General features: G+C 65.7%; 58 protein-coding genes (1 of these 58 running past the window's edge). 23 read left to right on the plus strand and 35 right to left on the minus strand.

Features of this window, described 5'->3' with window-relative positions:
• Window positions 1-405 (minus strand): sugar phosphate nucleotidyltransferase (locus tag ISF28_RS07770; RefSeq protein ID WP_198116599.1); only part of this gene is annotated, 405 nt, incomplete at its 3' end.
• A 24-nt stretch (window positions 406-429) separates the two neighbouring features.
• On the opposite strand from ISF28_RS07770, the gene ISF28_RS07775 reads away from it, so the two are divergent.
• Entirely contained in the window at window positions 430-699 is a 270-nt protein-coding gene (locus ISF28_RS07775) for a hypothetical protein (protein WP_198116600.1), read from the plus strand.
• Between the two features lie 266 nt (window positions 700-965).
• On the plus strand, window positions 966-2,120 hold the full coding sequence (locus tag ISF28_RS07780; RefSeq protein ID WP_198116601.1) for an MraY family glycosyltransferase: 1,155 nt from the start codon (window positions 966-968) through the stop codon (window positions 2,118-2,120).
• A 39-nt stretch (window positions 2,121-2,159) separates the two neighbouring features.
• Here ISF28_RS07780 and ISF28_RS07785 read toward each other — a convergent pair whose 3' ends face one another.
• Window positions 2,160-2,396 carry a hypothetical protein gene (locus tag ISF28_RS07785; protein WP_198116602.1) on the minus strand — a complete coding sequence of 79 codons (237 nt, stop codon included), beginning with the start codon at window positions 2,394-2,396 and terminating at the stop codon, window positions 2,160-2,162.
• A 424-nt stretch (window positions 2,397-2,820) separates the two neighbouring features.
• On the opposite strand from ISF28_RS07785, the gene flhF reads away from it, so the two are divergent.
• The 5 genes from flhF to motD are packed head-to-tail and all read left to right on the plus strand — an operon-like array spanning window position 2,821 to window position 7,290.
• The gene (flhF, locus tag ISF28_RS07790; protein ID WP_198116603.1) at window positions 2,821-4,254 is read left to right on the plus strand and encodes a flagellar biosynthesis GTPase FlhF; all 1,434 of its coding nucleotides are present in this window, start codon (window positions 2,821-2,823) and stop codon (window positions 4,252-4,254) included.
• Complete coding sequence (locus ISF28_RS07795) at window positions 4,247-5,065, plus strand: MinD/ParA family ATP-binding protein (RefSeq protein WP_198116973.1); 819 nt, start codon at window positions 4,247-4,249, stop codon at window positions 5,063-5,065. Before flhF ends, ISF28_RS07795 begins: the two co-directional genes overlap by 8 nt.
• A gap of 30 nt (window positions 5,066-5,095) precedes the next feature.
• Window positions 5,096-5,815, plus strand: coding sequence for an RNA polymerase sigma factor FliA (locus ISF28_RS07800; protein WP_198116604.1), 720 nt, complete (start codon window positions 5,096-5,098; stop codon window positions 5,813-5,815).
• Window positions 5,806-6,549 (plus strand): flagellar motor protein, encoded by a 744-nt coding sequence (locus ISF28_RS07805; protein ID WP_198116605.1) that lies wholly within the window; start codon window positions 5,806-5,808, stop codon window positions 6,547-6,549. The genes ISF28_RS07800 and ISF28_RS07805 overlap by 10 nt, the downstream gene beginning before the upstream one ends.
• Window positions 6,550-6,561: 12 nt before the next feature.
• Window positions 6,562-7,290, plus strand: coding sequence for a flagellar motor protein MotD (gene motD / locus ISF28_RS07810; protein ID WP_198116606.1), 729 nt, complete (start codon window positions 6,562-6,564; stop codon window positions 7,288-7,290).
• Between the two features lie 152 nt (window positions 7,291-7,442).
• On the opposite strand, the gene ISF28_RS07815 is transcribed toward motD, so the two are convergent.
• Window positions 7,443-8,528, minus strand: coding sequence for a M35 family metallo-endopeptidase (locus ISF28_RS07815; protein WP_229518947.1), 1,086 nt, complete (start codon window positions 8,526-8,528; stop codon window positions 7,443-7,445).
• Between the two features lie 351 nt (window positions 8,529-8,879).
• On the opposite strand from ISF28_RS07815, the gene ISF28_RS07820 reads away from it, so the two are divergent.
• Complete coding sequence (locus ISF28_RS07820; RefSeq protein WP_198116607.1) at window positions 8,880-11,330, plus strand: putative bifunctional diguanylate cyclase/phosphodiesterase; 2,451 nt, start codon at window positions 8,880-8,882, stop codon at window positions 11,328-11,330.
• Between the two features lie 23 nt (window positions 11,331-11,353).
• Here the strand turns inward: ISF28_RS07820 and ISF28_RS07825 are convergent, their stop codons facing one another.
• The 3 genes from ISF28_RS07825 to flgA form a co-directional block, all read right to left on the minus strand.
• Window positions 11,354-11,824, minus strand: a complete 471-nt coding sequence (locus ISF28_RS07825) for a flagella synthesis protein FlgN (RefSeq protein WP_198116608.1) — start codon at window positions 11,822-11,824, stop codon at window positions 11,354-11,356.
• 7 nt (window positions 11,825-11,831) lie between these two features.
• Window positions 11,832-12,137, minus strand: coding sequence for a flagellar biosynthesis anti-sigma factor FlgM (gene flgM, locus ISF28_RS07830; RefSeq protein ID WP_198116609.1), 306 nt, complete (start codon window positions 12,135-12,137; stop codon window positions 11,832-11,834).
• Window positions 12,138-12,271: 134 nt separating this feature from the next.
• The gene (gene flgA / locus ISF28_RS07835; protein ID WP_198116610.1) at window positions 12,272-12,970 is read right to left on the minus strand and encodes a flagellar basal body P-ring formation chaperone FlgA; all 699 of its coding nucleotides are present in this window, start codon (window positions 12,968-12,970) and stop codon (window positions 12,272-12,274) included.
• 168 nt (window positions 12,971-13,138) lie between these two features.
• Between flgA and flgB the strand changes: the two genes are divergently transcribed.
• From flgB to flgL, 11 genes are all read left to right on the plus strand, one after another.
• Window positions 13,139-13,567 (plus strand): flagellar basal body rod protein FlgB, encoded by a 429-nt coding sequence (flgB, locus tag ISF28_RS07840; RefSeq protein ID WP_198116611.1) that lies wholly within the window; start codon window positions 13,139-13,141, stop codon window positions 13,565-13,567.
• Window positions 13,568-13,569: 2 nt separating this feature from the next.
• Window positions 13,570-13,968 (plus strand): flagellar basal body rod protein FlgC, encoded by a 399-nt coding sequence (gene flgC / locus ISF28_RS07845; protein WP_198116612.1) that lies wholly within the window; start codon window positions 13,570-13,572, stop codon window positions 13,966-13,968.
• Between the two features lie 31 nt (window positions 13,969-13,999).
• A complete protein-coding gene (locus tag ISF28_RS07850) occupies window positions 14,000-14,707 on the plus strand; it encodes a flagellar hook assembly protein FlgD (RefSeq protein WP_198116613.1) in 708 nt (235 codons plus the stop codon).
• 39 nt (window positions 14,708-14,746) lie between these two features.
• On the plus strand, window positions 14,747-16,273 hold the full coding sequence (locus ISF28_RS07855; RefSeq protein ID WP_198116614.1) for a flagellar hook protein FlgE: 1,527 nt from the start codon (window positions 14,747-14,749) through the stop codon (window positions 16,271-16,273).
• Window positions 16,274-16,477: 204 nt separating this feature from the next.
• Window positions 16,478-17,218: a flagellar basal-body rod protein FlgF gene (flgF, locus tag ISF28_RS07860; protein ID WP_198116615.1), complete on the plus strand. Its 741-nt coding sequence runs from the start codon at window positions 16,478-16,480 to the stop codon at window positions 17,216-17,218.
• 61 nt (window positions 17,219-17,279) lie between these two features.
• Window positions 17,280-18,062, plus strand: a complete 783-nt coding sequence (gene flgG / locus ISF28_RS07865; RefSeq protein WP_198116616.1) for a flagellar basal-body rod protein FlgG — start codon at window positions 17,280-17,282, stop codon at window positions 18,060-18,062.
• Entirely contained in the window at window positions 18,059-18,706 is a 648-nt protein-coding gene (locus ISF28_RS07870) for a flagellar basal body L-ring protein FlgH (protein ID WP_198116617.1), read from the plus strand. Before flgG ends, ISF28_RS07870 begins: the two co-directional genes overlap by 4 nt.
• A 57-nt stretch (window positions 18,707-18,763) precedes the next feature.
• On the plus strand, window positions 18,764-19,870 hold the full coding sequence (locus tag ISF28_RS07875; RefSeq protein ID WP_198116618.1) for a flagellar basal body P-ring protein FlgI: 1,107 nt from the start codon (window positions 18,764-18,766) through the stop codon (window positions 19,868-19,870).
• Window positions 19,871-19,891: 21 nt separating this feature from the next.
• Window positions 19,892-20,845, plus strand: a complete 954-nt coding sequence (gene flgJ / locus ISF28_RS07880) for a flagellar assembly peptidoglycan hydrolase FlgJ (RefSeq protein ID WP_198116619.1) — start codon at window positions 19,892-19,894, stop codon at window positions 20,843-20,845.
• Between the two features lie 163 nt (window positions 20,846-21,008).
• Window positions 21,009-22,940, plus strand: a complete 1,932-nt coding sequence (gene flgK, locus ISF28_RS07885; RefSeq protein ID WP_198116620.1) for a flagellar hook-associated protein FlgK — start codon at window positions 21,009-21,011, stop codon at window positions 22,938-22,940.
• A gap of 21 nt (window positions 22,941-22,961) precedes the next feature.
• Window positions 22,962-24,185, plus strand: a complete 1,224-nt coding sequence (gene flgL, locus ISF28_RS07890; protein ID WP_198116621.1) for a flagellar hook-associated protein FlgL — start codon at window positions 22,962-22,964, stop codon at window positions 24,183-24,185.
• 240 nt (window positions 24,186-24,425) lie between these two features.
• On the opposite strand, the gene fliR is transcribed toward flgL, so the two are convergent.
• From fliR to fliF, 13 genes are all read right to left on the minus strand, one after another.
• Window positions 24,426-25,235 (minus strand): flagellar biosynthetic protein FliR, encoded by an 810-nt coding sequence (gene fliR / locus ISF28_RS07895; protein ID WP_198116622.1) that lies wholly within the window; start codon window positions 25,233-25,235, stop codon window positions 24,426-24,428.
• Between the two features lie 13 nt (window positions 25,236-25,248).
• Entirely contained in the window at window positions 25,249-25,518 is a 270-nt protein-coding gene (fliQ, locus tag ISF28_RS07900) for a flagellar biosynthesis protein FliQ (protein WP_198116623.1), read from the minus strand.
• 11 nt (window positions 25,519-25,529) lie between these two features.
• Entirely contained in the window at window positions 25,530-26,273 is a 744-nt protein-coding gene (fliP, locus tag ISF28_RS07905; protein WP_198116624.1) for a flagellar type III secretion system pore protein FliP, read from the minus strand.
• A complete protein-coding gene (gene fliO, locus ISF28_RS07910; protein WP_198116625.1) occupies window positions 26,273-27,085 on the minus strand; it encodes a flagellar biosynthetic protein FliO in 813 nt (270 codons plus the stop codon). The genes fliP and fliO overlap by 1 nt, the downstream gene beginning before the upstream one ends.
• Window positions 27,082-27,507, minus strand: a complete 426-nt coding sequence (gene fliN / locus ISF28_RS07915; RefSeq protein ID WP_198116626.1) for a flagellar motor switch protein FliN — start codon at window positions 27,505-27,507, stop codon at window positions 27,082-27,084. The genes fliO and fliN overlap by 4 nt, the downstream gene beginning before the upstream one ends.
• Window positions 27,508-27,525: 18 nt before the next feature.
• Window positions 27,526-28,509 (minus strand): flagellar motor switch protein FliM, encoded by a 984-nt coding sequence (gene fliM, locus ISF28_RS07920; protein WP_198116627.1) that lies wholly within the window; start codon window positions 28,507-28,509, stop codon window positions 27,526-27,528.
• Window positions 28,510-28,536: 27 nt separating this feature from the next.
• A complete protein-coding gene (fliL, locus tag ISF28_RS07925) occupies window positions 28,537-29,073 on the minus strand; it encodes a flagellar basal body-associated protein FliL (RefSeq protein WP_229518948.1) in 537 nt (178 codons plus the stop codon).
• A gap of 200 nt (window positions 29,074-29,273) precedes the next feature.
• Window positions 29,274-30,581: a flagellar hook-length control protein FliK gene (locus ISF28_RS07930; RefSeq protein WP_198116628.1), complete on the minus strand. Its 1,308-nt coding sequence runs from the start codon at window positions 30,579-30,581 to the stop codon at window positions 29,274-29,276.
• A gap of 38 nt (window positions 30,582-30,619) precedes the next feature.
• Window positions 30,620-31,060, minus strand: a complete 441-nt coding sequence (fliJ, locus tag ISF28_RS07935; RefSeq protein WP_198116629.1) for a flagellar export protein FliJ — start codon at window positions 31,058-31,060, stop codon at window positions 30,620-30,622.
• Window positions 31,061-31,095: 35 nt separating this feature from the next.
• A complete protein-coding gene (gene fliI, locus ISF28_RS07940; protein ID WP_198116630.1) occupies window positions 31,096-32,490 on the minus strand; it encodes a flagellar protein export ATPase FliI in 1,395 nt (464 codons plus the stop codon).
• The gene (fliH, locus tag ISF28_RS07945; RefSeq protein ID WP_198116631.1) at window positions 32,487-33,215 is read right to left on the minus strand and encodes a flagellar assembly protein FliH; all 729 of its coding nucleotides are present in this window, start codon (window positions 33,213-33,215) and stop codon (window positions 32,487-32,489) included. Before fliH ends, fliI begins: the two co-directional genes overlap by 4 nt.
• The gene (gene fliG / locus ISF28_RS07950; RefSeq protein WP_198116632.1) at window positions 33,215-34,219 is read right to left on the minus strand and encodes a flagellar motor switch protein FliG; all 1,005 of its coding nucleotides are present in this window, start codon (window positions 34,217-34,219) and stop codon (window positions 33,215-33,217) included. Before fliG ends, fliH begins: the two co-directional genes overlap by 1 nt.
• Window positions 34,219-35,904 (minus strand): flagellar basal-body MS-ring/collar protein FliF, encoded by a 1,686-nt coding sequence (gene fliF, locus ISF28_RS07955; protein WP_198116633.1) that lies wholly within the window; start codon window positions 35,902-35,904, stop codon window positions 34,219-34,221. Before fliF ends, fliG begins: the two co-directional genes overlap by 1 nt.
• A gap of 169 nt (window positions 35,905-36,073) precedes the next feature.
• On the opposite strand from fliF, the gene fliE reads away from it, so the two are divergent.
• Entirely contained in the window at window positions 36,074-36,469 is a 396-nt protein-coding gene (gene fliE, locus ISF28_RS07960) for a flagellar hook-basal body complex protein FliE (protein ID WP_198116634.1), read from the plus strand.
• 218 nt (window positions 36,470-36,687) lie between these two features.
• On the opposite strand, the gene ISF28_RS07965 is transcribed toward fliE, so the two are convergent.
• The 15 genes from ISF28_RS07965 to ISF28_RS08035 form a co-directional block, all read right to left on the minus strand.
• A complete protein-coding gene (locus ISF28_RS07965; RefSeq protein WP_198116635.1) occupies window positions 36,688-37,017 on the minus strand; it encodes a cupredoxin domain-containing protein in 330 nt (109 codons plus the stop codon).
• Window positions 37,017-37,538: a DUF4142 domain-containing protein gene (locus ISF28_RS07970; protein WP_198116636.1), complete on the minus strand. Its 522-nt coding sequence runs from the start codon at window positions 37,536-37,538 to the stop codon at window positions 37,017-37,019. Before ISF28_RS07970 ends, ISF28_RS07965 begins: the two co-directional genes overlap by 1 nt.
• Before the next feature lie 78 nt (window positions 37,539-37,616).
• Complete coding sequence (locus tag ISF28_RS07975) at window positions 37,617-38,324, minus strand: RNA polymerase sigma factor (protein ID WP_198116637.1); 708 nt, start codon at window positions 38,322-38,324, stop codon at window positions 37,617-37,619.
• A 300-nt stretch (window positions 38,325-38,624) separates the two neighbouring features.
• On the minus strand, window positions 38,625-39,383 hold the full coding sequence (locus ISF28_RS07980; protein WP_198116638.1) for a flagellar brake protein: 759 nt from the start codon (window positions 39,381-39,383) through the stop codon (window positions 38,625-38,627).
• Complete coding sequence (locus ISF28_RS07985; protein WP_198116639.1) at window positions 39,367-39,744, minus strand: EscU/YscU/HrcU family type III secretion system export apparatus switch protein; 378 nt, start codon at window positions 39,742-39,744, stop codon at window positions 39,367-39,369. Before ISF28_RS07985 ends, ISF28_RS07980 begins: the two co-directional genes overlap by 17 nt.
• On the minus strand, window positions 39,731-40,855 hold the full coding sequence (gene fliK, locus ISF28_RS07990) for a flagellar hook-length control protein FliK (protein WP_198116640.1): 1,125 nt from the start codon (window positions 40,853-40,855) through the stop codon (window positions 39,731-39,733). Before fliK ends, ISF28_RS07985 begins: the two co-directional genes overlap by 14 nt.
• Window positions 40,856-40,865: 10 nt before the next feature.
• Entirely contained in the window at window positions 40,866-41,189 is a 324-nt protein-coding gene (locus ISF28_RS07995) for a flagellar protein FliT (RefSeq protein WP_229518949.1), read from the minus strand.
• Between the two features lie 15 nt (window positions 41,190-41,204).
• Window positions 41,205-41,660 (minus strand): flagellar export chaperone FliS, encoded by a 456-nt coding sequence (fliS, locus tag ISF28_RS08000; protein ID WP_198116641.1) that lies wholly within the window; start codon window positions 41,658-41,660, stop codon window positions 41,205-41,207.
• 22 nt (window positions 41,661-41,682) lie between these two features.
• Entirely contained in the window at window positions 41,683-44,328 is a 2,646-nt protein-coding gene (gene fliD / locus ISF28_RS08005) for a flagellar filament capping protein FliD (RefSeq protein WP_198116642.1), read from the minus strand.
• Window positions 44,329-44,516: 188 nt separating this feature from the next.
• The gene (locus tag ISF28_RS08010; protein WP_198116643.1) at window positions 44,517-44,879 is read right to left on the minus strand and encodes a flagellar protein FlaG; all 363 of its coding nucleotides are present in this window, start codon (window positions 44,877-44,879) and stop codon (window positions 44,517-44,519) included.
• 86 nt (window positions 44,880-44,965) lie between these two features.
• Window positions 44,966-46,432, minus strand: coding sequence for a flagellin N-terminal helical domain-containing protein (locus ISF28_RS31015; protein WP_198116644.1), 1,467 nt, complete (start codon window positions 46,430-46,432; stop codon window positions 44,966-44,968).
• 292 nt (window positions 46,433-46,724) lie between these two features.
• Complete coding sequence (locus ISF28_RS08020; RefSeq protein WP_198116645.1) at window positions 46,725-48,296, minus strand: sensor domain-containing diguanylate cyclase; 1,572 nt, start codon at window positions 48,294-48,296, stop codon at window positions 46,725-46,727.
• A 181-nt stretch (window positions 48,297-48,477) separates the two neighbouring features.
• The gene (locus tag ISF28_RS08025) at window positions 48,478-49,125 is read right to left on the minus strand and encodes a response regulator (protein ID WP_198116646.1); all 648 of its coding nucleotides are present in this window, start codon (window positions 49,123-49,125) and stop codon (window positions 48,478-48,480) included.
• Window positions 49,122-50,606 (minus strand): sensor histidine kinase, encoded by a 1,485-nt coding sequence (locus tag ISF28_RS08030; protein ID WP_229518950.1) that lies wholly within the window; start codon window positions 50,604-50,606, stop codon window positions 49,122-49,124. Before ISF28_RS08030 ends, ISF28_RS08025 begins: the two co-directional genes overlap by 4 nt.
• A gap of 21 nt (window positions 50,607-50,627) precedes the next feature.
• Window positions 50,628-51,218: a hypothetical protein gene (locus ISF28_RS08035; protein WP_198116647.1), complete on the minus strand. Its 591-nt coding sequence runs from the start codon at window positions 51,216-51,218 to the stop codon at window positions 50,628-50,630.
• Window positions 51,219-51,277: 59 nt separating this feature from the next.
• Here ISF28_RS08035 and greB point away from each other — a divergent pair, with 59 nt between their 5' ends.
• From greB to ISF28_RS08050, 3 genes are all read left to right on the plus strand, one after another.
• Window positions 51,278-51,844: a transcription elongation factor GreB gene (greB, locus tag ISF28_RS08040; protein ID WP_198116648.1), complete on the plus strand. Its 567-nt coding sequence runs from the start codon at window positions 51,278-51,280 to the stop codon at window positions 51,842-51,844.
• Window positions 51,845-51,914: 70 nt separating this feature from the next.
• Window positions 51,915-52,514 (plus strand): biliverdin-producing heme oxygenase, encoded by a 600-nt coding sequence (locus ISF28_RS08045; RefSeq protein ID WP_198116649.1) that lies wholly within the window; start codon window positions 51,915-51,917, stop codon window positions 52,512-52,514.
• Window positions 52,515-52,654: 140 nt separating this feature from the next.
• Window positions 52,655-53,425 (plus strand): sterol desaturase family protein, encoded by a 771-nt coding sequence (locus ISF28_RS08050; RefSeq protein ID WP_198116650.1) that lies wholly within the window; start codon window positions 52,655-52,657, stop codon window positions 53,423-53,425.
• 95 nt (window positions 53,426-53,520) lie between these two features.
• Here the strand turns inward: ISF28_RS08050 and ISF28_RS08055 are convergent, their stop codons facing one another.
• A protein-coding gene (locus tag ISF28_RS08055; protein WP_198116651.1) for a RelA/SpoT family protein crosses the window boundary here: on the minus strand, window positions 53,521-55,409 show its 3' portion. 361 nt of this gene lie beyond the right edge of the window; 1,889 of the gene's 2,250 nt are visible here — the last part of the coding sequence; the start codon falls outside the window, past its right edge; it ends in the stop codon at window positions 53,521-53,523.

Here is a 55,409-nt window from a genome sequence, read left to right on the forward strand (position 1 = left end):
GACCTGGGCCGAGGCGCGCTCGACGGCGAGGCGGAACGCGTCGTTCTTTTCGATCACGTGGTCGGCCGGCAGCACGAGCATCACGGCGTCGGGATCCTGCGCGAGCAGGTATTGCGCGGCGGCCGCCACGGCCGGGGCCGTGTTGCGGCCCGCCGGCTCGAGCAGGATGCCGTGCGGCGTGATGCCGACGCCGCGCAGCTGCTCGGCCACGAGGAAGCGGTGCTCGTTGCCGCAGACGACCAGCGGCGCCATCAACCCAGGCCAGCCGCGGACCCGCAGCGCGGTTTCCTGCAGCATCGTCTTGTCCGTCACCAGCGGCAGCAGCTGCTTGGGCATGACTGCCCGCGACAGCGGCCACAGGCGGGTACCGGCCCCGCCGGAGAGGATGACTGGATAGATTTTCATGCGTTGGCCTTCTGTGAATGTGGGATGAGTGTGTTCGGCGGGTTTGCGGTGTCGGGTGTGAGCGCCTGCTTGGGCACTGCCGCAACCGCCTTGTCGATGAAAGCTTTATACGTTGCGGGTCGTGTTGCTAAAACTTACGATTTTACCTTAAACGTAGCGTGTGAAGACTCTCGTTTTGTTGCAGAGTTGGATATGCCAACTCATAAAGTAAAGCTCAGGCAAGGTATCTTCTCGATGTTGGGATCAAATGGCGTTCGCAAGCGGGAACAGCATTGTTGCATTGATTTGTGTTGATAAAATGATAATTATAATTCCGGTGACGTATGCGCCTTGCCCCAGCGGATACGTTAGCGGTTGTTGCGCCGCAACGAAGCGACGCAGCAGATGCTAAAAGTCAATTCGTAATGTTGATTCGTGATAACATGACGCGCTGGAATACTAGGACACGGGTTCCAGTTAGACATCGCGAACCTTTTCGATTCCAGGCGGCGAATCGGTAACACATCTTCATCCATCTGCAAACATGCGCCTAGATGTGCGCGCGTGGGGAAAACAGGATAATGTCGGAAATTCAGTTCTTTCAGCTTGCGTTGATCGCTTTCGCTGCAAGTCTCGTGGTTAGTGCGCTCATCGTCTTGTCGCAAAAATGGCATGGTGGGTTGTCGCACGACCATGATCTGGATGGGGTGCAAAAAGTGCATACGACGGCGGTTCCGCGCATTGGCGGGCTGGGCGTCATTGCCGGCGTCCTGCTGGGATGCGTGGCATTCCAGGGCATGCATCCGGGAGGGCAGGCGCTGTCGATCGGCGCGGACATGTTCTTGTTGCTCATTGCGAGCCTGCCTGCCTTTTTGGCTGGCCTCATCGAAGATTTCACGAAGCGGGTGTCGGTGCGGATGCGCCTGACGGCAACCGCCTTGAGCGCGCTGGTTGCCAGCGCATTATTGAGCGCGACCGTAAGGGAGCTGGATCTCTGGGGTGTGGACGCGCTGCTCGCCTTCATGCCGTTTGCGCTCCTCGTGACTGCCATCGTCGTGGCCGGCGGTTCGAATGCGATCAATATCATCGATGGATTCAACGGCCTGTCCAGCAGCACGATCGTGATCATGGCGGCCGGTTTGGCTGCGGTCGCGCTGCGTTGCGGCGATTATCTCGTGGCGAATCTCGGTGTGGTGTGCATCGGCGCCACGCTCGGTTTCCTCGCTTTGAATTACCCGCGCGGCAAACTGTTCCTGGGCGACGGGGGTGCTTATTTCCTGGGATTCTGGGTATCGGAAATGGCAGTGCTGCTGCTGGTCCGTAATGCCAGCGTGAATGCCTGGCAAGTGCTTTCCATCTGTGCCTACCCTGTCATCGAAGTGTTGTTCAGCATTTATCGCCGCCGCTTCATTCAGAAGGTCAGCCCTGGCGCGCCGGACGCGCTGCACCTGCATACGCTCGTGTATCGCCGACTGGTGTTTAAGTACGTCGACAAGAATTCCAAGAATCCGTGGAAGCGCAACGCCGCGGTGGCATGCGTCATTCCTCCGGTGGTTGCCGTCTGCGTGGCGGTGAGCGTGATGGTGGGGAACTCGATCGCGATGAGCATCCTCGCCGTACTGGCGCAGGTGATTCTCTATGTCGCGGTCTATGGCCGCCTGGTGCGTGGACGATGGATGTCGGGTGACGCCGGCAGGATCGGCGCCGACGTCAGCATCAATGCCAAGCTGCGCTGAAACGTGCCGAGACTTGACGCCAGAAACAAAAACGGACCCTCAGAGGGTCCGTTTTTGTATCCACCAGTGCTCGAACCATATCGCGAACTGAAGCAGCAGACCGGTGGCGAACAGGAAGTCGGAAAAGATGCCCGTGCGGGCTGCCGCGGCAAGCACGCCGGAAATGATGAAAAACGTCCGCAAAGTAGGAAGACTACGATCGAGCGACTCGCAAAAATGCACGAGCACAGCTTCTGCATTGGTCGCGGAGTGACGCTTCGGTAGTCTCAGTTTCATTTGCTGGCCTTTCTATATCTGACCATCACGTAGTTCTTTAACACAGTCTAGCACGAGCTCGACCGCGAGGCGTTACATTTGAATAGATTTGCACTTACGAAATTACAGTTCGTCCAAGAAATTTTCCTTCATTCTACATTTCTTTGGCAACTCTTCACATTTTATATGTCAAAGTGATAAGTTTGCCACAAAGTTGATGGCCTTCGGTGTAACCGGATCGCATCGAAGACTGGCCGTAGGCGGACTTATTTTCCAGAAATGACGCTGAAGCGTTTTTGAGTTTGGTCGAATAAGCGGATTTTCCCCCGCCTTTTCCCCAATTCGTTTCCCATCGGCATCGTCAATAATTCTCTCCGTGAATGGGCCATTGTGCCCGCGTGACCGGACAGCGAACCACCCAAGCCAGCAAGAGCGGAGAATAACGATGAACGTGAAGAAATTTACAGCGGCGACATCCCGTGAAGCCCTGCGCAAGGTGCGCGAGGCATTGGGGCCGGACGCGGTCATCCTGTCGAACCGCCCCGTCGACGGCGTGGTCGAGATCCTGGCGCTGGACAATGACGACGTCGCGTCGCTGGCGTCGCCGGCACCGGAGTCCGAGATGGCGGCCCCGCGTCCAAACCTGCACGTGCAGGAGCCGTCGTTCGACGACCTGGAGCCGGCGCCGGCACCGCGCCCGGCTGCGCGCCCCGCGCGCGCTTTCCAGGAAGCGCCGGCCGCACGCCAGCCGCTGAATTCCCTGTACGACCTGGACGAACCGGCCGCACCGGCCGCGGCCCCGACGTACGCCAACCGCCGCGCGCCGCAACCGGAAGCTCCCGCCTTCGACATGGCGGCGATGACCGCGATGATGTCGGCCGCGATCGCCCAGGCGAAGGAATCCGCCACCGCCGAGATGCACGGCATGATGAACGAAATCCGCGCCATGCGTGGCATGATGGAAACCCAGCTGGCCGAACTGTCGTGGGGCAGCACCCAGCAGCGCGAGCCGCAGAAGGCCACCGTGCTGCGCGAGATGCTGGCCGCCGGCTTTTCGGCGAGCCTGTCGCGCTACCTGGTCGACAAGCTGCCGGCCGGCAAGGATGCGGCGGAGTCCATGCGTTGGATTAAGACGGTCCTGTCGCGCAACATCACGACGATGGCCGACGAGGATGCGATCCTCGACCGCGGCGGCGTGTTCGCCCTGGTCGGCCCGACCGGCGTCGGCAAGACGACGACCACCGCCAAGCTGGCCGCACGCTGCGTGATGCGCCACGGTCCGGAAAAGCTGGCGCTGATCACGACGGACGCCTACCGTATCGGCGGCCACGAGCAACTGCGCATCTACGGCAAGATCCTGGGCGTGATGGTGCACTCGGTGAAGGACGAGGCCGACCTGCGCATCGCCCTGAAGGAATTGCGCAACAAGCACACCGTGCTGATCGACACGATCGGCATGTCGCAGCGCGACCAGATGGTGACAGAGCAGGTCGCCATGCTGACGGAGTCCGGCGCCGACGTGAAGCGCCTGCTGTGCCTGAACGCGACGTCGACCAACGAGACGCTGAACGAAGTCGTGCGCGCCTACCAGGGCACGGGCCTGGCCGGCTGCATCATGACCAAGATGGACGAAGCCGCCTCGATCGGCAACGTGCTGGACGTGCTCGTGCGCCAGAAGCTGAACCTGCACTACATCTCGAACGGCCAGCGCGTGCCGGAAGACCTGCACCTGGCCGACCGCGCGATGCTGGTCGACCGCGCCTTCCGCAACCGGCGCGACGCCGCCGCCCAGTTGCTTGACGCCGACCTGCCGCTGATGATGTCCGGTCTCGGCAACCTGAACAACGACCGTTCGCTGCGCGAGGTGTATGTTGGCTAGTTTCGACTTCGACCAGGCGGAGGGCCTGCGCCGGATGCTGGCGGGCCCCAAGCCGCGCATCGTCACGTTCCTCTCCGCCACCCCGCAGGACGACAAGGGGGCCATGCTCGTCAACCTGGGCGCGTCGCTGGCCCAGTCAGGCAACGACGTGATGATCGTCGACGCCTGCACGCGCGACTACGGCGTCGCCCAGCGTCTCGGCGTCGACCGCGGCGCCAGCCTGTTGCAGGTGGCGCGCCAGGAGTGCGCGCTGAACCAGGTGATCCATGCCGTGCCCCAGGGCTTTGCCGTCGCCACGATGACGCGCACGGTGCGGGACACCGCGGCCGCCAGCGCGGACGAGGCGCGGCGCCTGGCCAAGACGTTCGACGTGCTCGTCAAGCAGGCCGGCAGCATCATCATGGTCGATGGCGAATTTTCCGAGGACGGCACGTTCCCGGTGCCGATCATGGCGTCGTCCGAGATCGTCGTGCAGGTGTCGACGAGCGCCGCGTCGATCACGAATGCGTATGCGCTGATCAAGCGGCTGTCGCAGCATCTCGGCCGTCGCCCGTTCGGTATTCTTGTCACGGGCGCTACCGAAGCCGAAGCGAAGGTGGTATACGATAATATGTCATCTGCGGCAACTCGTTACCTTGCGGTAACGTTGAGCTCCATGGGCTCCGTGCCGGCGGACGAGTATCTGCACCGTGCCGCGCGCCTCGGGCGCGCCGTGGTCGACGCCTTCCCGCTGGCCGGCGCGTCGGTGGCGTTCCGCCGCCTGGCCGGGCGCTTTGCGCGCCCCGGCGTGCAGCAGGGACGGGCCGCCTGAGGCGGCGAAGAATAATCAATTACTGGAACCATGTACACGGTCAAAGGGAAAGCGGACAAGAACTTTTTGCTGACGGAACACATGCCGTTGGTGAAGCGTCTCGCCCACCAGATGAAGGCCAAGCTCCCGCCGTCCGTCGAAGTCGATGACCTGGTACAGGCAGGCATGATGGGGCTGCTCGACGCGATCAACCGCTACGAGGAGAACCACGGCGCGCAGTTCGAGACCTATGCGGTGCTGCGCATCCGCGGCGCCATGCTGGACGAGCTGCGCAGCAGCGACTGGATGCCGCGCTCCACGCGGGCGAACATGCGCAAGGTGGAGCAGGCGATGGCCTCGCTGCAGCAGCAACTGGGCCGTCCGCCGAGCGAATCGGAAGTGGCGAAGTCGCTCAAGCTGTCGCTGGCCGACTACCAGGAACTGCTGGGCGATTCCGGCGGCCACCAGCTCGTCTACTACGAAGACTTTCATGCCGAGGACGGCAACGACAGCTTCCTCGACCGCTACGCCGTGGACGACGACGATCCGCTGAAAAGCCTGCTCGACACGGACTTCCGCCAGACCGTCATCGACGCCATCGACGCGCTGCCGCCGCGCGAGAAGATGTTGATGGGCCTGTACTACGAAGAAGAACTCAACCTCAAGGAAATCGGTGCCGTGATGGGTGTGTCGGAATCGCGCGTCTCGCAGCTGCACACGCAGGCCGTCGCGCGCCTGCGGACCTATCTGCGGGAGCGTTCGTGGACCTGACCAGCCTGCTCGGTCTCGCGCTGGCGCTGGCCGGGATCTTCGTCGGGCACACGCTCGACGGCGGCAAGTTCTCGTCGCTGATCCAGCCGGCCGCGTTCGCCATCGTCGTCGTGGGCACGTTCGGTGCCGTGCTGCTGCAGAGCAAGTCGCGCGCCTTCGTACGCGGCGTGCGCATGCTGCGCTGGGTGTTCGTCACGCCGCCCGACCGCCGCCAGGCGCTGGCCCGCGAAATCCACCTGTGGAGCCTGTCCGCGCGGCGCGACGGGCTGCTGTCGCTCGAACAGTACATGGCGAAGGCCGATCCGTTCGTCCAGAAGGGCCTGCGCCTCGTCGTCGACGGGATCCAGCCGGACAAGCTGCGCAGCCTGCTCGACACGGAAATCAACCGTTACGAATTCCGCGAGCGCCAGGCCGCGCGCATCTGGGAGTCGGCGGCCGGCTATGCGCCGACGGTCGGCATCCTCGGCGCCGTGCTGGGCCTCATCCACGTGATGGAAAACCTGTCCGACCCGTCGCGCCTGGGCGCAGGCATCGCCGTCGCGTTCGTCTCGACCGTGTACGGCGTCGGTCTCGCCAACCTGTTCTTTTACCCGGTCGGCAACAAGATCAAGGGCATCGTCGCCGAGCGCGTGGCCGAATACGAGATCCTGACCGACGTCTTCCACGACATCGCCACCGGCGACTACACCCGCGTGATCGAAGAGCGTGTGGCGTGCCTGCTGGCGCAGCACTGACGCCGACGACCCATGGCGCGCCGCAGACCGTACGAACAGGACACCGAAAACCACGAGCGCTGGCTGATTTCCTACGCCGACTTCATCACCTTGCTGTTCGCGTTCTTCGTCGTGATGTACGCGGTGTCCGTGGTTAATATTGGCAAGTACACGGTGCTGTCGGAAGCGTTGGGCGACGCCTTCGGCGGCCGCGGCGCCGCGCACCGAACGAATACGATGGTCGAGGTCGACGCGTTGCCGCTGTCCGCCATCCTCGCGCACAAGCGGGCCGAGGCGGCCAAGCGCGACCGCGAGCGCCTCGACCTGCTGGCGCAGAAGCTGGACAGCATCCTGAAACCCCTCGTCAACAACGGCAAGGTGCGCGTGACGCAGACGGCGCGCGGCGTCACGCTCGAGATCAATGCCAGCGTGCTGTTCGACGAAGGCGACGCCGACCTGACGCCGACGGCCCGGGAGATCCTGCGCACCGTCGCCGACCTGCTCAAGGGCGACCCGCACGGCATCGAAGTGGAAGGTTTTACGGACACGACACCGATCGCCAACCCGGCATTCGCGTCGAACTGGGAATTGTCGGCCGTGCGCGCCACCACCGTCGTGCGCCTGTTCGCGGCGAACGGCGTGGCCCCGGACCGCCTGGCGGCCGTGGGGCGCGGTGCGAACCGGCCGGTCGCGTCGAACGACGACCCGATCGGACGGGCGCGCAACCGGCGGGTGGCCGTCACCATTCTGTCCGGCGCCTGAGCGTTCGCCGGCGTCCGGGCTCACCGCTTGGAACCTATCCCGGTAGGCGAACTGGTAGGGTGAGCACCCCGTGCCCACCATGCGTTCGCGGACCAGCTTGCGTTTGGTGGGCACAGTTCGTGATTGATGCCCCCAGCATCAATCACCCCACCCTACTGGGATAGGTTCTTGGGCCGCAGGCGCCGATAGGGATTGTTCTCGCCGAAGTATTCGTGCGAATCGGCATTTTCGACGGCGCGCGCCGGCGCGCTGCCCGCAAGTCTGCCTGCCGCGGCCTGGCCATAGGCCCAGTCGTCGGTTCCGGCCACGACGGTGAAATGGCTCATCTCGTGCAGCAGCGTCCCGCCCATGGAATCCGTGCCCGTCAGCGGGGCGGTCCAGAACGCCTTGCAGACGTGGATTGTGTACGGCCGGTTCGGAAAGACGAAGGCGTACAGCGGCAGGGGGCAGGCGCAGTCGACCGTGATCGGCCGTGTGGCGAAGGCGTCGCGGACGGCGGCGAAGTGGCGCGCCACGGTCGTCGCGCGGGCATTGTCCACCGTGCCGAACCACCCCGTGTAGCGCGTCGCCAGCGGCTGGTCCTGCAGGTAGGCGTCGGCGTCCTGCGCCATCGCCAGGCCGGCCCGGACGGCGCCGGCGATGCGGACCTGCTGCGCGTTCGAGCAATGGGCGAAGGCCAGGCCGCTGCCGCCGGCGGGAACGTCGGGCGGCGGTTCCGGCATGCCGCGCGGCAGGCGCCCGTCTATCCACACCGCGGCCGCGAGCGGCACCACGTCGGCCGGGCCCTGCGGGCGCGCCGCGTCCGGCCGGCCATACACTTGCAGGCGGTCCGCGCGGTAGCGCACGCTGTAGGCGCCCGTGATGTCCATCCGGTACAGCGCCGACAGTTCCACCCGTACGCTGCGCGCCGCACCCGGCCGGAGCGCGACGAAATCGCCGCGGTCCGGTTCCCGGCGCTTGGCTTGCATGCCCAGGTAGGTGACGGGCAGGCCGTCGCGGGTGACGTCGAACAGGGGCGCCTGCACGCCGGCGAACGGCGTCTGCCAGGTCGGCAGGTAGCGCGTGGCGCGCGACGTGTTGCGGATCGTGACCGTCACGACGACGTCGTCGCTGCCCGTCAGGCTTTGCCGGACCGGCGTGACGGCGACGACGATGCCGCCCGGCCCGGCGGCCTGGACGTCTCCGATCAGCAGCAGGGCGGCCAGCATCCCGCCGGTCCAACGCGCGTTACCGTACATGGTGCCTCCGCTTGCGGTGCAAACCTTTCTTATAACGCTCGTTCCGGGTGTTGATATTGCTATATCGCAATATTTATCGTTGTGATGGGTCTTCAGTAACGCTCAATTTGCTGCATTGACGCAACATCTCGGCAAGTCCCGTAAGTATTGCTCGATTTATATTTGATAAGTTGATATCATATATTAACTTTCTTGACATGAAAATTTCATAAAAGAATCTTTTCCCGAGGCCGGCGTGGCTTGCCTACGGTATCACTGCATCAATCACATGAATATCGAGCACGACAGCCAGGCAACCTGCATGAGTGGACTTCGCGTGACCGGCGCCGGCGACGGCGCGGGCAACGCGGCATGAGTCGGCGCAGGATTCCGTCCGCCGTGCGGCTATCGGTCCTGACGGCGCTGCTGGCCGTGTTCATGGGCTGGCTCGCGCTGGGCCATGCCGCGTTGTTGCCGTGGGACCCGCGCTGGTACCTGACGGCGCACACGGCCATGGAAGTGTTCTCGGTGGTCGTCGCGATGCTCGTGTTTTCCACGGGCTGGCATGGCATCGGCCGCGACATGCCCATCCGCGTGGCGCTGCTGTCGCCGGCCTCGCTGGTAGTCGCCGTGCTCGACGTCGGCCACCTGATGTCCGTGCACGGCATGCCCGGCGTGGCGGGACCGGGCTCGGTCGGATACGGCATCAAATTCTGGCTGCTGGCGCGCGCCGTCAGTGCGTGCGCGCTGCTCATCGCCGCGTTCGCCCCGCGCGAGCGGGTCGTCGGCCGGCGCGTGCGCGGCTGGGCGCTGATGGCGGCGCTGGCGATGATCGTGCTGGGCTTCTGGGTGGCCGTCGCCAATCCGCTGGCGCTGCCGCCGACGTATGTGCCGGGGCAGGGCCTCACGCGCTTCAAGATTGCTTGCGAACTCGTGCTGATCGCATTGAATGCGCTGGCCGCGCTGTTCCTGCTGCGGCGTGCGTTCGTCACCCGTTTGCGCACCGACCGCTATCTCGCCGCGACGGCCGCCGTGATGGCGCTGGGCGGCGTCAGCTTCACCTTGTACGCGCGTCCGGACGACGTCATGAACATGGTCGGCCACGTGTACAAGGTGATCGCCTACCTGTGCCTGCACCGCGCGATCTGGGTGGCCGCCGTGCAGGCGCCGTATCTGCGCTTGCAGCGCTCCGAGCGGTCGCTGGCCGAGAGCGAAGCCAGTTTCCGCAGCCTGATGGAATGCGCGCCGGACGCCATCCTGCTGGTCGGCGCGGAAGGGCGCATCACGATGATGAATGCGCGCGCCGAAAGCCTGTTCGGCGTTGCACGCGAGACGGCCGCCGGCGTGCGGCTCGACGCGCTGGTGCCGCCGGCGACCGGCGACGCCGAGCTGGATTGCCGCCGCCTGTACGGCGCCGCCTTCCCGGCCGAAGTGCGCCGCGCGGGCATGCCGAGCGGCCAGCAGGTCGCCATCGTGCGCGACCTGTCGGAGCGGCGGCGGCTCGAGCGGGCGCTCGTCGAACAGCTCACCCACGACGCCTTGACGGGCCTGCCCAACCGCAGCCGCATCCTCGAAACGCTGGACGAGGCGATCGCCGCGGCGTGCCAGGAAGGCCGTACGCTGGCGGTGCTCGTGTTCGACCTGCACGAATTCCGCAAGATCAACAGCGGCTACGGCTATGGCGGCGGCGACGACGTGCTGCGCGAATGCGTCGTCCGTCTCTCCGTGCTGCTGCAGCCGGGCGACATGCTGGCGCGCCAGGGCGGCAATGAATTCATCGTCGTGCAAAAGCAGTCCGGCCATGCCGCGGCCGCGGCGCTGGCCGGGCGGCTGCTGGACGCCGTGCGCGAACCGTTCCTGATCGGCGGCCAGCGCGTGTTCCTGGCCGCGAGCGTCGGCATCGCGCTGCTGCCGGAAGGCACCTGCGGCGCGCACGAACTCCTGCAGATGGCCCAGGTGGCGATGGCCGCCGCGCGCGCGGAAGGCCCGGCGCGCCACTGCTTCCACACGGACGCGATGGCGCAGGCAATCCGCGAGCGGGTCGACCTGGAAGCGCTGCTGCGCCATGCCATCGAGCGCAACCAGTTCGTGCTGCAATACCAGCCGCGCATCGACCTGGCCAGCGGCGCCATGCGCGGCGTGGAGGCGCTCGTGCGCTGGCGCCATCCGGTGCTGGGCCTCGTGCCGCCGGCGCGTTTCATCCCGCTGGCCGAGGAGACGGGCCTGATCGACGACCTGGACATGTGGGTGCTGGACGAAGCCTGCGCGCGCGCGGCCGCGTGGCGCGCGCAGGGGGTGCCGCCGCTGCGCGTGTCCGTGAACCTGTCGGCGCGCCAGTTCCAGCTGGCGGGCCTGGCGCAGCGGGTGCAGGCCGCGCTGGCGCGCAGCAGCCTGCCGCCGGCCTGCCTGGAAATCGAGATCACGGAAAGCACGGTGATGCGCGACACGGACGAGGCGACGAGCGTGCTGCGTTCGCTGAAGGCGCTCGGCGTGGCGTTGTCGATCGACGATTTCGGCACCGGTTATTCGTCGCTCAGCTATCTGAAGCGTTTTCCCATCGACGTGCTGAAGATCGACCGTTCCTTCGTGAGCGACGTGACGGCCGACCCGAACGACGCCGCGATCGCGCGCGCCATCATCGCGCTGGCGCATACGTTGAATCTGGAGGCGGTGGCGGAGGGTGTGGAAACGGCCGAGCAGGCGGCCTTCCTGCGCGAGAACGGGTGCGACGAAATCCAGGGTTATTACTTCAGTCCGCCCGTGTGGCCGGAGCAGATCGAGCGCATGCTGACCGAAAGGCGAACGTCGAACGCGGTTGCATAAGGGTAGGGTGCGATTTATCCCGCTTACCCGACCGCGAACCGCCGCGACGACCCCGTCGACATGGTCTGGCCGCCCGGTCCGTAGACGCCGGCCGCATTGCCGGCGGGACCGCGCAGTTCGTTCAGCGCAGCCTGCGCCTGGCCCAGCTGGCGGTTGACGAGCATGCCGTTGACGCGGTTGAGTTCCTTCGCTTCGCGCGTGAGTTCGAGCAGACGGTTCCACTCGGCGCGTTGCTCGTCGTTGCCGCCCACGGCCAGCCATGGCTCCATCCCGGCTTCGCCCGCGGGAAAGCCGGCGGCGGCGAGCGCTTTGTGGCGTACGCGCGACAAGGTCGCGGCGCGCTGCGCCAATTGCAGCTTGTTGGGGGTGATGGTCGAGAGGCCATCCGCATCCGCACTGATCAGGAGCTGCTGCTCCGTTTTCATCAATTCCAGGATGGAAGCGATCACTTGCTGTTCGTCGCGCAAGGTTGCGCCAGGGGATGCAATAGCCATCGTTTATCTATTGTTTGCGGGAATGCAGCAGATCGCGCACCGTGTCCAACAGGCCATCCGCTACTTTCTCGGAATTCACTTGGAAATGGCCATCCGCGATGGCCGCCTTGATGCGTTCGACCTTCTTGCTGTCGAACACATGACTGGTACTACCACCCGCCGCGAGGGCCTGGCCTTGCGAGGACAGGCGCACGGTGTCGGTCGCTGCGGGCGAGACCGTCTTCGCGGCGGCCGCGTCGCTGCTTTTCGCAGTCGTGGCGGTGTTGTTGGCCTGCACGCCTGCGTTGCTTTTGAGTGTATCGTTGATTTTCACAGCATCATCCTTCTCAGGTCGGAGCAGAAAGCCCGGGATCTGCCTCAAGTATCGGCCACGTTGCCGAAAACTTTAGGGGACCTCACACAAAGTCCCATCGAAAGATCCGTGATGACAGTGTCTCTTTTCCTGCCTTAAAACGCCACCTCGACCATGCCGCCGGCCCGTGCCGTGCCGCTGACGACCGTGCCGGACGGCGTGCGCACCTGCACGATCTGGCCGTCGCTGGCCTTGCCGATGGCCTTGCCTTCGGCCGATACTGAAAATCCATTGCCCTTCGAAACCAAGCGTACGGCCTGACCCTGTTGCACGACGGGCATGCTGCGCAGCGTGTCCAGGCGCAGCGGCGTGCCGGCGGCCAGCGACACGGCCGGCGTGCGGCCGATCGCCTGCGCCATGTCCGTGATGATGCCGTTCGGCATCGCGGCGATGTCGCCTTTCATCAACACCAGCTGGCTTTGTTCGATCGGCTGGCCCTGGGCCAGCGGCAGCGCCGCGGCGACATAGTCCGCCTGCACATTCACTTGGGCCTGCACAAAAATCGTCCAGTTCGACGGCGCCGTGCAGCGCACGCCCACCGTCGTCTTGCCCCAGGCGCGCGCGCCCGGCTGCAGGAAGGCTTGCGGCGCGGGGCAGGCGGCGAGCGCGGTGCGGGCGTCGATCATGCCCACTTTTACCGTCACGGTGCCGGGCAGGCCGGCCGTCTGGGTCTGCAGGAATTGCTCGACGACGGTGCGCAGCGTGTTGACATTCTGACGGCCGGCGGGCGTCGTCTGCGCGGAGGCGAGCGCGGTGGCGCCGAGGAGCAGGGCGGTGAGAAGCTTGCGTTTCATGATTGAACGGTGCGGGTTTTTGCGACGCTGCCATCTTAGGTCTGCCGGGACCGCGTCGAAACGTCGAATAGCCGTGGTTTGGGTCTCTTTATTGCCCGATTGGAAGAGTCTGCCGGTCCGTATGATCGATGCTGTCCACTACCAGATGCCCGGCACACAGGAGCTACCATGATCGGCAAACTCGACGAGTACCTGCGTTTCAATGAAACCGCGCTCAGCCTGCGCTCGCAGCGCCAGGAATTGCTCGCGTCGAACATCGCCAACGCGGACACGCCGAACTTCAAGGCGCGCGACATCGATTTTTCCAGCGCCCTGCAAGGCGCGCTGGCCCGTGCGACGAATGCCGCGCCGCTGGCGACGACCTCCGGCGCGCATTATCCGAACGGCCAGGCGGCCGCCGACGGCAAGACCCTGGCGGACGGCACGACGCCCGTGCTGTACCGCACGGTGACGCAGGGCGCCGTCGACGGCAACACGGTCGATATGGACACGGAGCGTACCCAGTTCGCCGACAACGCGCTCCGCTACGAAGCCGGCATCACGATGCTCAACCAGCAGATCCGCAACATGCTCCAGGCCATCCAGGGAGGCCAGTAATCATGTCCTTATTTAATGTCTTCAACGTGGCCGGTTCGGCCATGAGCGCCCAGGCCCAGCGCCTGAACACGACGGCCAGCAACCTCGCCAACGCCGACAGCGCGACCAGCGCCACGGGCGAGGCCTACCGCGCCAAGCAGGTCGTGTTCGAAGCCGTGCCGATGGACAGCGGCACGGGCGTCAAGGTGCGCGAAGTGGTCGAGGACCCGTCGCCGCTGAAGCAGGTGTACGACCCCAAGAATCCGCTCGCCGACGACAAGGGCTATGTCTCGATGCCCAACGTGAACGTGGTCGACGAGATGGTCAACATGCTGTCGGCGTCGCGCTCGTACCAGACGAACGTCGAGACCATGAACGCGGCCAAGACCATGCTGCTCAAGACGCTGACCCTCGGCCAGTAATCCAGATTAACTCTCATACCGACACGCTCCCATGGCGACCGTAACCGACACCACCAGCACGCCCGTCACCGACCTGATGGCGACGATGAACGCGAAGAAGCCGACCAGCACGGACGGCGTTTCCGCGGACACCGACAAGTTCATGACCCTCCTGGTGACGCAACTGCAGAACCAGGACCCGCTGAATCCGATGGACAATGCCCAGATGACGAGCCAGCTCGCGCAGCTGCAGACCGTGACGGGCGTGAACAAATTGAACACGACCCTGGAATCGCTGCAGTCCAGCTACAAGAGTTCGGAAGCGATGCAGGCGACGAACCTGATCGGCCGCGGCGTGCTCGTCGACGGCAACAACGTCACCCTGGCGAGCGGCAAGGCTGTGCTGGGCGTGAACCTGGCCAGCGACGTTGACAACCTCAAGGTCGTCATCAGCGATGCGAAGGGCAACGAGGTCGAGACGATGGATCTGGGCGCGCAGAAGGCCGGCGTCATGCCGCTCGCCTGGGATGGCGTGCCCGATGCGACCAAGCTCGACAGCAACGGCAAGCCGATTACGCTGGCCGACGGCAACTACACGTTCAAGGTCGTGGCGACGCGCGGCGGCACCCCGCTGACCGACGCCACCGGCCTGTCGCTCGACAGCGTCGCCAGCGTCACGACCAACGGTACCGATGGCGTCAAGGTGAACCTGTCCGGCAAGGGCGCGCTCACGCTGGCCGACATCAAGCAAGTCCTGTAAGCGCCGCTTACTCAACGTATCGAATAACAGGAGCACAACATGTCCTTCCAACAAGGCCTCTCCGGCTTGAATGGCGCGGCGAAAGCGCTGGACGTCATCGGCAACAACATCGCCAACTCGAGCACGGTGGGCTTCAAGGGATCGTCCACGGAATTCGCCGACGTCTACGCGCGCTCGCTGAACGGCGCCGGCGCCACGCAGGCCGGTATCGGCGTGAGCGTCGCGGCCGTTGCCCAGCAGTTCACCCAGGGGAATATCGAGACGACGGCCAACCCGCTCGACATCGCCATCAACGGTGGCGGCTTCTTCCGCACCGAGATCGGCGGCGCCGTCCAGTACACCCGCAACGGCCAGTTTTCGCTGGACAAGAACGGCTTCGTCGTCACGCCGCAGGGCGCCAACGTGACGGGCTACGGCGTCGCCGCGAACGGCCAGATCCTGGCCAGTACGCCGACCCCGCTGCAGATCAACACGGCCGACATGAAGCCGGTCGCGACCACCAAGGTCGACACGTCGATCAACCTCGATTCGCGCGAGACGTCGCCGACCAACTTCCCGTTCAACGCCAACGACGCGACCACCTACAACAAGCAGGTTCCGGTCAGCGTGTACGACACCCTGGGCAACCAGCACACCATGTCGATGTACTACGTGAAGACCGGTTCGGGCACTTGGGACGTGTATGCCGGCGCCGACGGTACCGAGATCACCAACGTCAACGTGGCCAAGGCCTCCATGGACGACGCGTCGGCGATGGCCGCGCGCGACGCCTGGACCGCCGCCACGAAGGCGTCGCCGCAGGACCCGGCCGCCATCGCCAGCGCGCTGGCCACCTATGCCGCCGCGGCATCGGCCGCCGTCAGCGGCGCAGCGGGCACGGCGGGCGCCACTGCGGCCACCGTCACCGCCATCCAGACGGCCGCCACCGATACGGGCAGCACGGTCGGCGCCACGCCGGACCAGGTCGACCAGGCCATCGCGGCCGCCGTGTCGGTGCCGTCGATCCCGGTCGGCACCCTGAAATTCGACTCGAACGGCGCGCTGTCCGCCGCCCTGATGTCGCCGCAGACCTTGCCGCTGAACGTCGCGTTCCCGGTCTACCCGGCGACGGGCGCCAAGGAAACGCTGTCGATCAAGGTCGGCTTCAACGGCAGCACGCAGTACGGCGCCGACACCAGCGAAAAACTGACCACCCAGGACGGCTACACGGCCGGCCACCTGCAGCGCTTCTCGGCCTCGGCCGACGGCACCCTGCTGGGCCAGTACAGCAACGGCCAGACCAAGCCGCTGGGCCAGATCGTCCTCGCGAACTTCACGAACGCGGGCGGCCTGGAGCCGATCGGCAACAACTCCTGGGTCGAAACGTCGTCCTCGGGCACGCCGCTGCTGGGCGTGGCGGGCACGGGCAGCTTCGGCGTGCTGCAGGCCTCCGCGACGGAAAGCTCGAACGTCGACCTGACGGCGGAGCTGGTCGACATGATCACGGCCCAGCGCGTCTACCAGGCCAACGCCCAGACCATCAAGACGCAGGACTCGGTGCTGCAGACCTTGGTGAACCTGCGCTAATCAATTCGGGGTCAGAGCACATTTCGATGCTAATTCGGGGTCAGAGCAAATTATTCATTGACGCTTTTCCGGCCCGGCGGCCGCGCGGCATCGTTCGCCGCCGCTTGGGGCGCGCGTTAAAAAAATGCTTGCTGACCATGGCTCGAAAAAGTGCTCTGACCCCGAATTTATGCTCTGACCCCGAATTTTGAGAGGGAAGAATAGATGGACCGCCTGATCTATACGGCCGCCACCGGCGCCAAGCACATCCTGGAGCAGCAGGCCACCACGTCGAATAATCTGGCCAACTTGAGCACGACGGGTTTTCGCGCACAGTTGGATACGTTCCGCGCCGTGCCCGTCGTCAGCGAAGGCTTGCCGACGCGGGCGTTCGTCGTCGACAACACGGTCGGCGCGGACTTCACGGCCGGCCCGGTGCAGGCGACGGGGCGCGATCTCGACGTGGCCATCAAGGGCCCGGGCTGGATCGCCGTGCAGACGCAGGACGGCACCGAAGCCTATACGCGCAACGGTTCGCTGCAGATCAGCCCGAACGGCATCCTGCAGACGGCGAACGGCCAGACCGTGATGGGCGAGGGCGGTCCGATCGCGATTCCGCCGAACACGACGGTCTCGGTCGGCAAGGACGGCTCGATCGCGTCGCTGACGACGGACACCGTGCCCGCCACGTCCACCATCGTCGGCCGCATCAAGCTCGTCAATCCGGACCAGAAGCAGCTCGTGCGCGGCGACGATGGCTTTTTCCGCATGCAGGATGGTTCTAGCGCGCAGGCTGACCCGGCCGTGACCGTGACGAGCGGCGCGCTGGAAGGCAGTAACGTGTCGGCCGTCGACTCGATGGTGAACATGATCTCCTTGGCACGTTCTCTCGAGACGCAAATGAGCTTGTTGAAGAACGCGGAGAATAACGCGGCGAAAGCGACGCAGATCCTCGCTTTGAGTTGATTTCTCCTGGGACATAATTTCATGGTGGGTGACGGGTTTGCCGTCGCCAAAGGAGAACACCATGATCCGCTCGCTGTACATTGCGAAAACCGGCCTCGAAGCCCAGCAGACCAACCTCGACGTCATCACCAACAACCTCGCCAACGTCAGCACGAACGGCTTCAAGAAGTCGCGTGCCGTGTTCGAGGACTTGCTGTACCAAAACGTGCGCCAGCCCGGCGCGCAATCGTCGCAGCAGACCCAGCTGCCGTCCGGCTTGCAGATCGGTACGGGTGTGCGCACCGTCGCCACCGAGCGCATCCACACGCAGGGCAATCCCCAGCAGACCGGCAACTCGAAGGACGTGATGATCAACGGCTCGGGCTTCTTCCAGGTCCTGATGCCCGACGGCACCACCGCCTACACCCGCGACGGTTCGTTCCAGACCGATTCCAACGGCCAGCTCGTCACCTCCAGCGGCTATGTGCTGCAACCCCCGATCACCGTGCCCAGCAACGCGCTGTCGATGACCGTCGCCCGCGACGGCACCGTGTCCGTCACGACGCCGGGCACCATCGCGCCGACGCAGATCGGCTCGATCCAGGTGTCGAACTTCGTCAACCCGGCCGGCCTCGAATCGCTCGGCGAGAACCTGTATGCCGAGACGGGCTCGTCGGGCACCGCGCAAGCCAGCACACCGGGCACGAACGGCGCCGGCGTGCTGATGCAGGGCTATGTCGAGACGTCGAACGTGAACGTCGTCGAAGAGATGGTCAACATGATCCAGACGCAGCGCGCGTACGAGATCAACAGCAAGGCCATCACCACGTCCGACCAGATGCTGCAGAAGATTTCCCAGTTATGAAAACGCTCAGTTTCATCGTGTGCGCGCTGGCCCTGGCCGGCTGCGCGTCGACCCCGACGTCGATCGTCAAGGGCCCGACGTTGGTGCGCCCGATGCTGGCCGACGCCGGCGCGCCGACGGAAGGGGCGATCTACAACGCGAGCACGTTCCGCCCCATGTTCGAGGACCGGCGCGCGCGCCACATCGGCGACATCCTCACGATCAACATCGTCGAGAAGACGGCCGCCAACAAGAGCGGCGCCAGCACCGGCAACAAGTCGGGCAGCGTCAATCTCGGCGTGCCGGGTCCGCTGCAGGGCCGCCTGGGCGCCAATCTGGCCACGAGCAGCGGCACCAAGTTTGCCGACGCCGACACGCAATCCGCGTCGAACGCCTTCACGGGCACGATCGGTGTGACGGTGTCCGAAGTCCTGGCGAACGGCAACCTGATCGTCGTGGGCGAAAAGCAGATCGCCATGGACAAGGGCGTCGAGTTCATCCGCTTCTCGGGCATGGTGAATCCGGATTCCATCCAGCCGGGCAACGTCGTGCAGTCGACCCTCGTGGCCGACGCCCGCGTCGAATACCGCACCAACAGCCAGATCGACCGCGCCGAGATGACCTCGATGATGTCGCGATTCTTCCAGTCTCTGTTGCCATTTTAAATATTTGGGGTCAGAGCCCGAATTTCTCGGGTGGGCTCTGACCCCAACTGACTAAACATGAACCTGAAAACTCTCGCCCTCTGTGCCGCCCTGCTGGGCCCGCTGACCGCCACGACCGCCCATGCCGAGCGTCTGAAAGATCTCGCCAGCATCGGCGGCGTCCGCCAGAACCAGTTGTCCGGCTACGGCCTCGTCGTCGGTCTCGACGGCACGGGCGACCAGACGACGCAGACGCCGTTCACCGTGCAGTCGATCATGGCGATGCTGCAGCAGAAGGGCGTCAGCCTGCCCGCCGGCACCCAGCTGCAACTGAAGAACGTGGCGGCCGTGATGGTGACCGCGTCGCTGCCGGCGTTCGCCCAGCCGGGCCAGACGATCGACGTGACCGTCTCGTCGATGGGTAATGCGAAGAGCCTGCGCGGCGGCACCCTCCTGATGACGCCGCTGCAGGGCGCGGACGGCCAGGTGTATGCGATGGCCCAGGGTAACGTGCTCGTCGGTGGCGCGGGGGCGTCCGGTGGCGGCGCGCAGGTGCAGGTGAACCAGTTGTCCGTCGGCCGCATCTCGGCCGGTGGTACGGTCGAGCGCGCCGTCGCGTCGAATCTCGGCGCCGACAACCAGGTCAAGCTGGAACTGAACACGACGGATTTCGCCACCGCCAGCCGCGTCGTGGAAGCCATCAACGACAAGTTCGGCCCCGGCATCGCCACGGCGCTGGACGGCCGCGTGATCCGCGTGCGCGTGCCGTCGTCGAGCGACCAGCGCGTCAGCTTCCTCGGCATCCTGGAAGGCCTGGACGTCAATCCGGCCGAGGCCGCCGCGAAGATCATCCTCAACGCGCGCACGGGCTCGATCGTGATGAACCGCGCGGTCACCTTGGAACCCTGCGCGATCGCGCACGGCAACCTGTCCGTCAGCATCGGCGCCGACATGCAGGTCAGCCAGCCGCCCGCGGGTTCCCTCGGCAGCACCGTCGTCACGAAGACGCCGCAGGTGTCCGTCAAGAAGGATGCCGGCAAGGTCATCATGCTGAACAACGGCGCGTCGCTGGCCGAAGTCGTCAAGGCCATGAACGCGATCGGCGCCACGCCGCAGGACCTGCTCGCGATCCTGCAGGCGCTCAAGGCCGCAGGTTCGCTGCGCGCCGAGCTCGAAATCATCTAACCGATAACCCGCGAGGCCACCATGCTCGGTTCCCCTTCCGACCTGTCCAGCAAGTTCGCGCTCGACACCAACAGCCTCGGCGACCTCAAGCAGTCGGCGAAGTCCGGCTCGCCGGAGGCGCTGAAGGGTGCGGCGACGCAGTTCGAATCCATGTTCATCAGCATGATGATGAAGAGCATGCGCGACGCGACGCCGCAGGACGGCATGCTGGACAGCCAGGAGACCAAGACCTACACGGGCATGCTGGACCAGCAGATGAGCCAGAAACTGGCCAAGCGCGGCATCGGCCTGGCCGAGGTGCTCGTGCGCCAGTTGACTGCGCAGCAGAAGGGCCAGCAGTTGATGCAGGATATGAACAAGCAGGCGCTGGGCATCGGCGGCGAACAGCCTGCGGGCGCCGCGAACGGCGCCGCGGCCCTGCAACTGCAGAGCGATCCGGACACGATGCCGACCGATGGCGCGGCCACGGCGCGGGGCGTCACCGGCAGCGCGCGCGGCACGGACAATGCGCACAAACCGGCCCACGTGCGCGCCTTCCAGGAAAAGCTGGCCGATGCCGCCGAGGAAGCGGAACAGGTGACGGGCGTGCCCGCCAAGTTCATGATGGGCCAGGCCGCGCTGGAAACCGGCTGGGGCCGCCGCGTGATCCGCAATGCGGACGGCAGCTCCAGCAACAACCTGTTCGGCATCAAGGCCGGTCCGGGCTGGAAGGGCAAGGTGGCGACGGCCGTCACGACCGAATACATCCACGGCAAGCCGCACAGCCGGGTCGAGAAATTCCGCGCCTACGATTCCTACGCCGACGCGTTCAAGGACTACGCCAACATGCTGAGCAATAACCCGCGCTACGAAAAAGTGCTGGCGCACGGCGGCGACGCGGCCGCGTTCGCGCACGGCCTGCAGCGCGCCGGCTATGCGACCGACCCGCAGTACGCGGCCAAGCTGTCGCGCATCATCAAGTATTCGCTCGCGTGATGGGTATTAGTAGGGTGGGCACCCCGTGCCCACCATGTGTCGGCGATCCGCATGCATTGGTGGGCACAGGGGTGCCCACCCTACGGATAGCATCTTGACAGGACAGCAAGCGTAAAGTTTTGGCGGAACTTGCCGTCAATGACATAGCAGAAAGAAAACCATCATGTCCCTCCTCAGCATCGGCAAGACCGGTTTGTACGCGGCCCAGGCGGCGCTGGCCACGACCGGCAACAACATCACCAACGCCAACGTCGCGGGCTACAGCCGCGAGGTGGTGGTGCAGGCGACGGCGACCTCGATGGGGGGATCGAACGGCTTCATCGGCACGGGCACGAAGGTCGCCCAGGTCAAGCGCTATTCCGACGACTTCCTGAACGCGCAGGTGCGCACGGCCCAGGCATCGAGCAGCGGGCTGGACGCGTACCAGGCCCAGGTCCAGCAGGTCGACAACCTGCTGGCCGACACGACGTCCGGCCTGTCGCCGGCGCTGCAGGATTTCTTTTCGGCCGTGCAGAACCTCACGGGCGACGGCGCCGGCGTGTCGTCGCGCGGCTCGTTCCTGTCGTCGGCCGACACGCTGGCCGCCCGCTTCCAGAGCATGAACGGCCGCCTGGACGAAATCCGCAAGGGCGTCAACACGCAGGTCACGGCCAGCGTCACGTCGATCAACACGTACGCCAAGCAGATCGCCCAGCTGAACGACCAGATCGGCAAGCTGACGGATGCCGCCGGCCTGAACCCGCCGAACGATCTGCTGGACAAGCGCGACCAGCTGATCATGGACTTGAACAAGCAGATCAAGGCGACCGTCGTGGCGGGCGATAACAACAGCCTGACCGTGTCGATCGGCAACGGCCAGCCGCTCGTCGTCGGCACGAGCGCGTTCCAGCTGGCGGCGACGAATTCGCCGACGGACCAGACCCGCACCACGGTCGGCTACGTCACCCAGGGCAAGATCACGCCGATGGCCGAAAGCGCGCTCACGGGCGGCGAACTGGGCGCCGCGCTGCAATTTCGCACCCAGTCGCTGGACATGGCCCAGAACTCGATGGGACGCATCGCGATCGCGCTGGCCACGGCGATGAACGACCAGAACCATCTCGGCCTGGACGGCAACGGCAACCCGGGCGGCGACATCTTCAGCATCGCGCCGGCCGAGGTGACGAAGAACGTCAACAACAACCAGACGAGCACGACCACGGTCGCGGCCACCGTCGTCGACGCCACGAAGCTCACGACGAGCGACTACAAGGTCGACTTCGACGGCACGAACTACAACGTGTACCGCCTGTCGGACAACACGAAGACGGTGATCCAGAGCCAGCCGCAGGTGATCGACGGCCTGTCGTTCGACATCCAGGGCACGGCCGACACCGGGGACAACTTCCTCGTGCGCCCGACCTTGAACGGCTCTGCCAACTTCAAGCTGGCGCTGACGGACGGCGCGCAGATCGCGGCCGCCGCGCCGATCGCCACGAACGTCCCGCTGACCAACAGCGGCTCGGGCAAGATCAGCGCGGGCTCGGTCGACAAGAACTACCTGGCCGCGCCGCTGACCGCGCCGGTCACGCTCACGTTCGACAAGGCGTCCGGTACGCTGTCCGGCTTCCCGGCCGACGTCGACGTGACGGTGAACGGCACGACGACGACTTACCCCGCCGGCACCAATCCGCCGTTCCAGGACGGCGCCAGCTATACGGTGGCCGGGATGAGCTTCACCCTGAACGGCGCGCCGGCCGACACCGACACGTTCACCATCGCCCCCAACACGGGCCTGGGCGATACCCGCAACGCCAGCCTGATGGGCGACCTGCAGTCGACCAACGTGCTGGACGGCGGCAAGGCGACGTTCCAGTCGGCCTACGCGACCTTGGTCAGCACGGTCGGCAACAAGACGCGCGAAGTGCAGGCCAACGCCGAAGCTGCGGCGGCCCAGCTGACGCAGGCGCAGTCGGCCGCCAACAACGTCTCGGGCGTCAACCTGGACGAGGAGGCGGCCAACCTGCTCAAATACCAGCAGGCCTACCAGGCGTCGGGCAAGGTGATGCAGATCGCCGACACGATTTTCAACGCCCTGCTGCAAATCGGCCACTAAGCAACGTAGCGGAGCCACGCCATGACCTTACGCATCAGCACCAACGCGATCTTCCAGGCCGGGACCACGCAGATCAACACGCTGCAGAGCCAGATGGCCAAGACCCAGATGCAGCTGTCGACGAACAAGCGCATGCTGACGGCCGCCGACGATCCGATCGCCTCGGCGAAAGCGCTGGAACTCACGCAGTCGCAGTCGATGAACACGCAGTTCGGCACCAACCGCACGAACGCCATGTCGTCGCTGTCGATGGTCGACAAGACGCTGCAGGACGTCACGGGCCAGATCACGGACATCCAGTCCCTGATCGTCACCGCCGGCAACGCCGGCTACAGCGACAGCGACCGCGCGGCCCTCGCCACCGAGCTGGAAGGCCGCATGGCCGACCTGCTCGCCTCGGCCAACACGACGGACGGCACGGGCACGTATCTGTTTTCCGGCTACAGGACCACGACGCAGCCTTTCACGCAGACCCCGACCGGCGCCACCTACCAGGGCGACCAGGGCCAGCGCACCTTGCAGGTGGGCTCGGCGCGCAAGATGGCCATCAGCGAAAGCGGCAGCGCCGTCTTCGAAGCGAACGTCACCGGCAACGGCACGTTCGTCACCCAGGCCACGACCGGCAACCAGGGCTCGGGCATCATCGCGCCGGGCGCCGTGACGGACACCAGCCAGCTGACGGGCCACGACTATTCGATCGCCTTCGCGGTCACGGGCACGCCGGCCGCGACGACCTACACGGTGACGGACAACACGACGGGCGGTGCCGTGCTGAGCAACGAGCCGTACACGGCGGGCGCTGCGATCGCCTTCGACGGCATCTCGTTCGACATCAAGGGCGCGCCGGCCGACGGCGACTCGTTCGGCGTCCAGCCGAGCCAGAAGCAGTCGGTGTTCACGACGATCACGAACCTGATCCAGACCCTGCGCACGCCGGCCAGCGGCGACGCGGGCAAGGCGGCGCTGACCAACAACCTGAACGCGGCCAGCCTGAACATGAAGAATGCGCTGGACAATGTGCTGACCGTGCAGGCCTCGGTGGGCTCGCGCCTGAAGGAAGTCGACTCGCTGGAAAGCACGGGCACCGACCTCAACGTCCAGTACCAGACCACGCTGAGCGGCTTGCAGGACCTGGACATGGTCAAGGCGATTTCGCTGTACACCCAGCAGCAGCAGACGTTGCAGGCGGCGCAGGTGTCGTTCAAGACGATGTCCGGCTTGTCGCTCTTCAACTACATCTCGTAAATTCGGGGTCAGAGCACATTTTTCGAGAAATTCGGGGTCAGAGCACTTTATTGGGCAATGGCTCCGAGGCGACACGCATTGGTGGCGTCACGTTTATTCACGCATTGATCCGCGCGCTGACGCGGGATCGAGCGCCGCTGAACGGGCTCGGCATGGGCTAATGGTGACGATGAGAATTTGCTCGGAAATGTGCTCTGACCCCGAATTCCGCCGAAAACGTGCTCTGACCCCGAATTTGGATTATGGCGATCGCGGCGGCGCCGGCCGCTGCGCGCCCACGCGCGGGATCTTGCGGCCCGCTTCGATCCCCTGGTTGAACAGGTTCTGCAGCGGCGTGCCCAGATAGGGCAACGTGAGGCTGATGACGAGGAACCCGGCGCCGAGCGTGATCGGGAAACCGATGCCGAACAGGTTCAGCTGCGGGGCCGCGCGCGTCAGGATCGCGAGGGCGATGTTGGTGATGAGCATGGCGGCGATGATCGGCATCGCGATCTGCAGCCCGGCCGAAAACACGCGGCTGCCCCAGCGCACCATTTCCAGCGGCGCCGACAGCGACATCGGCGTGGCCGAGATCGGCAACGTGAAAAAGCTTTCCGCCAGCGCCTCGATCAGCACGAGGTGGGCGTTCATGGCGAGGAAAGCCATCATCGCGACCAGGGCGAGGAACTGGCTGATGGCGGACGAGCGGCCGGCCGACGACGGATCGAAAAAGGATGCAAACGAAAAGCCCATCGTCGAGCTGGCGACCTCGCCGGCGAACTCGACGGCGGCGAACACGAGGCGCATGGCGAAGCCCATCGAAATGCCGATCAGGAGTTCCTGCGCGACGATCAACAGCCCCGCCCACGACGTCGGATCGACGGCGGGCATGGCCGGCAAGGTGGGGGCGACGATCGCGGCCAGCAGCACGCCGAGCGTCGTCTTGATGAGGATGGGCACGGCCGTGTTGCCGAACACGGGCGCCACCGCGACGAGCCCGAGGATGCGCGTCAGCGGCCACAGCAGGCCGCCGATCCACGCATACAGCTGCGTCGTGGTGAACGAGATCATCGCGGGCGGAACGTCAACCGATCATCTGCGGAATCCCGCTGAACAGGTTGCGCATGTAGTCCGTCATGACCGTGAGCATCCACGGTCCCGCGAGCACGAGGGCGACGAACACGCCGACCAGCTTGGGGATGAAGGACAGGGTCTGCTCGTTGATCTGCGTGGCGGCCTGGAAGATGCTGACGACGAGGCCGATGACGAGCGCGACGAGCAGCAGCGGCGCCGACACCATCAACGTGACTTCCATGGCCGTGCGGCCCATCGCCATGACGCTTTCCGGGGTCATGCTCGGCTCCTTCAGTAGAAACTCTGGGACAGGGAGCCCAGCAGCAATTGCCAGCCGTCGACGAGCACGAACAGCATCAGCTTGAACGGCAGCGAGATCACGGCCGGCGACATCATCATCATGCCCATCGACATCAGCACGGACGCGACGACCATGTCGATGATGAGAAAGGGGATGAAGATGGCGAAGCCGATCTGGAATGCGGTCTTGAGCTCGCTCGTGATGAAGGACGGGATCAGCACGCGCAGCGGCACGTCTTCCGGACCCTGCAGTGCCGGTGTCCGCGAGATCTTGACGAACAGGGCGAGGTCGGACTGGCGCGTCTGCTTGAGCATGAAGGCTTTCAGCGGCGCGGCGGCCTTGTCCATCGCCTCGCCCATCTGGATGCGGTTTTCCTGCAGCGGCACGTAGGCTTCCGTGTAGATGCGGTCGAACGTCGGGCCCATCACGAACAGCGTGAGGAACAGCGCGAGGCCGACCATCACCTGGTTCGGCGGCGCCGTCTGCGTGCCGAGCGCCTGGCGCAGCAGGGACAGGACGATGATGATGCGCGTAAAACTCGTCATCATCAGCAGGGCGGCCGGGATGAAGGTCAGCGCCGTCATCAGCAGCAGCGTCTGCACCGGCAGCGAGTAGGCGGTGCCGCCACCCGGCGCCGGGCTCGTCGTGAAAGCGGGGATGGCGGGCGCGGCCACCGCCGCCGCCAGCGGCAGGGCCACGAGGCCCGTCGCCAGCAAAAGTCGTTTGTTGAGCATCACTTGCGTTTGTCGATCGTCTGTTTGAGCCAGTCGGCGAAGCTGTGCGCGGCGGGCGAATGGGCCGCCAGGGCGGCGTTGGCGCCGCCGTCGTCGTCATTCGGCCCGGCCTGGCGCGGCATCGTCGCCAGCGCGTTGATGCGGCCGGGTGATGCGCCGACCACGATCCATTCATTGCCGATTTCCACCACCACGATGCGCTCGCGCCCGCCGAGGTTCAGCGCGCCGACCACGCGCATGTTCGCGTTGCCGCCGCCGACCTTGGGCGCGTAGCGCTTGAGGAACCAGGCGAGCGCGCCCAGCACGGCCAGCACGACGATCAGCGCGAACAGCGTCTGCAGCAGGCTGCCCGTGGAGGAGCCGGCGGGCATCGTGACGGTCGGCACGGTGACGCCCGGCGTGGCGGGCCGCGGTGCGGCGACGTCGGGCGCGGCGGATGGCGCCGGGCCGGCCGCAGGCGCGGCGGGCTCGGTCGTCGCCGGTGCCGGCGATGCGGGGGCTGCGGATGGCGCCGGGGCGGTGGCGCGCGCCGTGGCGGGCGTGGCCGGGGCGGGCGTGGCCGGGGCGGCGACGCGATTGCCGCCGCGTGTGCCGCCGGCGTCGGCGCGGCGCGGCGCGGCGGCCGCGGCGCCGTCGTGTTGCGTGCTTGAGGCTTGCTGGGCGGTATCGGATTGCACGGCGGCCGGTGCCGGTGCGACCGCCGGCGCGGCAGCCGCCGGCGCATGCGCCGCCGGCCCGGGCTCAGTCTGCTGGGCCGCGCAAGCGGTCAGCGGAAGGGCGAGGGCCAGGATGGTCAGCAGGCGCGCCGTCATTTGTTGAGCTTGCGGATGCGCTCGGATGGCGTGATGATGTCGGTGAGGCGGATACCGAATTTGTCGTTCACGACCACCACCTCGCCCTGGGCGATCAGGCAGCCGTTGACGAGCACGTCCATCGGTTCGCCCGCCAGGCCGTCCAGTTCCACCACCGAACCCTGCGCCAGTTGCAGCAGGTTCTTGATGGCGATCTTGGTGCGGCCCAGTTCCACCGTCAGCTGGACGGGGATGTCGAGGATGAAGTCGATGTCGTTCGGCGTGTCCGGACGAGGGCCCTTGTTCGAGAAATCCTTGAACACGGCGGCCGATGCCGCCTGCTGCTGGTTGGCCAGCGCCGCAGCTTCCGCGGCGGCCTGTTCGGCGATTGCCGCGCCCCAATCGTCGTCGAGGCTGCTTTGGTCGTCTTGAGTATCGGACATGTTTCTCTCCTGTGTTGCTTACTTATTGAAGGTTTCGCTGTTCGCCAGCAGTTTTTCGACCTTCAGCGAATATTGTCCGTTAAATACGCCGTAGCTGCAGTCCATGACGGGCACGCCGTCCACGGTGGCCTGGATCGTTTCCGGGACCGAGATCGGGATCACGTCGCCGACCTTCATGTTCAGGATTTCGTCGAAATTCGCCTTGCCGTGGCCCAGCACGGCCACCAGTTCCACTTCCGCCACCTGGATCTGCTGCGTCAGCAGGCGGATCCAGCGCTTGTCGACTTCCAGCGCCTCGCCCTGGATGCTCGACGTCAGCGCGTCGCGGATCGGTTCGACCATCGAATAGGGCATGCAGAAGTGGATCTGGCCCGACACCGAGCCGAGCTCGATGGTGAAAGTGCACGATACCACGACTTCATTCGGGGTGGCGATGTTCGCGAACTGCGTGTTCATCTCCGAGCGGATGTACTCGAATTCGATCGGATACACCGGTTCCCACGACTTTGCGTACGCCTCGAACACGATGTCGAGGATGCGCATGATGATGCGCTGCTCGGTCTGCGTGAAGTCGCGGCCTTCCACGCGCGTGTGGAAGCGGCCGTCGCCGCCGAACAGGTTGTCCACGAGCAGGAACACGAGGCCCGGGTCGAACACCATCAGCGCCGTGCCGCGCAGCGGCTTCATGTGGATCAGGTTCAGGTTCGTCGGCACGACGAGGTTGCGGATGAACTCGCTGTACTTCGACACTCGCACGGACCCGACCGACACTTCGGCGGACCGGCGCAGGAAGTTGAACAGACCGACCCGCAGATACCTGGCGAAACGCTCGTTGATGATCTCGAGCGTCGGCATGCGGCCGCGGACGATCCGCTCCTGCGTTGCCAGGTTATACGTGCGGACTCCCGAGGTGTCTTCAGGCGTCGCGACGTCGTCCTGATCGCCGTTGACCCCCTTGAGGAGGGCATCGACTTCTTCCTGTGAGAGAAAATTATCGGCCATGCTGCTTTTACCGTAATGACTTCTGCTTTACTGGATGATAAAGGAAGTGAACAAAACGTCGGACACTTCCTGTTCTTCCCCATGCTCGACGAACGGTTCGTTGACCGCCGCAAGAATCTCGCCGGCCAGGCGTTGCTTGCCTTCCACCGTGCTGATCTCGGACGCCTTCTTGCCCGACAACAGCAGCAGCACGCGGCTGCGCACCTTGGCCATATTGGCCTTGATGAGCTCGACCTGCTCCTTGTTGTCGACCTGCAGCGTGAACGCGACCTGCAGATACTGTTCGCCGTTTTCCGGCTGCAGATTCACCGTAAAGGGTTCGATGGCAACGTATTCGGGCGGCGCCGCGTCGTCTTTCTTTTTCTTGCTGCTCGTATGGTCCTTGTTGGCCGGCACGGCCGCACTGCTGCTGCCGTGCAGGAAGTACCAGCCCGCCCCCGCGCCCAGCGCCAGCACGACGAAGGCCGCGCCGATGAGGACGAACAATTTGCGTTTGCCGCCGGTCGCTGCCGGCGCCGCCGCATCCGCTTTCGGATCGGCCTTGATTTTTGGATTCGCTTTCAAGAGTATTCGGTCCCACTGTTGGATCGTGCCGTCATTATGTCATTATCGGGAAAAAGTGAGCATAGGCAACGGTCGAAAAGAGGGAGGAACCCGGGGTATCTCGTTGTTTCTTGATGGATTTGTTGTCGACCCGGTATCCAAATGCGGGATGGGGTGACCGATGCCCCCGCATCGATCACCCCATCCGATCGCCATCGCCCTTATGCGAACGTATCGACCATCCCGCGATCGCCGATCATGGCCGTGCGCCTGGCCGGCCGGACCGTGGCTTCGCCCACCACCGTGTCCCCGTCGCGGCCGCCATTGCCGCGGCCACGGTTGCCGCCGCGGCCGAAGCCGCTCGACGCCATCGCCTGCTGCTGCTGCGCCTGGCCGCCGTCCGACATACCGGCGTTGACCGTCGCATTGCCCAGCGCGATGCCGCTCTCGCTCATCATTTCCTGCAGGCGGGGCAGCGCGTTTTCCAGCGCCTGGCGCACTTCCAGCTGGTTCGACGAGAACGTCACGTCGGCCTGGCCGTTGGAGACCGAGAGCACCACCTGCAGCGGACCCAGGTCCGGCGGGTTCAGCGTCAGCGACGCGGTCTGGTCCTCGGCGCCCAACATGTAGACGACCTTCTGGCCGACCTGGTCGTTCCACGCCTCCGTGCCCACGTGGGCCGTCAACTCCTCGCTGGCGGCGGCGGCCTGGGCGGCTTCCAGCGTGGCCGGCTGCAATTGCGCGGCGGCGACGGCGACGGCCGTCGGCGCCTGTTCCTTGTGCGCGAGCAGGGCGGCGTCGCGCGCCTGCTGCAGGGTGAAGTCGGCGGCGTCCACCTGCGGCTTGGCGTCGGGCTTCGCGGCGGCGGCCGCGCCGCGCGGGTCCGCGGCGGCCGCGGCCTTGTCGGCACCGAGGTCGGCGCCTGCCGCGGCCAGCGCGGGGTTCTTGATCGACGTGGCCGAGAAGGTCTTGGCGCCGGCCGCGTCCGTGCCGGCCTCTTTCGACACCGACTTCATCGCGGCCTGCAGCGCGGCCAGCTGGCCGGCGTCGGTCCGCTTGCCCTTGCCGGAGAGCGCGTCGAAGGCCTGGGCCGTCGCCGTCTTGTTGTCCGTGCCCGTCTTGTGCAGGCTGGCCATCAGCGCGAGCATGGCGCTGGCCGGGTCGCCCGTCTTGGCGTGGCCGTCGTCGTCGTCGGATTTGTCGTCGGACTTGTCGGCGCTGTCATCCTTGGCATCGCTCGCCTCGGTCTTGTCGGCCGGCTTGGCGGCCGGTTTCGGCGCGGACTCGGCCTGGGCGGGCTTGTCGGCGTCGACCGGCTTGGACTCCTCCTGTTTCGGGGCCGGCGCGGGCGCGGGGGCCGGGGCCGGCATCGATGCGAGCGCGAGCGCGGCGTTGCTGCGTTCCATTTCGCCGGACAACATGGCGCTGAACTGGCTGCCGTCGCTCCTGGGGCCGGCGTTCGCGTCGTTGCCGCGCTGGTTGACGCCGTTCGTCGAGTTGAGCTGTTGGGTAATGGAAGTCGTGGTCATTTCGCTTGTCGCTTCGCTTCGGTTGGGTGGGCTGCCGGTCAGCGCTTGGAGCGCACCGTCCGGGCCGCATGGTCGTCCATCATCTTCTGGTCGCGCTTGTTTTCCAGCGCCAGCGCCTCGGCCGCCGCGCGCTCGTTCAAGGTCCGGTAGGACAGGCGCTTGCGCTCGCTTTCCTGCCATCCCTTCTTTTCCATGTCGGCTTTTACGCGCGCATGCTTGAGCACTTCGCGCTGGCCGTCGATCGCCTGTTCCAGCTTGCCGAGGAAGGCGACGAAATTCTGGTATGCGAACGGTGTGATGCCCGCCATTTGCGCCGCGTCGAGCCTGTTCGCATAGTCGTCGCGGTAGCCGAGCAGCATCTGCAGCTTCTGTTCTCCCTCCTCGACGCCCTTGAGCGCGGCGCCCAGACGTTTCGCGCAGGCGTCGGACTCGCGCTGGGCGAGGTCGATGAGGGTTTCGAGTGCGGATGCATTGGCCATGGTCCTTCAAGTATACCGATGCGCCTTCCGGTCAATCAGCCGAACAGCGAGGTCAATTCCCCCAAGCTCTGCAGCATGCCGACGTTGTCGTGGATGTCCTGGCACAGGAAGGCCTCGATGCGCTCGTGCAGCGCGATCGCCTTGTCGAGTACCGGATCCGTGCCCGGCGCGTAGGCGCCCACGCTGATCAGGTCGCGCGACCGTTCGTAGCGCGAGTACAGCTGCTTCAACGTGCGCGCCGCCTGCTGGTGCTCGCGCGACGTGATGCCGTGCATCGCGCGCGAGATCGATTGTTCGATGTCGATGGCGGGATAGTGGCCCGCCTCGGCCAGTTTCCGGTTCAGCACGATGTGGCCGTCCAGGATACCGCGCGCCGCGTCGGCGATCGGGTCTTGCTGGTCGTCGCCTTCCGACAGCACGGTGTAGAACGCCGTGATCGAGCCGCCGCCGGCCTGGCCGTTGCCCGCGCGTTCCACGAGAACCGGCAGTTTCGCGAACACGGACGGCGGATAGCCCTTGGTCGCCGGCGGTTCGCCGATGGCGAGGGCGATCTCGCGCTGGGCCATCGCGTAGCGCGTGAGCGAATCCATGATCAACAGGACGTTCTTGCCCTCGTCGCGGAAGTGCTCCGCGATGGCGGTGGCGTAGGCGGCGCCCTGCAGGCGCATCAGCGGCGGCGCGTCGGCCGGCGCGGCCACGACGGCCGACCGCGCGAGACCGTCCTCGCCGAGGATCTGCTCGATGAATTCCTTGACCTCCCGGCCCCGCTCGCCGATCAGGCCGACGACGATCACGTCCGCCGTCGTGTAGCGCGCGATCATCCCGAGCAGCACCGACTTGCCGACGCCCGTGCCCGCGAACAGGCCGAGACGCTGGCCGCGGCCCACCGTCAGCATCGCGTTGATGGCGCGCACGCCGACGTCCAGCGTTTCCGAGATCGGCGCGCGGTCGAGCGGGTTGATGGGGCGCGCGTTCAGCGGGCCCATGTCCTCCGTCACGACGGGACCCTTGCCGTCCAGCGGGCGGCCGGCGCCGTCGACGACGCGGCCCAGGAGGCCCCAGCCGACCGGCAGGTGGCGCGCGCGGTCCATCGGACGGCGGCGCGGATGCGCGACGGTGCCGGGCTTCGGCACGCTGGCCTCGACGGGGAACACGCGCGAACCGGGCACGACGCCTTCGGTGTCCGACTGCGGCATCAGGAACAGCTTGTCGCCTTCGAAGCCGACGACTTCCGCCTCGATGCGCGCGCCCGACGCCACCGGAATCACGCACGCGCTGCCGACCGCCAGCTTCAGGCCGACGCACTCCATCACGAGGCCCGCCACGCGCGTGACGCGGCCGGAGACCTGCATCGGTTCGACGAGATCGGCCACGTTGCCGCAGTCCTTCAGGTAGGACTTCCAGCGGCCCGTGTGCGCGTTCACGGTCATGACTCGAGCCAGTCCACGTTCTTGCCCAGCGCATGCGTCAGGCGTTGCCAGCGCGATGCGATCTGGGCGTCGATCTGGTTGCTGGCCGTGTCCACGCGGCAGCCGCCGCGCGCGATGTGCTCGTCCTCGACGATGCGCCAGCCGCTCTTGTCGAGTTCATGGCCGATGCCGCTCTTGACGATCAGCGCGTCCTCCGGGTGCAGCATCAGGAGGGCCGGCTGCTGCAGGTTCGGCAGGTAGTCGATGGCTTCGCGCACGACGGGGAGGATCAGGTCCGGCTTCACGTCGAATGCCGTGCGCACCATGCCGCGCGCCAGGTGCAGCGCGAGTTCCAGCACGTCGCTGGAGATCGCCTCGTCGGCCTCGGTGACGGCGTCGCCGAACGTCGTCGCGAGCCGGCGCAGGTGTTCGAGTTCCTCGGCCGCTTCGGCGCGGCCGAGCGTCAGGCCTTCTTCGTAGCCGGCCGCGTGGCCTTCGGCCTGGCCCGCGTCGAGACCCTCCGCATAGCCTTCCTCGTGCGCGGCGGCGCGGATCGCTTCGAGTTCCTCTGCGGTCGGCAGCTGGATGGCGGGCGGCGGCGGGGGAGGCGGCGGTTCGCTGGCGCGGGCCGCTTCCGCGGCTTCCGCTTCCGCCGCGCGCTGCGCACGGGCGCTGGGGCGCTCGTCGCCGAACGACGTCATTTCCCAGCGTTGATACGCGGATTGAAACTCTTTTGAGATGGCCATCAGACGAACGAGTCCTCACCTTTGCCGCCCAGCACGATCTGGCCCTCGTCGGCAAGGCGCCGCACGATTTGCAGGATCTGCTTCTGCTGGGTTTCCACTTCCGACAGGCGCACGGGACCTTTCGATTCCAGGTCTTCGCGCATCATTTCCGCCGCACGTTGCGACATGTTCTTGAAGATTTTATCGCGCAAGTCTTGCGACGCGCCTTTCAGCGCGATGATCAGCATTTCCGACTGCACTTCGCGCAACAGCAGCTGGATGCCGCGGTCGTCGATGTCGATGATGTTGTCGAACACGAACATCTCGTCCATGATCTTCTGCGCCATGTCGTTGTCGTAGTTCTTGATGTTCTCCATGACCGAGCCTTCCTGCTCGCCGCTCATGAAGTTCAGGATCTCGGCCGCCGTGCGCACGCCGCCCAGCGACGACTTCTTGATGTTCTCGTTGCCGGACAGGAGCTTGGTCAGCACGTCGTTCAGCTCGCGCAGGGCGGCCGGCTGCACGCCGTCCAGGGTGGCGATGCGCAGCACGACGTCGTTGCGCAGGCGGTCCGTGAAATGCGCCAGCACTTCGCAGGCCTGGTCGCGCTCGAGGTGCACGAGGATCGTGGCGATGATCTGCGGGTGCTCGTTGCGGATCAGTTCCGCCACCGATTGCGAATCCATCCACTTCAGGCTCTCGATGCCGGAGGCGTCCTTGCCGCCCAGGATGCGGTTCAGCAGCACGGCCGCCTTGTCGTCGCCCAGCGCCTTGGTCAGCACCTGGCGGATGTATTCGTCGGAGTCGAGGCCGACGGTCGACTGCAGGTCCACGCGCTCGCGAAACTCGCCCAGCACGCTCAACACCTCCTCGTGCTGCACGGCCTTCATCTGCGCCATCGCGGCGCCCAGCTTGAGCACTTCGCGCGGGCCGAGGAATTTCATCACCTCGGCCGCTTCCGATTCGCCCAGGGCCAGCATCAGGATCGCGGCCTTGGTCGTGCTTTCCTTGTCCTTGTCGCTCATTATTCAGTACCCAGCCATTCCTTGATCACGTTGGCCACGATGCGCGGATCGTTCTTGGCCAGCTCTTTCGCCATTTCCAGGTTGCTCTTGTAGACCTGGACCTTCTGCTGGTCTTCCACTTCACGCTGGAGACGGGCTTCCTCGTCGGGGTCCGGTTCCGGTTCCGGTTCCGGCTCTTCCGGTTCCGGCTCGGGCGGGATCGCCACGGCTTCGTCGAACTTCCTGATCGCCGGCTTGAGCAGCGGCCGCACGAAGCGGAACCACAGGAAGGCCAGCACGAGGGCGATGAAGACGTAGCGCGCGATGTCCTTCGCCAGCGGCAGGTTGGCCGGGTCCTTGTACCAGAGCGGCGCCTGCTCTTCCGGCTTGTCGACGCCTTCGAACGGCGCATTGGTCACGTTCAGCGTGTCGCCGCGCGCCTGGCTGTAGCCCATCGCCTGCTTGACCAGTTCGTTGATCTGCGCGACTTCGGCGGCGGACAGCGGCTTGACGACGACCTTGCCCGTCTTCGGATCGATGGTGCGGCGGTAGTTCACGACGACGCCCACCGTCAGGCGCTTGATGCCGCCCATCGGCTTCTGCTCGAAGCGCACGGTCTTGTCGACTTCGTAATTGGTCGTCGAATCCTTGCGGGTCGGGCCGGTGGTCGTCGTCTGCGCCTGGGCCGGCGCGTTGCCGTCGATCGGGGCGGTCGCGACGCCCGGCGGCTGGTTCGACAGCGCGCCCGGGATGCCCGACGGGTTCGTGCTGCCCGGGCCGGTCTGCTCGGATGTCTGCTGGCTGCGGATCGCCTGCGGTTCCGGCGGCGAGTTCGGCTTGTACATCTCGGCCGCGGTATCGGTCTGGGCGAAGTCGACTTCGGCGGTCGCTTCGGCGCGGACGTTGTTCTGGCCGACGAGCGGGGTGATGATCGATTCGACCTGCTTGACGATGTTCTGCTGCAGCGCCTCGACGTACTTCAGCTGGTTCGGGTCGAGCTGCTTGCCGTTCTTGTTGGCGTTGTCGGACAGCAGGGTGCCGTTCTGGTCGATGACCGTCACGTTCGCCGGCGTCAGTTCCGGAATCGACGACGCGACGAGGTGCACGATGGCGCTGACCTGGGACTGGTCGAGGGCGCGGCCCGGTTGCAGGTTCAGCAGCACGGACGCGGTCGGCTTCTGCTGGTCGCGCACGAACACGGACGGCTTCGGCAGCGCCAGGTGCACGCGCGCCGAGGCGACGGCGGACAGCGACTGGATCGAGTTGGCCAGCTCGCCTTCCAGCGAGCGCTGGTAATTGACCTGCTCGACGAATTGCGACGTGCCCAGCTTCTGGTTCTCGAGCAGTTCGAAGCCGACGTTGCCGGCGCGCGGCAGGCCTTGCTGGGCCAGTTTCAGGCGCAGGTCGTGGATGCGGTCGGCCGGCACCAGGATCGCGCTGCCGCTATCGGAGAATTTGTACTTGACCCCCATCTGGTCGAGCGCCGCGGTGATCGCGCCGCCGTCCTTGTCCGTGTAGTTGGAGAACAGCACGCGGTAGTCCGGTGCCGACGTCCACAACCACAGGGCGGCGACGATGGCCACCACGCCGGCGATGGCGCCGCCGATGACCACCCGTTTGCCGATCGTCGTCTGCCAGAACTTCGGCTTCTCTTCGGCCGGGGTTGCGATGTCGCTGTCGAGGAGTTCTTCCGCTGTCGTTGCCATGTTGGGGGGAGGGAATGGGTTTATGAACGCCATTATGGAGCCGTAGGGCAACATTCAAACCCCGGAATAAGGCCATGTTTACGGCGCTGCTCGAGGGCAATAGTTGTCGGGGCGCTGATATTCTGACAGCCTGAATCGATTTGTTTGGCGAGCACCAGGGAGAAACGACATGAACATCGGCGGCATCGACAGCAGCCGGATCGAAGCGATGATGGCGCAACTGAAGGCGGCGGCGCAGAAGCCGGCTGCGTCGCCGTCCGCCGCGGACGCGCTGGGCGGCGGCCTCGGCATTGGCGGCCTCGGCAAGACCTCGGGCGTGGATGCGGCCGAGTCATCGTCGAAGGTCAGCTTCTCGGATGCGCTGAAGGCGTCGCTGCAGAACGTCAGCAACGCCCAGATCCAGGCCGACGACATGGGCAAGAAATTCGCCGCGGGCGACGACTCCGTCAGCCTGTCCGACACGATGATCGCGATGCAGAAGGCCAGCATCAGCTTCCAGGCCACCGTACAGGTGCGCAACAAGCTCGTGTCGGCGTATCACGACATCATGAACATGCAAGTCTAAAATTCGGGGTCAGAGCATAAATTCGGGGTCAGAGCGATTTTTTGAACAATTGTTCATGGCCGCGGCACGCCGGGTGAGAGATGGTCGCGTTGTCAATGCCATCGAGGGCGGGAGCATCCAAACGAAGGCAATCATCGGTAATCGATGGTTGATGGCTATTGATCGAAAAAGTGCTCTGACCCCGAATTGCAGCGAAAAAGTGCTCTGACCCCGAATTTTCAGTGTGCCGGGGCGCGCCGCCGCCTTGGCCCGGCGACGTCCACCCGGCCCTTCATTACCGGGTGCAGGGTGCAGAGATAGTCGAACGACGTTCCTCCCCGCACCACGTAACGCCATGACTTGCCGGGCGCGAGGTCGCCCGAGCTTGCCCCGGTCGCGGCCGCCGTCACGTTGTGGACGAACATGTCGCGGTTTTCCCAGACGATCGTGTCCCCGGGCTTGACCTGGACGACCTGCGGCGAAAAACGCATGGCGTCGATGACGACACGGTGTTCCGCCGCGCCCGCCAGGGCGGGCAAGCACAGGAACAACGCGGGAAGTAGGCGCATCACTTGAGTTCGGCCTGGAGATGCTTCGCGTGCTCCAGGTGCGCCACGAAGGCCGGGCGGACCTTGACGAGCAGGGCTTTCAGTTCGGCATTGGACGCGTTCGGGATCAGCGTCTTGTCTAGGGCGCCCAGCACGGTCTCGTGGTATTTCACCTCGTTGTCGACATAGGCCTTGTCGAAGGCCTTGCCGGACAAGCCCGCGAGCTTGGCGCGCGTTGCCGTGCCGCCCTGGGTGAGGCTCTTGCTGGTGTCATTGTCCTCGGGCGTCACGTGCAGCTTTTGCACCAGCGCCGTCGCCTGCTGGTTGACGCCGGAATGATCGGCCACCATGCGCTCGGCGAAGGCGCGCACGTCCTTGTTCTGCGTTTTCGTCTCGGCCTGCTTGCCAGCGTCGATGTCGACCGCATTGGCGGCGACGACGATGGCGGCGATCTGCGCATCGTTCGGCCCGGCCGCGTGGGCGGGCATGGCCAGGCCCAGGGCAAAAAGGGACGACAGCAGCAGAGGGGTGGATCGGTTCATGGCGGACTCCTTGGATGGGTTGGAAAGGTGGAACAACCCATTCGATGCATGCCGATCCGTCCACGTTCCCGCCGCCCGTCAAGTGCCCCATTCCGCGTCCAGCCGGCGCCGGACCGCCTCCACGATCCGGTCGCAGCGCGCGCCGTCGAAGCCGAACGCGTCCTCGATGGCGAAGTCGATCTCGCGCGCGAGCGCCTCGCGCAGCATGGCCCGGGCCCGGAAATACCGGCTGCGCACGGTGGCTTCCGGAATGTCCAGCGTGGCCGCCGTTTCCTCCACGCTCAGTTCCTCCACCGCGCGCAGCACGAACACCGTGCGGAAGACGGCGGGCAGCTTGTCGATGCCGGTTTCGATCAGGCGTCGCGTCTGGGCGCGCAATGCGGCAAGCTCCGGCTGCTCTCGTTCGCCCTGGCTGTCGTCGGCGTAGTGCGGCCCGGCCGAGTCGTCCGCGCCGAAATCGGCGCCCAGTTCGATGACCTCGGCCAGCCGCCCGGACTTGCGCTGGCGCATCAGGGCGGCGTTGACGACGATCCGGGTCAGCCATGTGCCGAGCGCGGCCTCGCCGCGGAACGTCGGCAGGGCGCGGAAGGCCTGCAGGTAGGCATCCTGGAGCGCATCCTCGGCTTCCGCATCGTCGCGCAGGACGCTGCGCGCGACCCGGTAGAGCCGGCGATTGTAGCGCCGCATGAGCAGCGTGAACGCGTCGCGGTCGCCGCTGCGGATGTGGCGCAACAGCGCGTCGTCGTCGTCGTCGAGGGAATCGGGATTGGGTGCGGCGGCCTGCATGGGATCTCCTGGTCGTGTGCCTGAAGATTGGATGCCCGGCAGCGGCCCGGCGTTCCCGCCGCCGACGCCTGCCCGGCCGCCCGCGCGAAATTCGGGGCCAGAGCATATTCTTCACGGATTTCGGGGTCAGAGCACTTTTCTGAACAATTGCACACGACCGCATTTCACTGCGCCGGATTACGCTTGTAATGGCACAGGCACGACCGATCAGCGCTTGCTCCTGCCGATTAATGCCCGTTAGCTCTTGATCGAAAAAGTGCTCTGACCCCGAATTCGTGCTCTGACCCCGAATTATAGATCTCAGGCCAGCCCGGCCAGTCGCGCGTTGCGCTCGCGCTCGAGCTTGGTGATGTAGCGTTGCACGGCGGCCAGGTTGCCGCGTGAGATGTCGACGAACTGGCAACCCAGGCGGCGGCTCGTCTTGTTGTTGAGCAAGGTCATGTCCATGGAATTGCGCACCTGCAGCGAGCACGTGACGGGGCCGATTTCCGGCAGGTCGATGCGGCAGTTGGCGTAGGTCTCGCCGATCGTCGTGCCGAGTTGCATCTTGTTGTCGTAGATCGCGATGCCGCCGCAACTGATGTCGGCCAGCGGGAACACGGCGACGTCGCCGCCCAGCCCGGCCGGTAGGGGAATCGTCGCGCGCACCGGGTTCGTCACCGGCGTCGGCATGCGGTAGAACTCGCGCCGCTGCAGCCGGATCAGGCTGGCCGGGATGGCGGCGGAGAACGCGGCGCCGCCTTCGAATTGCACTTCGCGCAGATTGTCCAGGCCGAACACGATGCGGATCTTGTCCAGCGACGTGTCGCACCGCACCGTGCCGGCGGCCGCGATGCGCGTGTTCTGTTCGGCGTCGACGGAGCGGTCGACGATGACGGTGCCGGCATCCGGGTCGACGTGCAGCAGCGACGTGACGCAAACGTCGGCCTCGCCCTTGATCAGCATGCGGATCAGCTGGTTCTTTTCGGCGATCTGGCGCAGCAGGGCCACGATTTCCCGGGACGACTCGACCTCGTAGTCGTGCCAGGCTTCTAGTTCGGCGTCAGTGATTGCTTGCATCTGTGTCAACCGGAGTACTTTCTTGGGGTGGGAGGAGCCGTGCCGTGTCCGGTGCCGGCGGCGGTGTCTGGCCGGAAACTTGCGCGGATTCAATATAATAGAGCCAGGCCAATAGTTCGGCAATGGCGCGATACAATGCGGGCGGAATCTGACGGTCGAGGTCGACTTCCATCAGCAACGCCACCAGCTCCTTCGATTCGTGCACGAACACGCCGGCCTCTTTCGCGCGGCCGATGATCTGTTCGGCAACGAGCCCCATCCCCTTGGCGACGACTTTCGGCGCCGCGTCGCCGGCGCCGTAGGCCAGCGCGACGGCGCTCTGGCGGCGCGCGAATCGATTCTCGTCCTTATCGCTGCTCATCGCCCGGCCCGCCTTTCGACGCGGCGTCGTGGATGGCCAAGGTGGCCAGCGGCGTGCCGGCCGCATCCAGCGCCTGCGCCAGGCGTGCCTGATGCGCATCCAGCAGGTTCTTGATCACGGCGTCCGGCGCGTCGACGCGGATGTGCAATTGGTCGCCGGACAGCACGACCCGCGCCGCCACTTCGCCCAGCGCGCCGAAGCGCAGGCGCAGGCTGCTCTGCCACGTGGCGCCGCCCGCGTCGTCGCCGTTCTGGCGGCCGGAAGCGTCCCGCTCGACGTCCCAGTGCATGTCGCGGCCCGGCCACAGCTGGCCTTGCCAGGCGACTTTGCCCTGCTCGTGTGCGGTCAATTGCAGATTGATCAATTGGGCGGTATTCGGATCGGTCGGCGGCGGCATGCCGCGCGCCTGGGGTTCGGCCGCGAGGTCGGCGCGGGGGCGGGCGCCTTCGGCCCATTCGGCAACGTGCGATTCGTAGAACAGGCCGCTTTTGCCGAGACCGTCCTGCAGCGCCTTGGCGATGGCGTCCGCGTCGCCCGACGGTGCGCCCAGCAGCGGCGTGCGGCCGACGGCGGCGCCGGCCTGCACGTCGGCTTTCTGGGCGGCGGCGATGACGTCGCCCAGCGCCTTGCCGGTCGCGCTGATCGACGCGTTGGCCGCGTCGAGCCCGCCGCCGGGCAGTTGCGCGAGACCGCGCGCACCGGCCAGCAGGGCGGCCGCGCGCGTCAGCGCGGCGGCGTCCTTGCCTTCCAGGTAGGCGAGCGGGGCCGATTGCAGGCCGGCGCCTTCCGGCAGCGGCGGCCCGGCCTCGGCGAAGGCGGCGCCCTGGCCCGTCTGGAGCTGGAAAGTGGGGCGGGGCGTGAGCGCCACGAGCGTCAAGGGCACGTGCGTGCCGACCTCGGCGCCCGCGGGCAGCGGCATGCGCGCCGCCATGTCGTTGATGCGGACGACGAAGCTGCCGTCGGGCAGTTTCGTCAGCACGTCGGCCGTCATCGATTGACCGACGAGGCCGGCGAGGGCGCGCGCGAACGCTTGCTGGCGCGGATCGCCGACCGGCAGGGCGGGGCGTGCCGGCGCCACCTGGGTCAGCGAGACGGTATCGCGCGGCAACATCGGTCAGGGGTCAGATGCCGTAGGCGCGCGCGACGCGGCGTTCGACGGCCTTGTTGCCGATCATGGCTTGCAGCTTCGCCATCCACGGCTGGGTCAGGTCACGGATCTTGCGGTCGGAATCGAGCATCTTGCGGATGGCATTCACCTTGCGCACGCGTTCCTGGCCGGCCAGCGGGCTGTCGCCGTTGTCCTTGAGCTGGCGCACGCAGGCGGCGCATTGGTGCTCGAGCTGGACCAGGCGGTCCCAGTCGTTCGCGGTGGCGGCGGCCAGCATCTGGTCGGTGATGCCGACCATGGCTTCGTACAGGGCCGCGATTTCGGTATTCGTCATCATCGATGCGGCCCCCAATTATGCGCTCACCAGCGTGGGCGTTTTCGGCATGGCCGACGGCGCGGGCGCCACGGGCTGCTCGACCTTGTCGCCGATCGCCACCCACGCTTCGCGCAGGTCGGCCAGCAGGCGGTGCACCTCGTCGATGACGGTGACGTCGTTCTTGAGGTTCGCGTGCAGCAGGCGGCGGCTCATGTAGTCGTACAGGGCGTCCAGGTTGGCCGCTATCTCGCCGCCGGCGTTCTTGTCGAGCGAGGCGCGCAGGCCGTTGTCGATGATCGAGATGGCCTTCGAGATGGCCGAACCCTTGGCGGCGATGTTGCCGGCGGCGATGTTCGTCTTGGCGCTGAGCAGCGCGACGAGGGCACCGTCGTACAGCATGACGATCAGCTTGTGCGGCGAAGCCGAGGCGATGCCGGTTTCGAGGCCCACGTTGGCGTAGGCGTTGACGCCGCGTTTCATGGTTCCAAACATCTTGTTTCTCCAAAAAATCCAGTTATCGGTTGGCCGCGATCGCGGCCAGTTGCTGGGTCAGGTAACTTTGCGTGCTTTGCATCGACGAGATCATCGTGTCGAGCGAGGTAAATTGGGCGCGGTACATCGCTTCCACCTGGGTCAGGTGCTGGCTGAACTGGTCGCGCTGCTGGGCCACCCTCTTGATGCTGGCGTTCAGGCCGTCGGTCTTGCTGGCCAGCAGGCTGTTCTTGCCGGTAAAGCTCGCGGCCAGGTTCGTGAGCGCATAGGCATAACCTTGCGAGAACGACACGGTGCCGCGGTCGCCGACGGTGCCGCTGCCGACGGTGAGCTGGATGCCGGCCGCCTTCGAACCGTCGGCCGCGGTCAGCACCTGGCCGTTGCCCGTCGCCGCGACGCCGCCGATGGTGCCTTGGACGTCGGTGCCGACGGCCGGCGTGGCCGCGCCGAAGATGTCGCTGACCAGCGTGCCGGTGACACTGGCGATCGAGATGTTCGAGGCCGAGCCGTACTTGCTCGACGAGATCGCCAGGTGGCCGGTGCCGTCGATCGACGTCTGGACGCTGTCGCCGGCCGACGAAAACGTGCTGTTGCCGTTGATGGCCGCGCGCAGCATCGACGACAGCTGGTCGTTGGTATAGGTGCCGGCCGCGATCTGGATGTTCTGGACCTTGCTGTCGGTGACCGGGTCGGTCTGGTTCAACGTGACGGTCCACGTCGTGTTCGAGGCGATCGTCGTCGAGCCGGACAGCGCATTGGCGCTCGTCAGCGTGCCCTGGGTCGCCATCTGCGTGATGCTGACGGCGTATTCGCCCGGCTGCGTGGCGGCGCCCGACTTGTTGTACGTGATGCCGCCGTCGCTGGCCGAGCCGGCCGCCGCGAACAGGCCCGCGATGTCGTTGAAATTGGTGGAGATGGCCGTGCCGAGCTTGCCGGAATCGACCGTCATGCTGCCGTCCTGCGCGAACGAGATGCCGACCTGGGTCAGGTTCGTCATATTGCTGTCCAGGCCCGCGACCGACGCGCCGAGCGCGCGCCGCAGCTGGGTCTGGATTGCGCGCACGGCCGAGTCGCCCTGCAGCACGGCGCCCGTCTTGGTGGTCGGATCGTACGCGGTCAGCTTCGAGATCGTCGAGTTCATGTCGTTATAGGCCTTCACGAAGCCGTTGATCGCGGTCGACACGGTGCTCGTGTCCTGGGCGACCGTCAACGTCGTGCTGCCGGTCGTGTTCAGGTCCATGCTGACGCCCTGCACGACGTCGCTCACGGTCGTGCTGGCGCTCGAGACGGCGATGCCGTTCATGGTCAGCTTGGTGTCCTGCGCGCCGCTCGTCTGCGTCAGGTTCTGCGTGCCGCCCGGGTCGTAGCCCAGCAGGCTGGCGATGCCGGCGTTGACGGGGCCGCCGTTGGCGCCGTCGACGCTGATCTTCATCGACGATTTCTCGCCCGTCTTGTTCGACGTGACCACGAGGTGGTAGGGGCTGGCGCTGCCGTCCGACACGATGGTCGCGGTCACGCCGACATTGGCCTTGTTGATGGCGTCGCGGATGCCCTGCAGGGTCTGGTCCTTGGTGTCCAGCGTGACGGTGCCGCTGGCCTGGGCGCCGTCCTGCACGAAGCTGGCGCCGATATGGCTGCCGGCGCTGCCCGCCGTCAGGCCCGCCGCGGCCGGGGCGTTGCCGCCGATGACGATCTGGCTGCCGTCCGCCGAGCTCAGGGTCACGCCGGCCGTGGTGGTGTTGTCCGAACCCGTGTTGGCGGCGGTGCTCGCGAGGCCGATGCCGCCCGTGACGGTGCCGCTGACCGCTTCCTTGATGTCGATGTTGGAGCCGTCGGCCGCGAAGAATTGCAGGTTGCCGCCCGCGGCCGTGCCGGTCATGGTGATATTGGCGGCCGCCAGCCCGTCCTTGACGCCGGTGGTGGCGAGCGCCGCGTCGATCGACGCCGCCGTCACGGTCGTGCTGCCGGTCGACGAATCGATGGTGACGCCGCCCACCGACAGGGCGTAGCTGCCGCCGCTGGCGACCGTGACGTCGCCGAAGCCGCTGAACAGCGTGGCCGACGTGGTCGTGGTGCCGGCCTTGGCGGTGACGCCCGTCGTGCTCGTTACGTCGTTGATGACCTGCGCCAGGTCGCGTGCGCTGCGCGTCGTGCCGTTGGTGCTGATCGCGGTGCCGTTGATGGTCAGCGAGCCGGACGCGATGCCTGACGCGGCCGTGCTGGCGCCCAGCACGCTGCCCGCGACGCCGAACGTGCCGCCGCTGACGCTGCCGAACTGGAACGTCAGGGTGGTCGCGCTGCCGTCGCCGATCTGCGTGCCCGTGCCGGCCTGGCCGCCCGTCATCAGGCTCTGCGCCTGGGCGAGCTGGCTCACGTTGATCTTGTACTTGCCGGGCACCGCACCGGTGCTGGCGGTGGCGCTCAGGAGGGCGTCGTTGCTGGACTTGGCGGTGAGCGCGCTGAAGGTGTTCGTGGAGTTCAGGGTGGACAGCGCACTCTGGAAAGCGCCGACGGCCGAACTCACCTGGCCATACGCCTGCAGCTTGCCTTGGTACACCCCGGTCTTCATGTCGTAGTTGGACAGGGGCTGCGACTCGGCCGCCATCAGCTTGCTGACGAGACCGTTGACGTCGAGACCGGATCCAATACCAGGTGAGCTGATTCCCACTTGTTTCTCCTGTGAAAGCGATAATGTAAGTTATTATCGACAGAAGCAAACCGGACTTGAGAGTGGGAAACATGCGTTATTTCCGTGCCCGGCGATTCGGGTGGAACTAACGTGAGCGGGAAGATAATAAAAGAACGTCAAGCGCGGGCGTGGGCCCGCGCTTCACGAAAGACGCAGCCACGGGACGTTCAGGCCGTCTGGTTGATGAGCAGGCCCTGCTGCACCTTGTCGATCGACTTGTCGAGCGATTTGGCGATCTGCAGCGCTTCCTTGGACGGAATCTGCCGCACGACCTCCTTGGTGTTCTGGTCGATCACCTTGACCACGATGTCCTTGCTGTCCTCGTCGATCGAGAATTGCAGGCTCTGCGTCGAGCCCAGCATGGCATCGTTCATCTTCTTGACGGCGGCCGACACGTCCTCGTGCGACGGCTGGGCGTCGGCGGGCTTGCTCTTGCCGGGCGTGTCGGTCGCACCCACCGAAGCCGCCGGCAGGGGCGAGCGGTCGTCCACGCGGGGAGCGGCGGATGAACCCACTGGTTGAATGTTCATGATCATTCCCTAGCAAAAATTCCTCGGCTGAATTACTCCAGCCGAGGAATCACTTTACACCGCAAGCGGAGGCTTTACATTACCGATTAGCCACGCAGCAGCGACAGGACACCGTTCGGCAGCGAGTTCGCCTGGGCCAGCATCGACGTACCGGCCTGTTGCAGGATCTGGCCGCGGGTCATGTTCGCGGTTTCCGAGGCGAAGTCGGTGTCGACGATGCGGCTCTTCGATGCCGACAGGTTCTGGTTGGTCGACTGCAGGTTCGAGATCGTCGAATCGAAACGCGACTGCAGTGCGCCCAGCTGCGAGCGCTGGTCGTCGACTTTGGACAGGGCTGCGTCGGCGATCTTGATCGCTTGCTGAGCGCCGTCGAAGGTGCTGACGTCGATGTCGGAGACTTTTTTCAGGTCCGACGAACCCTGCATGCCCCAGCCGCTGGTGTCAGTGGTCGAAAAGCTCGCCGACGAGTCCAGGGTGATCGTACCCTTGGCAACGGCGTCGACGGCGTTGCCCAGCGGCGTGGTGGTGCCCGAGGCGGTGCCGTCGGCCTTGTATGCCTCCAGAGTCGCGCTGGCGGTGACGTCGGTCGAGTTGTTGGTCAACTTGATGTCGCTGCCGTTGGCGTTCGTCAGCTTCACGCCCTTTGAGGTGGCATCATAGGACGCGGTCACGCCCGTCTTGGCGCTCTGCGTATTGAAGGCGCTGATCGCGGCGGCGTAGGCGTCGGCGTCACCGGCGGCACCAACCTGGAACGACACGTTGACCGGGCTCTTGGTCGGATCGTTATCCGAGACGACGGCGAACGTGAACGACACGGGGTTGCCGCCCGACAGGTCGGCCTTCAGCAGGGTGTTCGTTTGGGCCGAGGCGGTCACGCCCGTCGAGCCGGATACGTCGTTGATCTGCCCGACGGCGGTCTTCGCGGAGATGTCGGCATCGAAAGTGATTTTCTTCGAACCCGACGAGCCGTTGATGGTCAGGTCGCCGGTCGCAACCGCGTTGGTGGCGGCGGTCGCCAGGCCGTCCTTGACTTCCGTGTTGTTGCCGTAGGTCCCGGTCGTGAAGTTCGAGCCGGTCATCGAGATCAGCTGGTTGGCGTTGGCGCCGACCTGGAAGTTGGCGGTGCCCATCGTGCCGTCCAGCAGGTTCTGGCCGTTGAACTGGGTGGTGGTGGCGACGCGGTTCAGTTCCGCGGTCAGCTGCGACACTTCGGTCTGCAGGGCCTTGCGGTCGCTGGACGAGTTCGAGGCATTCGAGGATTGCACGGCCAGCTGGCGGATACGCTGCAGCATGTCGCTCGAGCTGGACAGGGCGCCTTCGGCCGTCTGGGCCATCGACACGCCGTCGTTCGCGTTGCGGACTGCCTGGTCCATGCCCTTGATCTGCGAATTCATGCGGTCGGAGATGGCGAGGCCGGCGGCGTCGTCTTTGGCGCTGTTGATGCGCAGGCCCGACGACAGGCGCTGGATCGAGGTGTTGAGCGAGTTTTGCGATGCTGCGAGGTTGCGCTGGGCGTTCAGGGATGCAACGTTGGTATTGATAACGGACGACATGGTGTCTCTCCAGACTGGTCTTACGGGGCGTGGCGACGTGCCACTCGATTCACTTTGGTCTGCCACGCTGTTTTGTGACATTCAAACCGCTGTTGATTCAGGTAACGGTGCTCTACGGCAAAAGTTTAGAGGGGTAGAGCGAAAAAATTTGAAGTTTTTGTGTCGGCCGCTTGGGCTGGCTTGCCTTGGCGGCGTCGAATCCGGGAACTTTAGGGTGAAAAAAAATTTATTTTCCTGTGGTGTCGAGCGTGCATCGATAACGCCCTGGCAATGCAGGGCGTCCGCGCGGCCGTCAATCCGCCACCACCACCCGGTTCTTCCCGCTCTGCTTGGCCTGGTACATGGCCTTGTCCGCGCGCGCCACCAGGCTCGCCTGGTCCTCGTTCTGGCGGCGCAGGGCCACGCCGCACGAGAACGTGATCAGCATCTTCTCGTTTTCGTGCAGGAAGAAGTGCCGGGTCAGTTCGCGCTGCACGCGCACCATTGCGCTTGACGCCGCCTCGACATTCGTTTCCGGCAACAGGATGAGGAATTCCTCGCCGCCGAAGCGGGCGATCACGTCCATCGAGCGCAGCGTGTCCCGCACGACCTTCACCAGGTGGCGCAGCGCATTGTCGCCGGCCAGGTGGCCATAGGTGTCGTTGAGTTTCTTGAAATTGTCCAGGTCGAGCAGGGCCACGCACAGCGGCGTGCCGCGGCGGTCGGCGCGCGCGCTTTCGCGCTCGAACACGTCGTCCAGGCCGCGACGGTTGAGGCTGCCCGTCAGCTGGTCTTCGCGCACCAGTTCGCTCATATGCTGCAGCTTCGCTTCCAGGTCGCGGATGCGCGCCTCCGCTTCCTGCACCTCCTGGTGCGCGGCCAGCATGCGGTCGCGCGAGGCCATCGCTTCGGCCTGCACGAGCTTCGTCTCGCGCAGCACTTCCTCCAGCACCTCGTTCAGTTCCTCGATGTTGCCGGCTTCGCGGATGCGCTCGGAAAAGCCGCCGATCTTGGCGTGGAAGTCCCCGGTCGACGCCGCCACCGAGCCGAGCCGGTCGATGAACGTCATCATCATGTTCTTGACGGTCGCCTTGACGTCCGCGATGCCGTGCTTCAGCTGGCCCTGCTTATAAATGACGTCCTTCAGGCTGCGCGTGGCGTCTTCCAGCGCGCGGTGGTCGAGCGGGCCGCCGATGAGATCTTGCACGGCGGCGATCTGACCGCGCATCCAGCTGTCGTCGTCCAGCAGTTCCGACACGTTTTCCAGCAGCAGCTTGAACAGGCGCAGCAGCAGCTCCTGCTGCTCGGCCGTGTCGCCGCTCTTGAGTTCGATCTGGTAGCACAGGTCTTTCAGGCGCCCGGCGATTTCCTGCAGCGCATCTTCGCCGTGCGCGCTCTTGACGGCGGCGCCCAGCGATTCCGCTTCGGCGGACAGGTTCGGCGTGCCCGACAGCAGCGATGCGACGGCGAACGTGAGCGTGCGGCTGAGCAGGTCGCGCAGCAGCTTCGCTTCGCCATCGTCGGCGCCCAGTCCGAGGACGGGGTGGGTGTGGCGGCGCAGGTGTTTTTCGGCCAGTTGCGACAGCAGGCGCGCATAGCCGTCCCAGTCGCGCTGCTTGACGGCGCGGTTGAAGCGGGCGCCGAAGTCGGCCAGTTCGCCCGGCGTGTCGGCCAGCTTGTGCGCGAAGCCGGACAGCACGTTTTCCGCGCCCGGATCGAGCGCAGGCGGCGGCAGGACGTCGACGCCTGCAATTTCGTTATAGATCTCGCGGTAGGCGTCGGGCGTCGGCGCGATGCGCCGCGTGGCGAGCCGGCGGAACGCTTCGCGCGCGATTTCCGCGGGATTCAGGCCGGGAGGCCCCGGCGGGCGTTGTGAGCTGGACATTTTGGACGTTGCAATATGGAATTCTTATTGTCACCATGGTAAGCCGCCGACAAAAAATCAAACCGTTGAACAAGCGCGTAATTACCATTCAGTCTTATGAACTGTAATGACAATTCGGTGGGCACGGGGTGCTCACCCTACAGGCTCAGTAGGGTGGGCGGCCTCCGCCCACGCGTAACGCTCAGTCGATGAGCTGGTTGCGAATCGCATAATGCGTCAGCTCCGCACTGGTCTTGAGCTTCATCTTGGCCAGCAGGCGCGAGCGGTATTCGCTGACCGTCTTCACCGACAGCGAGAGTTCGCGCGCGATCTCGCTGACGGTCTTGCCGGAGGCGATCATGGTGAGGGTCTGGTATTCGCGGTCGGACAGCGCCTCGTGCACGGGCGCGTCGTGGTTCTCGCCCAGCTGGGCCGCCAGCACCTGGGCCAGCTGCGCGCTGACGTAGCGCTGGCCGCCGGCCACCTGGCGGATCGCGTTGACGAGTTCCTTCGGCGCGCTCTGCTTCGTCAGGTAGCCGGCGGCGCCCGCCTTCAGCGAGCGGATGGCGTACTGGTCCTCGCGGTGCATGGACAGCATCAGCACGGCCAGTTCCGGCTTCTCGCTCTTGATCTGCTTGAGCACTTCGATGCCGTTGCGGTCGGGCAGGGAGATGTCGAGCAGCATCACGTTGCAGCGCGATTTGCGGAACAGCTTGATGGCGTCGAGGCCGGTCTCGGCTTCGCCCGCCACGACGATGTCGCGCTGTTCGGCGAGGATTTGCTTGAGGCCTTCACGTACGATGGCGTGATCGTCTGCAATAAAAACGCGGATGCTGGCTTTTTCTGTCATGCTCGGGTGGATTCGCTGCGTGCGGCCGCGGGGGCGGCCAGCCTGATCTTGACGACGACCATCGTGCCACCTCCGGGCGCCTGCGACAAGCCGAGCGTGCCGCCCAGCGCGCGGGCGCGTTCGCTCATGCCGCGCAGGCCGAACGACTGGGGCTTGAGGCGGTCGGCGGGCGTGATGCCGCGGCCATTATCGCAGATGGAGAGCGTCAGGTGCTGGCGCAGGCGGCGCAGGCTGATCGTCACGCGCGTGGCCCCCGCATGCTTGGCGATGTTCGTCAGCGCTTCCTGGACGATGCGGAACAGCGTGGCCGCCTGGTCCGGGGCGAGGTCGATTTCGCGGTCGGCGCTGCGGAACATGCAGGCGATGCCCATCTGCTTTTCGAATTCGCGCGCCTGCCACTCGAGCGCGGCGACCAGTCCCAGGTCGAGCGTGCTCGGGCGCAGGTCCAGCGAGATGCGGTGCACGGCCTCGATCGTGCGGTCGACGAGGTCGTCCAGGTAATCGGCCTTGTCGCGCAGGGCCGCATCGTCCGGCAGGCGCGCGGCCAGCATGGCCAGCGCCATCTTGATCGCCGTGAGGTTGCCGCCCAGGTCGTCGTGGATCTCGCGCGCGATGCGGGCCCGTTCCTGTTCCTTGACCTGCTGGATATGGTCCGTCAGCTCGGCCAGGCGGGCGCGCGAACGCCGCGTTTCTTCCTGCTCCAGCTTGCTCGCGGTGACGTTCGTCATGATGCCGTCCCACTGGATGCCGCCGCCGTCCAGCGGCAGCGGCGTGGCGCGCAGGCTGATCCACTTGACGTCGTTCCAGGCCTCGACGCAGATGCGGCCTTCCCAATTCCACGCGGCCAGCGCCGCCTTCGACGCCGCCATCGCGTCCTGCCAGCCCTTGCGGTCCTCGGGCAGGATCAGGCGCACGAAACGCTCCGGATCCTGTTGCAGCTCGGATACCGACAGGCCCAGCAACGCCATGCATCCTTCGCTCAGGTAGGGGTAGGCCATGGTGCCGTCGGCATGCAGCACGAACTGGTAGACGAGGCCGGGCGTGTGGTTGACGACGGCGTCGAAGCGCGCCTGGTATTGTTCGAGCGCCATGCCGGCCGCCAGTTCCAGCGACAGATCGTCGCCGATCGCGAGGATCAGCGTGCGGCCGTCGCGCACGATGCGCAGGTAGCACAGCCTGATCGGATAACTGCTGCCGTCGGCGCGGCGGTGGCGGGTGCGCAGGCTGACCTGGTCGCCGATCTCCTCGCCCAGCGATGCCAGCAGCGCGACGAGCTCGTCCCGGCCGACCTGGGGCGCAAGGTCGAGCGGCGTCATGTCGCATAACGCCTTGAGCTCGTAGCCGAGGTTGCGGCGCGCGGCCTGATTGACGTCGACGAGGTGCAACGTGTCGGCGTCGAACAGATAGATTTCCGTGGCGGACGCCTGCATCGCGGGGGCGAGGATGGGCGCGGGGGCGGGGCTGGAAGTGTCTGGACTCATGTTCATGTCATTGTCGGTCGGTTAGCGCCGGCGCGCACGCCATTGGACCACGAAGCGGCGCAGCACCCGTACGACGCGGCTGGCATGGCGGCCGTGTGCGCCGCCCGGGCGCAGCCGGCGCAGCACGCGCCTGAGGCCGATCCGCAGCGCGCGCAACGCGCGTCCCGTCAGGTGGTAGGCGTGACTCGTGCGCAGCACGTCCAGGCACCGGGTCTTGGCGTCCATGAACCAGCCGTGGCAGCGCGCGAACCAGCCGACCGCCAGCAGGGTCGGCAACGTCAGCACGTACAGCCGCGCCACGACGGCCGCGCCGCCCACCTTGGCCACCACGATGGTCGCGATGCCGGACAGCGCGTGGCCGTGGGCGATGGCGAGCAGGGCCAGTATCTTGACGGGCAGCAGGAGCAGCCCCGGCAGCACGAAGGCGCACAAGGCGCCGTATGGCGGCAGCATGCGCACGCGGCCCTCCAGCGCCGCCAGCGCGGGCCAGCGCGCGAGCGCGCGCGTCAGGCGCATGCCGGCATCCCAGCACCATTCCTCGACGAGCAGGACCAAAGCCGCCAGGAACACCAGCGGCGCGAACATCCGGCTGCGTGGAAGGGCTCGTGTCATGGTTCCATGATACGGGAATCCCGCGCGTGCCGTCGAAGGCGCTACGCTACAATAGACGCATGAACAAGGCATTTGTAAAAGAGTCCGATAACGACGACGATGACGAGGCCCTGGCGCTGGCCCGGGCGATCCCGGCCGGGTCCAAGAATTACATCACGCCGGCCGGTCACAAGGCCATCAAGGACGAGCTGCTCCAATTGATCGACGTCGACCGGCCGGAAGTCGTGCGGGTCGTGCACTGGGCCGCGTCCAACGGCGACCGTTCGGAAAACGGCGACTACATCTACGGCAAGCGGCGCCTGCGCGAGATCGACCGGCGCATCCGTTTCCTCACCAAGCGCCTGGATTCCGCCTTCGTCGTGGATCCGTCCGTCCACCACGGCAACGACCAGGTGTTCTTCGGCGCCACCGTCGCCTATGTCAACAAGGCGGGCGAGGAACACACCGTCACCATCGTCGGCATCGACGAACTCGATCCGCTCAAGGGCAAGATCAGCTGGGTCTCGCCGGTGGCGCGCGCGCTGACCAAGGCGCGCGAAGGCGACGTCGTCATGCTGCACACGCCGCAGGGAAATGACGAGCTGGAAATCCTGAGCGTCGAGTATCCGGAGCCGGCCGCGGACTGATCGTGGCGCCTGTCATGCGGCGCCATCTTGCCGCCGCTGATACCATGCGCGGTTTCACCTCGTTGATCTCATGAACCGGACCTTCGACGCCGCGCATCCGGCCGCGCATCCGGCCGCGCATCCGGCCGATTCGCTGGCCGCCCTGCGCGCAGCCACCGCCAGCCGCCACGCGGCGCTCGACAGCGGCCTGCCCATCGGCGCCCCGGACGCCTCCCTGGACGATTACACGGCCCACCTGGCCCTGCTGCGCGCCTGGCTCGCCCCGCTGCACGCGTGGCTGGCCGGCTTCGCGGACGGCCCGGCGTTCGATCACGGCGCGCGGCTCGGCCTGATCGAGACCGACCTGGCCGAGGCGGGCGCGCCGGTGCAGGGCGGCGCGGAGACGCCCGCGCACGCCTGGCCCGCCGCGGCCAGCCCCGCCTACCGCTGGGGCGTGCATTACGTGATCGAAGGCTCGCAACTGGGCGGCGCCGTGCTGTACGAACGCCTGCGCGAACGCCTGGCGCCGCATGGGTTGCGCTATCTGAAAGGCGATGCCGCCGGCCCCGGCCCCCGCTGGCGCAGTTTCATGCAGGCGCTGCGGGCGGACGTGCGCACGCCGGCCGAGATCGCGGACGCCTGCGCCGGCGCGTGCGCGGCGTTCGACCGCATTCTCGAATTGCGTGCCTGATCGACAGGCAACTGCGGGCCGTGACGGTTCGTGACTTTTTGCGCCTTGGCAACATGCTATCTTGTCTCCACTGAACTCCGGAGATAATCGATTCCCTGTTGCCTATGACTCTTTCGAACAATTTGCCCCAAGCGACCCTGTTGCTGCGCCAGCTCGGGTTTGTGCTCATGATCGAAGCGCAGCGCTATCTGGTGTGCGTCGTGCTGGGTTTCATCGCCTGGACCTGGTGGCGGCGCCGGGCCGGCAGCATCGTGCGCCTTCAGTCCAGGCCGATCGGTCGCAGTCAACTGGCGCGTGAAACGCTTTATTCGGCGACCAGCATTCTCGTATTCGCGCTGGTGTCGATCGTCATCATGCTGGCCAGCGGAAAATCGCATCGTTTTTTCTACGCGCATGTTGCCGATTATGGCTGGCCCTATTTCGTCCTCAGTCTCCCGATCATGATGGGCATCCAGGACACCTATTTTTATTGGACGCACCGGCTTATGCATCATCGTGCGCTGTTCCGTTTTTTTCACCGCACGCATCATTTGTCGACGAATCCGAATCCCTTGACCACGTATTCCATCAACCCGCTGGAAGCGGTGGTCGACGCCGGCGGATCGATCCTGATCCTGCTATTCGTGCCCAAGCACCTCGCTGCATATCTCCTTTTCACCTGGGTGAACACGGCCTATGCGGTGTACGGCCACCTGGGCCATGAAATCCTGCCGGCGCACTGGGGCAGGCACTGGTTCGGGCGCTGGATCAATACGTCGGTCGCGCACAACATACATCATGCGCGGGCGCGTTATAACTTCGGCTGGTATTTCCTGTTCTGGGACCGCTGGATGGACACGATCGATCCCGACTACGAAGCGCAAATGCGGGCCAGGACGGTCGCCACGCGCGCACCGATCTACCCAAGTTAAGGCTATCCCTGCCGGTGGCTGTCGTCGACGAGCGGCCGCGGGCGGAACGGGCATGCGTCGGGTTCCGGTGTGCGTTGCCGTTGACGTGATCGGGATTACGCCCGCTCGCGCTCCACGCGGTTGACGCCGGCCACGCGGCGCAGGTTGCGGATCAGGTGCGCCAGGTGCACGCGGTCCTTCACCTGGATCGTGAAGCGCAGCTGGGTCATCATGTGTTCGTCGTCCTCGTCCATGCCGACATACGTGATGTTGGCGTCGGACTCGCCGATCTCGGCGGCGACGCGGGCCAGGATGCCCTTCTCGTTGGTGATCAGGAGGCGGATGCGGCAGTCGAAGCGGCGGTTCAGCTCGACGCCCCACTGGGCCGGAATCCAGCGGTCCGGTTCCTTCAGGCGCAGGCGGTTGGCTTGCGAGCAGTCGGCCGTGTGCACGACGAGGCCCTGGTCGCGGCGCAGCTGGCCGATGATGTGGTCGCCCGGGATCGGCAGGCAGCACGGCGCCAGCTGGACCGCGACGCCTTCGCTGCCGTAGATCGTGACGGGATCCAGTTCGCCGCCGTTGGCCGGCTGGGCCGGCACGGAGGCGAAGTCGCCGCCCAGCAGGCTCACGATGTGGCGCGCGACGAGGGCGGGCATGCGCTTGCCGATGCCGACGTCGGCATATACCTCGTCCATCGACTTGGCCGACGATTCGGCCAGCAGGCGGTCGATGGTCGTGGGCAGAAGCTCGGCCTTGATGCCCAGCTGGGCCAGCGCCTGGCTGAGCAGTTCCTGGCCGAGTTCGACGGACTCGTTCAGGTTGATGGTGCGCAGGTGGTGCCGGATCGCCGAGCGCGCCTTGCCCGTGCGGACGAAACTCAGCCACGTCGGGCTGGGGCGCGAATCGGGGTCGGTCTCGATCTCGACGATGTCGCCGTTGTGCAGTTCCGTGCGCAGCGACGCGGGTTCGTGGTTGATCTTCACGCCCACCGTGTGATCGCCGATGCCGGTGTGGATGCTGTAGGCGAAGTCCAGCGGCGTCGCGCCGCGCGGCAGGGCGATGATCTTCGACTTCGGCGTGAACACGTAGACGGAATCGGGGAACAGGTCGACCTTCACGTGCTCGAGGAATTCGGCGGAATCGCCCGTCTGCTGCTGGATGTCGAGCAGCGACTGCAGCCACGCGTGGGTGCGTTGCTGCAGGTCCGTCATGTTCTGGTCGCCCGTCTTGTACAGCCAGTGCGCGGCCACGCCGGATTCCGCCGTGCGGTGCATTTCCTGCGTGCGGATCTGGAATTCGACCGGGGTGCCGTACGGACCGATCAGCGTGGTGTGCAGCGACTGGTAGCCGTTGATCTTGCGGATCGCGATGTAGTCCTTGAACTTGCCGGGCATGGGCTTGTACAGCGCATGCAGGGCGCCGAGCGCCACGTAGCAGTTCGGCACCGTGTCGACGACGACGCGGAAACCGTACACGTCCAGCACCTGCGAGAACGACAGGTGCTTGTTGCGCATTTTTTTATAGATGCCGTACAGGGTCTTCTCGCGGCCGTAGACTTCGGCCGGCAGGCCGGCCGCGGCCAGCTGGTTCTTGACCGCATCGAGGATCTTCTTGACCACTTCGCGCCGGTTGCCGCGCGCCGACTTGATCGCCTTCGACAGCGTGCGGTAGCGCAGCGGGTACAGGTGCGAGAACGACAGGTCCTGCAGCTCGCGGTAGATGTCGTTCAGGCCGAGGCGGTGCGCGATCGGGACGTAGACTTCCATCGTCTCGCTCGCGATGCGGCGCTTCTTGGCCGGCGCCATCACGCCCAGGGTGCGCATATTGTGCAGGCGGTCGGCCAGCTTGATGAGGATGACGCGCACGTCCGACGCCATCGCCAGCAGCATCTTGCGGAAGTTTTCCGCCTGCGCCTCGACGACGCTCTGGAATTCGATCTTTTCCAGCTTCGACAGGCCGTCGACGAGGTCGGCCACCTGCGGGCCGAAGCGTTCCAGCAGCTCTT

It is taken from the genome of Massilia rhizosphaerae (assembly GCF_016093545.1).
Taxonomy (GTDB): Bacteria; Pseudomonadota; Gammaproteobacteria; order Burkholderiales; family Burkholderiaceae_D; genus Telluria; species Telluria rhizosphaerae.

Excerpts from the sequence above, each read along its gene's own strand:
- fliM (WP_198116627.1), bottom strand. The coding sequence starts at position 28,509 with ATGGCCGATAATTTTCTCTCACAGGAAGAAGTCGATGCCCTCCTCAAG.
- ISF28_RS08035 (WP_198116647.1), bottom strand. The coding sequence starts at position 51,218 with ATGACACGAGCCCTTCCACGCAGCCGGATGTTCGCGCCGCTGGTGTTC.
- fliS (WP_198116641.1), bottom strand. The coding sequence starts at position 41,660 with ATGTTTGGAACCATGAAACGCGGCGTCAACGCCTACGCCAACGTGGGC.
- fliG (WP_198116632.1), bottom strand. The coding sequence starts at position 34,219 with ATGAGCGACAAGGACAAGGAAAGCACGACCAAGGCCGCGATCCTGATG.
- flgC (WP_198116612.1), top strand. The coding sequence starts at position 13,570 with ATGTCCTTATTTAATGTCTTCAACGTGGCCGGTTCGGCCATGAGCGCC.
- ISF28_RS07775 (WP_198116600.1), top strand. The coding sequence starts at position 430 with ATGAGTGTGTTCGGCGGGTTTGCGGTGTCGGGTGTGAGCGCCTGCTTG.
- flgK (WP_198116620.1), top strand. The coding sequence starts at position 21,009 with ATGTCCCTCCTCAGCATCGGCAAGACCGGTTTGTACGCGGCCCAGGCG.
- fliH (WP_198116631.1), bottom strand. The coding sequence starts at position 33,215 with ATGGCCATCTCAAAAGAGTTTCAATCCGCGTATCAACGCTGGGAAATG.
- ISF28_RS07995 (WP_229518949.1), bottom strand. The coding sequence starts at position 41,189 with ATGATGACGAATACCGAAATCGCGGCCCTGTACGAAGCCATGGTCGGC.
- ISF28_RS07780 (WP_198116601.1), top strand. The coding sequence starts at position 966 with ATGTCGGAAATTCAGTTCTTTCAGCTTGCGTTGATCGCTTTCGCTGCA.
- motD (WP_198116606.1), top strand. The coding sequence starts at position 6,562 with ATGGCGCGCCGCAGACCGTACGAACAGGACACCGAAAACCACGAGCGC.
- ISF28_RS08045 (WP_198116649.1), top strand. The coding sequence starts at position 51,915 with ATGAACCGGACCTTCGACGCCGCGCATCCGGCCGCGCATCCGGCCGCG.
- ISF28_RS07875 (WP_198116618.1), top strand. The coding sequence starts at position 18,764 with ATGAACCTGAAAACTCTCGCCCTCTGTGCCGCCCTGCTGGGCCCGCTG.
- ISF28_RS07800 (WP_198116604.1), top strand. The coding sequence starts at position 5,096 with ATGTACACGGTCAAAGGGAAAGCGGACAAGAACTTTTTGCTGACGGAA.
- greB (WP_198116648.1), top strand. The coding sequence starts at position 51,278 with ATGAACAAGGCATTTGTAAAAGAGTCCGATAACGACGACGATGACGAG.
- flgG (WP_198116616.1), top strand. The coding sequence starts at position 17,280 with ATGATCCGCTCGCTGTACATTGCGAAAACCGGCCTCGAAGCCCAGCAG.
- flgB (WP_198116611.1), top strand. The coding sequence starts at position 13,139 with ATGATCGGCAAACTCGACGAGTACCTGCGTTTCAATGAAACCGCGCTC.
- ISF28_RS07985 (WP_198116639.1), bottom strand. The coding sequence starts at position 39,744 with ATGAGCAGCGATAAGGACGAGAATCGATTCGCGCGCCGCCAGAGCGCC.
- ISF28_RS08025 (WP_198116646.1), bottom strand. The coding sequence starts at position 49,125 with ATGACAGAAAAAGCCAGCATCCGCGTTTTTATTGCAGACGATCACGCC.
- fliR (WP_198116622.1), bottom strand. The coding sequence starts at position 25,235 with ATGATCTCGTTCACCACGACGCAGCTGTATGCGTGGATCGGCGGCCTG.
- ISF28_RS08010 (WP_198116643.1), bottom strand. The coding sequence starts at position 44,879 with ATGAACATTCAACCAGTGGGTTCATCCGCCGCTCCCCGCGTGGACGAC.
- flgA (WP_198116610.1), bottom strand. The coding sequence starts at position 12,970 with ATGAAACGCAAGCTTCTCACCGCCCTGCTCCTCGGCGCCACCGCGCTC.
- ISF28_RS07815 (WP_229518947.1), bottom strand. The coding sequence starts at position 8,528 with ATGTACGGTAACGCGCGTTGGACCGGCGGGATGCTGGCCGCCCTGCTG.
- fliI (WP_198116630.1), bottom strand. The coding sequence starts at position 32,490 with ATGACCGTGAACGCGCACACGGGCCGCTGGAAGTCCTACCTGAAGGAC.
- ISF28_RS07855 (WP_198116614.1), top strand. The coding sequence starts at position 14,747 with ATGTCCTTCCAACAAGGCCTCTCCGGCTTGAATGGCGCGGCGAAAGCG.
- ISF28_RS31015 (WP_198116644.1), bottom strand. The coding sequence starts at position 46,432 with ATGTCGTCCGTTATCAATACCAACGTTGCATCCCTGAACGCCCAGCGC.
- fliF (WP_198116633.1), bottom strand. The coding sequence starts at position 35,904 with ATGGCAACGACAGCGGAAGAACTCCTCGACAGCGACATCGCAACCCCG.
- ISF28_RS07825 (WP_198116608.1), bottom strand. The coding sequence starts at position 11,824 with ATGGCTATTGCATCCCCTGGCGCAACCTTGCGCGACGAACAGCAAGTG.
- fliO (WP_198116625.1), bottom strand. The coding sequence starts at position 27,085 with ATGACGGCGCGCCTGCTGACCATCCTGGCCCTCGCCCTTCCGCTGACC.
- ISF28_RS07785 (WP_198116602.1), bottom strand. The coding sequence starts at position 2,396 with ATGAAACTGAGACTACCGAAGCGTCACTCCGCGACCAATGCAGAAGCT.
- ISF28_RS07980 (WP_198116638.1), bottom strand. The coding sequence starts at position 39,383 with ATGCAAGCAATCACTGACGCCGAACTAGAAGCCTGGCACGACTACGAG.
- flgJ (WP_198116619.1), top strand. The coding sequence starts at position 19,892 with ATGCTCGGTTCCCCTTCCGACCTGTCCAGCAAGTTCGCGCTCGACACC.
- ISF28_RS07970 (WP_198116636.1), bottom strand. The coding sequence starts at position 37,538 with ATGAACCGATCCACCCCTCTGCTGCTGTCGTCCCTTTTTGCCCTGGGC.
- fliP (WP_198116624.1), bottom strand. The coding sequence starts at position 26,273 with ATGCTCAACAAACGACTTTTGCTGGCGACGGGCCTCGTGGCCCTGCCG.
- ISF28_RS07965 (WP_198116635.1), bottom strand. The coding sequence starts at position 37,017 with ATGCGCCTACTTCCCGCGTTGTTCCTGTGCTTGCCCGCCCTGGCGGGC.
- fliQ (WP_198116623.1), bottom strand. The coding sequence starts at position 25,518 with ATGACCCCGGAAAGCGTCATGGCGATGGGCCGCACGGCCATGGAAGTC.
- flhF (WP_198116603.1), top strand. The coding sequence starts at position 2,821 with ATGAACGTGAAGAAATTTACAGCGGCGACATCCCGTGAAGCCCTGCGC.
- flgF (WP_198116615.1), top strand. The coding sequence starts at position 16,478 with ATGGACCGCCTGATCTATACGGCCGCCACCGGCGCCAAGCACATCCTG.
- ISF28_RS08020 (WP_198116645.1), bottom strand. The coding sequence starts at position 48,296 with ATGTCCAGCTCACAACGCCCGCCGGGGCCTCCCGGCCTGAATCCCGCG.
- fliK (WP_198116640.1), bottom strand. The coding sequence starts at position 40,855 with ATGTTGCCGCGCGATACCGTCTCGCTGACCCAGGTGGCGCCGGCACGC.
- fliN (WP_198116626.1), bottom strand. The coding sequence starts at position 27,507 with ATGTCCGATACTCAAGACGACCAAAGCAGCCTCGACGACGATTGGGGC.
- fliE (WP_198116634.1), top strand. The coding sequence starts at position 36,074 with ATGAACATCGGCGGCATCGACAGCAGCCGGATCGAAGCGATGATGGCG.
- ISF28_RS07930 (WP_198116628.1), bottom strand. The coding sequence starts at position 30,581 with ATGACCACGACTTCCATTACCCAACAGCTCAACTCGACGAACGGCGTC.
- ISF28_RS08030 (WP_229518950.1), bottom strand. The coding sequence starts at position 50,606 with ATGAGTCCAGACACTTCCAGCCCCGCCCCCGCGCCCATCCTCGCCCCC.
- flgL (WP_198116621.1), top strand. The coding sequence starts at position 22,962 with ATGACCTTACGCATCAGCACCAACGCGATCTTCCAGGCCGGGACCACG.
- ISF28_RS07870 (WP_198116617.1), top strand. The coding sequence starts at position 18,059 with ATGAAAACGCTCAGTTTCATCGTGTGCGCGCTGGCCCTGGCCGGCTGC.
- ISF28_RS07850 (WP_198116613.1), top strand. The coding sequence starts at position 14,000 with ATGGCGACCGTAACCGACACCACCAGCACGCCCGTCACCGACCTGATG.
- ISF28_RS07975 (WP_198116637.1), bottom strand. The coding sequence starts at position 38,324 with ATGCAGGCCGCCGCACCCAATCCCGATTCCCTCGACGACGACGACGAC.
- fliJ (WP_198116629.1), bottom strand. The coding sequence starts at position 31,060 with ATGGCCAATGCATCCGCACTCGAAACCCTCATCGACCTCGCCCAGCGC.
- ISF28_RS07820 (WP_198116607.1), top strand. The coding sequence starts at position 8,880 with ATGAGTCGGCGCAGGATTCCGTCCGCCGTGCGGCTATCGGTCCTGACG.